The sequence below is a fragment of the Methanosarcina sp. DH1 genome (assembly GCF_020804205.1).
Classification (GTDB): Archaea; Halobacteriota; Methanosarcinia; order Methanosarcinales; family Methanosarcinaceae; genus Methanosarcina; species Methanosarcina vacuolata.
The window spans coordinates 57,672-115,342 of the sequence record NZ_WJBJ01000019.1 but is presented as its reverse complement, the minus strand read 5'-3'; the positions used below and the strand labels follow the sequence as shown (position 1 = coordinate 115,342).

The 57,671-nt window shown below is 39.6% G+C and carries 48 protein-coding genes and 1 tRNA gene (2 of these 49 cut by a window edge); 31 read left to right on the top strand and 18 right to left on the bottom strand.

What is annotated here, in order from left to right; all coding sequences use genetic code 11:
• Both FXW07_RS09465 and FXW07_RS09460 read left to right on the top strand, forming a co-directional pair.
• A protein-coding gene (locus FXW07_RS09465; protein WP_229395214.1) for a winged helix-turn-helix domain-containing protein crosses the window boundary here: on the top strand, positions 1-9 show its 3' end. The gene continues 777 nt to the left of window position 1, outside the view; only the last 9 of its 786 coding nucleotides appear in the window; the start codon falls outside the window, past its left edge; it ends in the stop codon at positions 7-9.
• Positions 10-695: 686 nt separating this feature from the next.
• Positions 696-1,484: a winged helix-turn-helix domain-containing protein gene (locus tag FXW07_RS09460; RefSeq protein WP_048116946.1), complete on the top strand. Its 789-nt coding sequence runs from the start codon at positions 696-698 to the stop codon at positions 1,482-1,484.
• Positions 1,485-1,669: 185 nt separating this feature from the next.
• On the opposite strand, the gene FXW07_RS09455 is transcribed toward FXW07_RS09460, so the two are convergent.
• The gene (locus FXW07_RS09455) at positions 1,670-2,083 is read right to left on the bottom strand and encodes a cell surface lipoprotein (RefSeq protein WP_229395213.1); all 414 of its coding nucleotides are present in this window, start codon (positions 2,081-2,083) and stop codon (positions 1,670-1,672) included.
• Between the two features lie 489 nt (positions 2,084-2,572).
• Positions 2,573-2,644, bottom strand: a tRNA-Arg gene (locus FXW07_RS09450).
• A 314-nt stretch (positions 2,645-2,958) separates the two neighbouring features.
• Between FXW07_RS09450 and FXW07_RS09445 the strand changes: the two genes are divergently transcribed.
• From FXW07_RS09445 to FXW07_RS09400, 10 genes are all read left to right on the top strand, one after another.
• A complete protein-coding gene (locus tag FXW07_RS09445; RefSeq protein ID WP_229395212.1) occupies positions 2,959-4,143 on the top strand; it encodes a redox-regulated ATPase YchF in 1,185 nt (394 codons plus the stop codon).
• Positions 4,144-4,338: 195 nt separating this feature from the next.
• The gene (locus FXW07_RS09440; RefSeq protein ID WP_048116937.1) at positions 4,339-5,013 is read left to right on the top strand and encodes an undecaprenyl diphosphate synthase family protein; all 675 of its coding nucleotides are present in this window, start codon (positions 4,339-4,341) and stop codon (positions 5,011-5,013) included.
• A 44-nt stretch (positions 5,014-5,057) separates the two neighbouring features.
• Entirely contained in the window at positions 5,058-5,552 is a 495-nt protein-coding gene (locus FXW07_RS09435) for a hypothetical protein (protein WP_229395211.1), read from the top strand.
• A gap of 542 nt (positions 5,553-6,094) precedes the next feature.
• Positions 6,095-7,066, top strand: a complete 972-nt coding sequence (locus FXW07_RS09430) for a DUF128 domain-containing protein (protein ID WP_048116928.1) — start codon at positions 6,095-6,097, stop codon at positions 7,064-7,066.
• Positions 7,067-7,075: 9 nt separating this feature from the next.
• Positions 7,076-7,738 (top strand): MBL fold metallo-hydrolase, encoded by a 663-nt coding sequence (locus FXW07_RS09425; RefSeq protein ID WP_229395210.1) that lies wholly within the window; start codon positions 7,076-7,078, stop codon positions 7,736-7,738.
• Between the two features lie 488 nt (positions 7,739-8,226).
• Complete coding sequence (locus tag FXW07_RS09420; RefSeq protein WP_229395209.1) at positions 8,227-8,970, top strand: ABC transporter ATP-binding protein; 744 nt, start codon at positions 8,227-8,229, stop codon at positions 8,968-8,970.
• The gene (locus tag FXW07_RS09415) at positions 8,952-10,175 is read left to right on the top strand and encodes a SufD family Fe-S cluster assembly protein (RefSeq protein ID WP_229395208.1); all 1,224 of its coding nucleotides are present in this window, start codon (positions 8,952-8,954) and stop codon (positions 10,173-10,175) included. Before FXW07_RS09420 ends, FXW07_RS09415 begins: the two co-directional genes overlap by 19 nt.
• Before the next feature lie 693 nt (positions 10,176-10,868).
• On the top strand, positions 10,869-11,228 hold the full coding sequence (locus tag FXW07_RS09410; protein ID WP_048116916.1) for a TrmB family transcriptional regulator: 360 nt from the start codon (positions 10,869-10,871) through the stop codon (positions 11,226-11,228).
• 6 nt (positions 11,229-11,234) lie between these two features.
• Positions 11,235-11,852 (top strand): 4Fe-4S binding protein, encoded by a 618-nt coding sequence (locus tag FXW07_RS09405; protein WP_229395207.1) that lies wholly within the window; start codon positions 11,235-11,237, stop codon positions 11,850-11,852.
• 201 nt (positions 11,853-12,053) lie between these two features.
• Positions 12,054-15,101 carry an FAD-binding and (Fe-S)-binding domain-containing protein gene (locus FXW07_RS09400; RefSeq protein WP_229395206.1) on the top strand — a complete coding sequence of 1,016 codons (3,048 nt, stop codon included), beginning with the start codon at positions 12,054-12,056 and terminating at the stop codon, positions 15,099-15,101.
• A gap of 365 nt (positions 15,102-15,466) precedes the next feature.
• Here the strand turns inward: FXW07_RS09400 and FXW07_RS09395 are convergent, their stop codons facing one another.
• The 4 genes from FXW07_RS09395 to FXW07_RS09380 form a co-directional block, all read right to left on the bottom strand.
• On the bottom strand, positions 15,467-15,622 hold the full coding sequence (locus tag FXW07_RS09395; RefSeq protein WP_229395205.1) for a hypothetical protein: 156 nt from the start codon (positions 15,620-15,622) through the stop codon (positions 15,467-15,469).
• 21 nt (positions 15,623-15,643) lie between these two features.
• Positions 15,644-17,125, bottom strand: coding sequence for a hypothetical protein (locus FXW07_RS09390; protein WP_229395204.1), 1,482 nt, complete (start codon positions 17,123-17,125; stop codon positions 15,644-15,646).
• A gap of 850 nt (positions 17,126-17,975) precedes the next feature.
• Complete coding sequence (locus tag FXW07_RS09385) at positions 17,976-18,377, bottom strand: DUF2795 domain-containing protein (RefSeq protein ID WP_048123492.1); 402 nt, start codon at positions 18,375-18,377, stop codon at positions 17,976-17,978.
• Between the two features lie 757 nt (positions 18,378-19,134).
• A complete protein-coding gene (locus FXW07_RS09380) occupies positions 19,135-19,473 on the bottom strand; it encodes a hypothetical protein (RefSeq protein ID WP_229395203.1) in 339 nt (112 codons plus the stop codon).
• A 661-nt stretch (positions 19,474-20,134) separates the two neighbouring features.
• Between FXW07_RS09380 and thsA the strand changes: the two genes are divergently transcribed.
• Positions 20,135-21,769, top strand: coding sequence for a thermosome subunit alpha (gene thsA, locus FXW07_RS09375; RefSeq protein WP_229395202.1), 1,635 nt, complete (start codon positions 20,135-20,137; stop codon positions 21,767-21,769).
• A gap of 340 nt (positions 21,770-22,109) precedes the next feature.
• Here thsA and FXW07_RS09370 read toward each other — a convergent pair whose 3' ends face one another.
• Together FXW07_RS09370 and FXW07_RS09365 are read right to left on the bottom strand one after the other, a co-directional pair.
• The gene (locus tag FXW07_RS09370) at positions 22,110-22,499 is read right to left on the bottom strand and encodes a DUF473 domain-containing protein (protein ID WP_229395201.1); all 390 of its coding nucleotides are present in this window, start codon (positions 22,497-22,499) and stop codon (positions 22,110-22,112) included.
• Positions 22,500-22,503: 4 nt separating this feature from the next.
• The gene (locus FXW07_RS09365) at positions 22,504-23,250 is read right to left on the bottom strand and encodes a proteasome assembly chaperone family protein (protein WP_229395200.1); all 747 of its coding nucleotides are present in this window, start codon (positions 23,248-23,250) and stop codon (positions 22,504-22,506) included.
• 543 nt (positions 23,251-23,793) lie between these two features.
• On the opposite strand from FXW07_RS09365, the gene FXW07_RS09360 reads away from it, so the two are divergent.
• The 7 genes from FXW07_RS09360 (at position 23,794) to FXW07_RS09330 (ending at position 31,941) form a co-directional block, all read left to right on the top strand.
• A complete protein-coding gene (locus FXW07_RS09360) occupies positions 23,794-24,381 on the top strand; it encodes a pyruvate kinase alpha/beta domain-containing protein (RefSeq protein WP_229395199.1) in 588 nt (195 codons plus the stop codon).
• Between the two features lie 243 nt (positions 24,382-24,624).
• Positions 24,625-26,097: a tRNA guanosine(15) transglycosylase TgtA gene (gene tgtA / locus FXW07_RS09355; protein ID WP_229395198.1), complete on the top strand. Its 1,473-nt coding sequence runs from the start codon at positions 24,625-24,627 to the stop codon at positions 26,095-26,097.
• 287 nt (positions 26,098-26,384) lie between these two features.
• Positions 26,385-27,326: a UbiA prenyltransferase family protein gene (locus tag FXW07_RS09350; RefSeq protein ID WP_048116895.1), complete on the top strand. Its 942-nt coding sequence runs from the start codon at positions 26,385-26,387 to the stop codon at positions 27,324-27,326.
• A 16-nt stretch (positions 27,327-27,342) separates the two neighbouring features.
• Positions 27,343-28,500 carry an NAD(P)/FAD-dependent oxidoreductase gene (locus tag FXW07_RS09345; protein WP_229395364.1) on the top strand — a complete coding sequence of 386 codons (1,158 nt, stop codon included), beginning with the start codon at positions 27,343-27,345 and terminating at the stop codon, positions 28,498-28,500.
• 70 nt (positions 28,501-28,570) lie between these two features.
• Positions 28,571-29,710 carry a radical SAM protein gene (locus tag FXW07_RS09340; protein WP_229395197.1) on the top strand — a complete coding sequence of 380 codons (1,140 nt, stop codon included), beginning with the start codon at positions 28,571-28,573 and terminating at the stop codon, positions 29,708-29,710.
• 1,759 nt (positions 29,711-31,469) lie between these two features.
• Complete coding sequence (locus tag FXW07_RS09335) at positions 31,470-31,685, top strand: hypothetical protein (RefSeq protein ID WP_229395196.1); 216 nt, start codon at positions 31,470-31,472, stop codon at positions 31,683-31,685.
• Positions 31,675-31,941 carry a type II toxin-antitoxin system RelE/ParE family toxin gene (locus tag FXW07_RS09330; RefSeq protein ID WP_229395195.1) on the top strand — a complete coding sequence of 89 codons (267 nt, stop codon included), beginning with the start codon at positions 31,675-31,677 and terminating at the stop codon, positions 31,939-31,941. Before FXW07_RS09335 ends, FXW07_RS09330 begins: the two co-directional genes overlap by 11 nt.
• Positions 31,942-32,489: 548 nt before the next feature.
• Here FXW07_RS09330 and FXW07_RS09325 read toward each other — a convergent pair.
• Together FXW07_RS09325 and serB are read right to left on the bottom strand one after the other, a co-directional pair.
• A complete protein-coding gene (locus FXW07_RS09325; protein ID WP_229395194.1) occupies positions 32,490-33,347 on the bottom strand; it encodes a coiled-coil protein in 858 nt (285 codons plus the stop codon).
• A 49-nt stretch (positions 33,348-33,396) separates the two neighbouring features.
• Positions 33,397-34,089: a phosphoserine phosphatase SerB gene (gene serB / locus FXW07_RS09320; protein ID WP_198146774.1), complete on the bottom strand. Its 693-nt coding sequence runs from the start codon at positions 34,087-34,089 to the stop codon at positions 33,397-33,399.
• A 414-nt stretch (positions 34,090-34,503) separates the two neighbouring features.
• On the opposite strand from serB, the gene FXW07_RS09315 reads away from it, so the two are divergent.
• On the top strand, positions 34,504-35,334 hold the full coding sequence (locus FXW07_RS09315; protein WP_048116874.1) for a F420-dependent methylenetetrahydromethanopterin dehydrogenase: 831 nt from the start codon (positions 34,504-34,506) through the stop codon (positions 35,332-35,334).
• Positions 35,335-35,563: 229 nt separating this feature from the next.
• Here FXW07_RS09315 and FXW07_RS09310 read toward each other — a convergent pair whose 3' ends face one another.
• Both FXW07_RS09310 and FXW07_RS09305 read right to left on the bottom strand, forming a co-directional pair.
• Complete coding sequence (locus FXW07_RS09310) at positions 35,564-35,989, bottom strand: DUF2111 domain-containing protein (RefSeq protein ID WP_082091000.1); 426 nt, start codon at positions 35,987-35,989, stop codon at positions 35,564-35,566.
• Positions 35,990-36,069: 80 nt separating this feature from the next.
• Positions 36,070-36,732: a DUF166 domain-containing protein gene (locus FXW07_RS09305; protein ID WP_229395193.1), complete on the bottom strand. Its 663-nt coding sequence runs from the start codon at positions 36,730-36,732 to the stop codon at positions 36,070-36,072.
• Positions 36,733-36,909: 177 nt separating this feature from the next.
• Between FXW07_RS09305 and tmk the strand changes: the two genes are divergently transcribed.
• Entirely contained in the window at positions 36,910-37,527 is a 618-nt protein-coding gene (gene tmk, locus FXW07_RS09300) for a dTMP kinase (protein WP_229395192.1), read from the top strand.
• 40 nt (positions 37,528-37,567) lie between these two features.
• Here the strand turns inward: tmk and FXW07_RS09295 are convergent, their stop codons facing one another.
• Both FXW07_RS09295 and FXW07_RS09290 read right to left on the bottom strand, forming a co-directional pair.
• Positions 37,568-37,828, bottom strand: coding sequence for a hypothetical protein (locus tag FXW07_RS09295; RefSeq protein WP_229395191.1), 261 nt, complete (start codon positions 37,826-37,828; stop codon positions 37,568-37,570).
• Between the two features lie 323 nt (positions 37,829-38,151).
• Positions 38,152-38,886, bottom strand: a complete 735-nt coding sequence (locus FXW07_RS09290; RefSeq protein ID WP_229395190.1) for a HisA/HisF-related TIM barrel protein — start codon at positions 38,884-38,886, stop codon at positions 38,152-38,154.
• 112 nt (positions 38,887-38,998) lie between these two features.
• On the opposite strand from FXW07_RS09290, the gene FXW07_RS09285 reads away from it, so the two are divergent.
• Positions 38,999-39,703, top strand: a complete 705-nt coding sequence (locus FXW07_RS09285) for a (5-formylfuran-3-yl)methyl phosphate synthase (protein WP_048116862.1) — start codon at positions 38,999-39,001, stop codon at positions 39,701-39,703.
• Positions 39,704-39,799: 96 nt separating this feature from the next.
• Positions 39,800-40,342, top strand: coding sequence for a metal-dependent hydrolase (locus tag FXW07_RS09280; protein ID WP_229395189.1), 543 nt, complete (start codon positions 39,800-39,802; stop codon positions 40,340-40,342).
• 174 nt (positions 40,343-40,516) lie between these two features.
• On the opposite strand, the gene FXW07_RS09275 is transcribed toward FXW07_RS09280, so the two are convergent.
• Entirely contained in the window at positions 40,517-42,130 is a 1,614-nt protein-coding gene (locus FXW07_RS09275) for a right-handed parallel beta-helix repeat-containing protein (protein WP_229395188.1), read from the bottom strand.
• Between the two features lie 478 nt (positions 42,131-42,608).
• Between FXW07_RS09275 and FXW07_RS09270 the strand changes: the two genes are divergently transcribed.
• Both FXW07_RS09270 and FXW07_RS09265 read left to right on the top strand, forming a co-directional pair.
• Positions 42,609-43,505, top strand: coding sequence for a polysaccharide deacetylase family protein (locus FXW07_RS09270; RefSeq protein ID WP_229395187.1), 897 nt, complete (start codon positions 42,609-42,611; stop codon positions 43,503-43,505).
• A gap of 870 nt (positions 43,506-44,375) precedes the next feature.
• Positions 44,376-46,172, top strand: coding sequence for a hypothetical protein (locus FXW07_RS09265; protein ID WP_229395186.1), 1,797 nt, complete (start codon positions 44,376-44,378; stop codon positions 46,170-46,172).
• 270 nt (positions 46,173-46,442) lie between these two features.
• Here the strand turns inward: FXW07_RS09265 and FXW07_RS09260 are convergent, their stop codons facing one another.
• Positions 46,443-46,829 carry a serine O-acetyltransferase gene (locus FXW07_RS09260; protein ID WP_229395185.1) on the bottom strand — a complete coding sequence of 129 codons (387 nt, stop codon included), beginning with the start codon at positions 46,827-46,829 and terminating at the stop codon, positions 46,443-46,445.
• A gap of 841 nt (positions 46,830-47,670) precedes the next feature.
• Between FXW07_RS09260 and FXW07_RS09255 the strand changes: the two genes are divergently transcribed.
• Together FXW07_RS09255 and FXW07_RS19300 are read left to right on the top strand one after the other, a co-directional pair.
• Positions 47,671-49,758 carry a disaggregatase related repeat-containing protein gene (locus tag FXW07_RS09255; RefSeq protein WP_229395184.1) on the top strand — a complete coding sequence of 696 codons (2,088 nt, stop codon included), beginning with the start codon at positions 47,671-47,673 and terminating at the stop codon, positions 49,756-49,758.
• A gap of 127 nt (positions 49,759-49,885) precedes the next feature.
• Positions 49,886-50,008: a hypothetical protein gene (locus tag FXW07_RS19300; protein ID WP_255679011.1), complete on the top strand. Its 123-nt coding sequence runs from the start codon at positions 49,886-49,888 to the stop codon at positions 50,006-50,008.
• A gap of 179 nt (positions 50,009-50,187) precedes the next feature.
• On the opposite strand, the gene FXW07_RS09250 is transcribed toward FXW07_RS19300, so the two are convergent.
• On the bottom strand, positions 50,188-51,789 hold the full coding sequence (locus tag FXW07_RS09250) for a glycosyltransferase family 2 protein (RefSeq protein WP_229395183.1): 1,602 nt from the start codon (positions 51,787-51,789) through the stop codon (positions 50,188-50,190).
• A gap of 1,073 nt (positions 51,790-52,862) precedes the next feature.
• Here FXW07_RS09250 and FXW07_RS09245 point away from each other — a divergent pair.
• The 3 genes from FXW07_RS09245 to FXW07_RS09235 all read left to right on the top strand — a co-directional run bounded on the left by FXW07_RS09245 (position 52,863) and on the right by FXW07_RS09235 (position 57,340).
• Positions 52,863-53,660 (top strand): hypothetical protein, encoded by a 798-nt coding sequence (locus FXW07_RS09245; RefSeq protein WP_229395182.1) that lies wholly within the window; start codon positions 52,863-52,865, stop codon positions 53,658-53,660.
• 185 nt (positions 53,661-53,845) lie between these two features.
• A complete protein-coding gene (locus tag FXW07_RS09240) occupies positions 53,846-55,783 on the top strand; it encodes a hypothetical protein (protein WP_229395181.1) in 1,938 nt (645 codons plus the stop codon).
• A 105-nt stretch (positions 55,784-55,888) separates the two neighbouring features.
• Positions 55,889-57,340 (top strand): lipopolysaccharide biosynthesis protein, encoded by a 1,452-nt coding sequence (locus FXW07_RS09235; RefSeq protein WP_229395180.1) that lies wholly within the window; start codon positions 55,889-55,891, stop codon positions 57,338-57,340.
• A 282-nt stretch (positions 57,341-57,622) separates the two neighbouring features.
• On the opposite strand, the gene FXW07_RS09230 is transcribed toward FXW07_RS09235, so the two are convergent.
• A protein-coding gene (locus tag FXW07_RS09230) for a GNAT family N-acetyltransferase (RefSeq protein ID WP_048153269.1) crosses the window boundary here: on the bottom strand, positions 57,623-57,671 show its 3' end. 959 nt of this gene lie beyond the right edge of the window; only the last 49 of its 1,008 coding nucleotides appear in the window; its start codon lies beyond the right edge, outside the window; the stop codon is at positions 57,623-57,625.

Sequence of the window (57,671 nt, the reverse complement as noted above, 5' to 3'; positions counted from 1 at the left end):
AAGATATGAAAGGATACAGACTTATAACCTATATAATCTCTATCTACTTCCAAATGGACTACTGTATAAAGAAATAATAACAGATGCCGTCTAAAAGGATTGCCGTATAGAAGTTTTTAGAGAACTTATCAAAAATTAATAAAAAGTAATTATATTTACAAGTAATATTATGATATTATGATACATAAAATTATGATATTATGATACATGAAATTATGATGTTATGATACACGAAATTATGATGTTGTGATACATGAAATTATGATGTTRTGATACAYGAAATTATGATGTTGTGATACATGAAATTATGATGTTGTGATACATGAAATTATGATGTTGTGATACATGAAATTATGATGTTGTGATACATGAAATTATGATGTTGTGATACACGAAATTATGATGTTATAATACACGAAATTATGATGTTGTGATACACGAAATTATAATGTTATGATACATGAAATTATGATATCATGGCACAAAAAATGGTAATTTTCTTTATATACAAGGTATAAATCTCAAAAACCTTCAAGTATAAACCCCAAAGGAAACCAAAAACCCCACACCTGAAGATTCTTTATCCTATGAAAAACTACAATGGCAAGGATAAAGACAGAAAGTTCAGAATATTTTAGTATAGAGATATATATGATGTCACATATAATAGGATGAGACCTAAGAGAGGGAATCAGATGGATTCATCACTACTGGATGTTCTCTTTCTTTCAGAAAAAAGGAAAAACCTACTTTTACTGCTTCTGGACGGACCAAAGAACATCGAAGAAATCAAAAATACACTTGATGTCCGTTCGAGCCCAATAATGACCCAGATAAAGATACTGATGAAGCAGGACCTTATTGTTGAGAGTAACAGGCTCTATAAACTTTCCAGTATCGGAGAGATTCTGGTTCCGAAGATGAAAACAATTCTTGAAACATTCAACGTCTTTGATAAAAACCACGATTACTGGATAAATCAGGATATGACATCAATTCCTCCTGAGTTTCTCGATGAGATCGGAAAGCTTGGAAACTATATTGAAGTAAACCCTGACCGAAACCATGTGTTTGAATATCCAAAAGAAGTTGTAAAACACCTGTCCGAATCCGATAAAGTGAGGATTTCATCTTCCTTTTTCCTGCCCATCTATCCGTCCCTGTGCATAGAACTTGCCGCAAAGGGCACGGACATAACCCTGGTGTTTACAGAATACGTTTATGATAGAATGCTCAATGACTACAAGAAGGAACTTGAACATTTCCTGAACCTGAAACATACCAAACTCTATGTCTGCAATAATAATAATATGAAAATTGCTTCAAGCATAGTCACGGAAAAGTTCATGGCACTCTCCCTCTTCTGTAACAGTGGAATTTACTATAATCATAACCTGGTAAGTTTTGATGAAAGTGCGCTTAAATGGGGAAAAGATCTTTTCAATCACTACAAAAGGATAGCAAGACCTATAACCAAAGTGTGAAAATTTTTATAAGTTTTCCAAATTTCTATAAGTTTTCCAAATTTCTATAAATTTTTCAATCCTGAGCCTTCAACCAGTTTGGAGTAAAAAGAAAAAAGCAAGAAAAAAGCCAGGTTTAGGAGAAGTACCTTCCCCCTTCTGGAAAAAAGATTCAATAAAGAATACAGGGCAAGGAAGCAGAAATTTCAGTTCACCCTTATCGTAGCGTTCATTCCAGGAAGATCCTTGACAATAAAGTGGTAGATTCCGATTTCATTAAAGGTATACGTGAAAGGTACCCTGTATAAAAGTTTTTCATCAGGAAACAGCTTTTCCTCACTAACAAGCACGTAATTACCCTGTCTCTTGTCGCTCCACCAAGAAACAGTATCTCCTTTTGAGAGTTCCAGTTCAGAAGGCCGTATCACACCATACTTTTCAAGACGGACAATGTGGTCTTCTCCGAGTTTTGAAGTCGTGTTATTTTCCGACTGTAAGGCAGACTCGGCTTCAGGTACCGAAGAATTAGAATCGTCAGGCACCGATTCATTGCTCTCAGTACAACCTGAGGCAAATAAGAATATTAACCCCATAAGTAAAATCAGACTATTTCTCTTCATAAATATCCCTCTTTTTCATTTAATAGTATAAGTTCAGATCATATTCATTATCTTTTTGATCTGACAGAAAAAAGCAAAAACAAAAATGTAATTCCTGAAACAAAGAAGCAGAAGACAGGAAATGAATCAAAGCAGGGAGTAAATCAGAGACAAGAAGCGAAGCGTAGAAAGGAAAGAAATCAGAGACAAGAAGCGAAGCGTAGAAAGGAAAGAAATCAGAGACAAGAAGCGAAGCGTAGAAAGGAAAGAAATCAGAGACAAGAAAGAGAAGGGCACAAAGTAGGGAGAAAAACAGAAGAAAGTGATAAATCGAAAAAAATACGAACGGAACCGAAGCAAAGAAGGAATCAAGAAGAGTAAAAATAAAATCCGGTAAAAAAACCGAACGGAACCGAAGCAAAGAAAAAAAATCAAGAAGAGTAAAATGAAATCCGATAAAAAACTGAAGGAAAAAGATCAAATAAAAAAAATCGAAAATAAAAAAATTTACGTCCCGACTGAGACTTGAACTCAGGTCTAAGGCTCCGCAGGCCTCAAGGATATCCACTACCCTATCGGGACACAAGCGAGCAACACTGATAAGCACATTCAAGGATATAAACTTTATTCCTCAAAGAGACGACAGTATCTCAAATTTGTTGTAAATTTGAAGTCAGGTTTTGAGTACTATGAACAAAATTGATCTTCCGAGTTGGAATTTTCTACCCAGTAACTTATTTAGACTTATGATTTTACCGAAAAATTGGCACACTACCCAAGAGGCTTAACATCTAATTTGTAGCTCTAACCCTGGCCTGAAAGTTGGGGAAAAAATCCCGTTTCTCCGACATCACTACCAATAAAGATTAAATGCAACAAGTTCGTTTTTATAATTTATGTCAATGACTATAGGACTTGCAGGAAAACCCAATGCGGGAAAATCCACTTTTTTCAAAGCTGCTACACTTGCAGACGTTGAAATTGCAAATTATCCTTTTACAACTATTAATGCTAATCATGGAGTTACTTATGTGCGGGTTGAATGCCCCTGCAAAGAAAAGGAAAAGAGATGCGGAAAGTGTGTGGATGGGGTAAGGCTCGTCCCGATTGATATAATTGACGTTGCCGGACTTGTCCCTGATGCGTACAAAGGGAGGGGACTTGGAAATACTTTTCTGGATGAACTCAGGCAGGCTCAGGCAATTGTTCATGTAGTAGACGCCTCAGGCGGGACTGACGCCGAGGGCAACCCTGTAGATATCGGAGATCATGACCCTCTTGAAGACGTAGCTTTCCTGAATAGGGAAATCACAATGTGGCTTTATGGCATTCTGGAAAGAAACTGGGTCAAGCTTGCCAGAAAAATCCAGGCCGAAGGGCTCAAGCTAGAAGCAGTAATTGCAGAACAGCTTGCCGGAGCAGGAATAAGAGAATCCCATGTGAATGCAGCTTTGATAGAAACAGGGCTTGCAAGACTGGACCACATTAAATGGAGCGAAGAAGATATGATCCGGCTCTGTGATGCAATGAGAGAGATCAGCAAGCCTCTGCTTATCGCCGCAAATAAAGCCGACGTCGCCTCAAGAGAAAACCTGGACAGGCTTAAAGACCTTGATAGAATAGTAATCCCTGTAAGCGCAGCAGCCGAACTGGCACTTAAATCTGCAGCAAAAAATGAGCTTATTAAATACAGTCCCGGAGACAGGAAATTCGAGGTGCTTGGTGAAAACCTTACAAAAGCTCAGAAAAAAGGGCTCGAAGCTATTCATAAAGTGATTGAGAGACTTGGCGGTACCGGCGTCCAGGAGTGCATAAACAGGACTGTCTTCGAGCTTCTGGACCTTATTGTTGTATACCCCGTAGAAGATGAAGGAAAATGGTCCGATAAGAGTGGGAATATCCTTCCTGATGCTTACCTTATGAAAAGAGGCTCTACCTGTCATGATCTTGCTTACCAGATCCATACTGAAATAGGGGATCGATTTTTATATGCAGTAGATGCAAGGACAAGGCTCAGGCTTGGGGAAAAGCACGAACTGAAAAACGGCGATGTAATCAAGATCGTATCCACTGCAAAGTAAACAAACCCAATGATAGACATAATAAATCTGAAAAAGCTGTCATCCGGAAAAGATCATTAGGAAAAGGTCATTCAGAAAAGGTTATCTGGAAAAGGTCATTCGGAACATGCCTGGGAAGAATTATGAAGTTGGGATTAACAATAGAAAAGATGAAATAGTGGATTGCTTTAGCTTGTCAGGGAGGATATTAATCAGATGGATTTACTTTCTTTTGCATATCCGGTCTATGAGAGGTACCTGACCTGGCAAATAGCCAGGGAATTTTCAAATATTCCCAGGCATGTAGCAATCATACTCAAGGAAACTGACCTTTTTGACCCCGAAGGAATCGATAGGCTCATATCCACACTTAATATTTTTAGAAAATTCAAGGTCAAAATTGTGAGTGTCTATGTAGACATCCTGAATACTGACCCGGCTTTAAAAGCCGAAGTCTCATCAACTCTCAAAGCAAAGCTGGAAAAGGTCTTTTCTAACCTTCCTGCCTGTACAGGTTATAGAATCTATGGCGTTGACGGAGAGGTAAATAACACTGCTCCTGGAAATGATTTTCTTGTTTATGTCTCACTGGGATTTGGGGGAAGAGATGAAATTACGAAGGCTGTACTGACTATCCTTGCCGAAGTTAAAGAAGGAACTGTTAGGCCTGAAGAGGTGGACGAAAAAATGATCGAATCTCATCTCCTCGTCCACCACGAGCCTGATATCATGATCCGTTCGGGAGGGCAGAACCTTTCGGACTTCCTGGTGTGGCAGTCAGTCTATTCAGAACTTTATTTTACAGATGTTAACTGGAGAGATGTACGAAAGGTCGATCTGTTGAGAGCTATGAGGGACTTTCAGAAAAGAAAGAGAAGATACGGAAGGTGAGCTGACTGGAATTTGGACAAAAGCACAAAAATTTGCGCTATTCAGTGATTGTGTGCCCCAAATGCCGACAGCATGCCCAGATCACAGAAACAGGAAAAAAAACCCTGAAATGCCAGCATTGCGGCGCTCTCCTGCAAACCCGAAAACTCAGGGTATTCCACTTTTCCGAAGATCTCGAAGACGCAGTGCTTTTTCGAACTCACCTTCAAGCTGAAATCTCCGGAAAAGCCAACGAAAACTTTTCACTAACCTTATCACCCAAAGAATCTGACCCTTCAATCTCCAAAACTGAAACCCCTGTAAAAAAACTTAAATTTCCAGAAAAAAGCCTTTCCAATTCGCCCCCTATAAAAAAAGATCCAAAATCAATTCTTATCGATATTCTGGACACCGCCGGCGGAAAAATAGAAAAAGAGGACCTTCGACAGAAAGCCCTCGAAAAAGGAATAACTCAGGAAAAATTCGAGACAATCCTCAAAAACCTCCTGGAAACAGGAGAACTTTATTCCCCCCAACCAGGAATTATAAAAATTGTATGAGGATATAACTAAAAACAACCACCTTCATATAACCCAGCGTAACTTAACCCCCCTAATTCTATAGTTGCGCCGGTTGATCAAACCGTAACAACGTTTTCGATCAAACCTTTTCAAAAAAGGTTTGCGATCAAGCCTTTTCAAAAAAGGTTTGCAGTCAAGCCTTTTCAAAAAGGCTGCAGGTAAATCAGCCCTTTTCAGCAAATTGAAAAACAATTTATCTTACCCATAATTCAGCCCTCTTGAGCGAAGCGAAAAGGACTCCGTCCTCCCGAGCCGGGACTCGGGAGACGGAACTAGGGAGATAAAATATATTACTACGAAAAGATTTACTATAATTGAATATAAATAAGAACTAAATCGGTTTTGGGGAAGCCAGGAGAGAACAGGCTTTACTCAGAGCTGAGATAAAAATTATAGAATCTTGCCAAACGCGCATGAAATTCTTCTAATCACAGGCACAAAGAAATGAAAGTACTTGGAAGAACTTTCATGCCAAAATCAAAGGCAATTCATTTTTCTCGTAAAGTATAACGGTGTTAAACATGATGGATCCGCAAATTGAGCGAAAACTCATTGAAATTATGAGGGTAATTCACGAAAGTGACAAACCTATAGGTGCCCGGGCAATAGCTGATGAACTTAATAACCGGGGCTATGATATAGGAGAGCGAGCGGTCCGTTACCATCTTAGGATCCTGGATGAAAGAGGATTTACAAGCAAACACGGATATGCAGGGCGTACACTTACCGAGCTTGGAGAGAGGGAGATGAGCGACGCCCTCATCGCAGACCGGTTTGGTTTTGTAATATCCCGGATAGAAGAAATGGCGTTTAGAACCACGTATAATCCTGAAACCAATGATGGAGTAGTTCCTGTAAATATATCATACTTTGATAAGGACGATTTAGAGACTGTTATTGAGGTGGTTTCATATACTGCACACGAAGGGTATATGATAAGCCCTAGAGTAAAGATTATTGAAGAAGATGAAGAACTGATTTCCCTACCCCCTGGAAAAATAGGAATAGCTACGGTTTGCAGCGTCGCTTTTGATGGTCTCCTTCTAAAAGCTGGGATCCCTGTGGAACCTGCTTACGGTGGAATTCTTCAGATAGAAAATCAAAAACCTGCACGGTTTTCAGATTTGATTTCCTACAGTGGAACCTCAATTGATCCTATACAAATTTTCATGAGCAGAAAGACCACTTCTGTCCTTGACGTGCTTGAAAAAGGGGAAGGTAAAATCCTTGCCAATATGCGGCAGATTAATTGTTCAGCTTATGACAGAGCTAGAGAAGTTCTCAAAACAGTAGAAAAAGTCGGCCTTGCGGGTTATTTCCCTCCGGGAGAAATTGATGAAACTTTATTTGGGGCTCCCGTTGAAACCGGAAAGTACGGGATTGCAATAGTAGGAGGCATTAATGGTATCTGCGCCCTTGAAGAGACCGGAATTAAAATGAAGACAAATCCTGTTTCTACTGTTATGGAATATAAAACCATGACAGAAATCTGAGGAATCACAATGTTCAGGCTTACTGTCATTTATGACAACAAAGCCGGTCAGGGTTTTACAGAAAGCTGGGGTTTTGCAGCTCTTATTGAAACAAATCGCGAAATCCTTCTTTTTGACACCGGATGGGATGGCCCTCTCCTCCTGGAACATATGAAGAGGCTCAACATTGACCCAGCTGGCATCGGAAAAATAATTATCTCCCACCAGCACTGGGACCATATAGGAGGCCTTCCGGAGGTCCTTCAGGCAAATCCCGGGCCTGAGGTCTATGTTCCTGCTTCTTTTTCGGAGAATCTTAAAAGAGAAATTAAGAACAGAGCGACTCTTATTGAAATAAAAGAGCCTGTAGAAATCTCTCATGGTATCAGGAGTACAGGGGAACTTGGAGATAAGGTAAAGGAGCAGGCTCTTATTCTGGATACGGGAAACGGATCTTATGTACTTACAGGCTGTGCTCACCCTGGGCTTGCCGCAATTCTGGATACTGCCAAACGTTACGGAAAAGTAAAGGGAATTATCGGGGGGCTTCACGATAACGAGGAGTTTGAAAGACTTAGAGGGATGGAACTCATAGCAGCAGGGCATTGTACCGCTCATAGAGAAAAAATAAAAGAGATTTTTCCGGCAGAATTTGTCGAAATCGAAGTCGGTCTGCGCATGGACCTGGAATAAATAAAAATATTCGGTTATGTAGAAATCCTAGTAAAGAAAGAATATTCAATTGTTTAAACTGAATTATCTGAGATACTTTTATACATTCATTTTCAGATCCAGTTAGAGCTATTTAGATCGATTTCTGCAAAGCCAGATATCCTAAACAAATTAAAAACTTCTATTCTAAAAATTTTACTTTATAGCCCTGTATTTGAAATAGATTTTATAAAAATTCTGGATTTTAACATCTTAATTTTAAAGAATATAAATTACAGAAAATTAATAAAGAATCTATAGTTAGAAATAGAATGTCCTCTAAAGAGAATACAGGATTTGGTGGGAAATAACGGAAGGTGGGAAAAGATGCTGAAATTATTCGGCTCTTGACGTTTTTCCGGCCATTTACAGTGAAGTTTGAATGAATTTACTTTCAAGCATTATTTCATTTAAATGAACAAAAGTAGAGGGGAACCATATTAAAAATGAAATAAAGGGAGAAAATGTTGATGCTAAAAATAGAGGATCTGACTGTAGAGGTAAACGGAAAAATTTTGCTTCATGACGTGAACCTCGAAGTCAAAAAAGGATATACCAATGTGCTTTTTGGGCCAAATGGAGCCGGAAAGTCAGCTCTGATGAGAACGATCATGGGCTTCAGCGAATACAGAGTTATAAAAGGCAGAATTCTGTTTAACGGAAAAGATATTACCGGGATGCCGGTAGATGAACGAGCCCGCCTTGGCCTGGGAATTATGATGCAGCGCCCTCCAGATATGTCCGGAATTAAATTGAGGGATCTTGTAAAGGTATTATCGAAAGGAACTAAAAATCCGGAGGTCCTTGTTGAAGATCTGGATATGAAGCGCTTTATGGACAGAGATGTGAATGTGGGCTTTTCGGGAGGAGAAATCAAACGTTCAGAACTTCTTCAGCTTGCAACCCAGAACCCAAGCCTTTACCTGCTTGACGAGCCGGAATCCGGAGTGGACCTCGTAAGCATAGAACAGGTAGGGATAACAATAAAGGAACTACTTGAAGAAGGACTGAACTGTCCTGGGGAAGGCTGCAAGAAAGGTAAATCTGCCCTTATAATTACCCATACCGGCCAGATTCTGGATTATGTAAATGCAGATAGAGGGTATATCCTTTGCAATGGAACGGTTATGTGTTCAGGAAATCCCCTGAAAATGCTGGAAGAAATAAAGAGCAGAGGGTATGAGGAGTGTATAAAATGCAGACTGATGAAGTGAACCTGAAAAAGCGCGCTGAAAGCGCAGTCGAGAAAAAGGCAGCTTTTGGAGAAGATATAGAGCTGGAAAAATTTGAGGAAGGTTCCCGGATTAGCAAGCCTATAGACGACCTCCAGACCCTTGACGAAGAAAGCAAAAGAACCCTGCTCCAGGTAGGAGTCGTGCCTAGCGAAGAAGGCCGATCTGGCAGTCTGCTGGTGCTTGATAATGCAGTATCGCATTCTTCCCTGAAAGATGAAAATGTAGAACTTATGTCCACCCAGAAAGCCCTGGAAAAATACGACTGGCTTAAAGATTACTCATGGAAACTTGTGTCTGTTGACACCGACAAATACACCGCAAAAACTTACCTTGAAAATGCGGACGGATACTTTATCCGGGTACCTGCTGGCAAGAAATCCTCAATGCCTGTCCAGACCTGCCTTATGCTGAACAGCAAAAAGGCGTATCAGACCGTACATAATATCATAATTGTTGAGGAAGGCGCCAGCCTTGACATAATTACAGGCTGCACAGCTAAAAAGGGAGTGGAAGAAGGGCTGCACCTGGGAATTTCCGAGATGTACGTAAAAAAAGGCGCTACTCTGAATTTCACAATGATCCACAACTGGGCCGAGCAGATAGGAGTCAGGCCAAGGACGGTAGTTAATGTGGAAGAAGGTGGAACTTACGTAAGCAATTATATCTGCCTGAAACCTGTCCGTACCGTCCAGACCTATCCAACTGTCAAACTTGAGGGAGAAGGAGCAGTTACCAGGTTGAATACTATAGCTATTGCCCACTCCGGTTCTGAACTGGATCTAGGAAGCAAGGCGATATTCAATGCGCCTGGCACGAAGGCTGAGCTTATATCGAGGACTATTACAATCGGCGGAAGAATAATTGCAAGAGGAGAAATGATAGGCAATGCAAAGGGAGCAAAAGGGCACCTTGAATGCAAAGGGCTTGTCCTTACCGATAAAGGAAGCCAGCTTGCAATCCCCATCCTTGAAGCAAACGTCGATGATATAGAACTTACTCACGAAGCCGCAGTTGGAAAAATTGCTAAAGACCAGGTAGAGTATCTTATGGCCAGAGGCCTTACCGAAGATGAAGCTGTAGGTATGATCGTACGCGGGTTCCTGGACGTAGGAATACGTGGAATTCCGGAGGAACTGAAAAAAGAAATAGAAAACACGATTACACAGACAGCCTTTGGAATGTAATTCAAAATGAATATAATCTGAACAGAATCCAAAACAGATAGGATTTAAGATAATAAAGCTTGAAAAGTAATCTCGGATAAGTGGAAATAAGGAGTATGAAACTGGCTCTTCGTTGTTTTGTGTGGATATCCCCATAATATTTTCAAAAAACCAATTCGGTCTTGGATTGGAAAGCATCTTATCCATAGGGAATGACGAAGAACCGAAAAATTAAATCTGAATACAACTGCTCCGAACCAGAGTATTATTCTGGAACCGGGTGTGTGAAACCGGCAGGGGAAAAGGAGAAACCTGCCGGTCTTTTGTTGAGTGTTTGTGGGATTTAGTGAGCTGAACACTATGAGAATAGGGCTTTCCTGTGAAAAAGAAAACCTTAAAGTTTAATCTGCTCATTAAACCGCAGTTCGCAAATTAAAAACGGAAGTATAAAAATGTTTCTGTAAATGTCGTGAATGAATAAGATATCGAAGTCACTAGACAAAGATCTCATTTTATAAAGACACGCCGAAGAGGCTTTACTTGCACACTCCTTTTTATGTGCGGACTATTTTTATTTTTCGTCAAGGCGGCAAGGTTAAAAACACGTTAAAAACCACAGTACTTCTCATTTTTGGCTGTACAATACAGTACTTGGTATCGTATATATACGGCTGTGGTAATATTACAGTACTGTAGTGCTTCAGAGGGATTGAAATGATAGACTTTGCCTGTAAAGAGTTCAAAATCGAAGACGTGATCAAGTGCGCCCTTAACCTTACAAAGGCTGACCTTAAGGTTATGAAGTACTTTTTAAATGAGAAAGAGCAGTGGGTTGACACTGAGTTTCTCTCAAAAGTCTTGAAGCTGGATATTTCCACAATCCAGCGCTCCGTCAAAAAACTACACGAAAAAGAAATTCTGCAAAGGTCGCAGCAGAACCTGGACGGAGGAGGCTACATTTTCAAGTATAAGGTCAACGCAAGGGCTAAAATAAAAAATATCATCATGACCGTGGTGAATTCCTGGGCTGAAAGGCTCGGACAGGAACTTGATAAATGGGAAAACGGAGGTTGATTCACTTTGCTTAAAATAACGCCCTACCTGGGAATTATAGTTCTTATCGTTTCCATAGGAGGGCTCTGGTATCCTGTACTCGGGTACTTCTTGCTACTGGTTTTTGCAGCACTCTTTCTGATTAGTCCTTTCAGAGGCCGGTGGTTCTGCGGAAATCTCTGTCCCAGAGGAAGTTTTGTTGATTTCTGGGTCAGCAAGATTTCAAGGAAAAAGAAGATACCCCCCACTCTGCGGTCCCTGTGGATCCGCCTGCCAATATTTTTCCTGCTAATGGGCTTTATGGGATACAGGATATCAAACGCTATTGATAGCCTCAATACTTTTGAGAAAATCGGCATGGTGTTTGTGATGATGTGCCTGGTAACAACTGCAATCGCAACCCTTCTGGGCAGTTACCTGAGCCCAAGAACCTGGTGTTCCTTCTGTCCTATGGGGACAGCTCAACGTCTGCTTGGTGGTAAAAAGTATCCTCTTAAACTCGAAAAGGAAAAATGTATTAACTGCAAGAAATGTGAAAAAGTCTGTCCCATGCAGATCAAAATCACTCAGGACGCTGCAAACCCAGACTGTATCAAATGTGGGCGCTGTGTGGACGTCTGCCCTAAAGACGCCCTGCAATTTTGAAGTTCTATGGTGATTAATTTTATTGGTACTATATAAATAGAAAAAACGGAATGACCCTGGACAAATATAATAAGTATTATTATCACCACTTATATAGTAAAAAATAGGGGAGCCGGAAAAGACTTCCGGAGTTTGACTTTAACATGACAAAATGTGCATACTGGAAAGTGTCTACAAATTAGCTAGATTAGGAGAAAAAACATGACCAGTCGCGTAGCGGAACTTTCAGAAGCTCAGAAAAAAGAAATCTCCGAACTCTTTGGGGAATATGTCAATCTTGACAAACGGGAACGCCATTATTACAACCACGATATGGGAGCTTTACCTCCACTTGTTAAGAAGGTAATTGGGGATACTAACCCTGCAGCTGTCGTAAAAATCCGGACCGAAGAAGACGCAGTAAAGCTCCTTAAATTCGCAAACAGGCATAAGATTCCGGTTGTACCCCGCGCAGGAGCCTCTTCAGGATACGGGGGGGTAATTCCGACAAAAGGAGGAATAGTTGCCGATGTTACACCACTCAATAATATCATAAGCATCGATACCGAAGGGCAGAAAGCGGTTGTGCAGAGCGGTATAATCTGGGAAAAGCTGGAAAGGAAACTAAAAGAAAAAGAGCTTTCATTACAAGCAATTCCTTCTAGCGCTCCTTCTTCGACAGTTGGAGGATGGTTGTCCCAAAGCGGGGCCGGTTACGGAAGTTATGAGTTTGGCTGGGGCCACGAAAGTATGGAAAAAGCCAGAGTTGTGCTTCCCACAGGAGAGATCCGGGAGTTTTCAGGCCCTGAACTGAAAAAGTTAATCGGGACCATGGGAACCATAGGGATTATTACTGAGATAACCCTGAAAGTCCAGAAGTTCGAAGAGAGAAAAGCTGTTTCTGTCAGTTTCCCAAGCGCTTCAGCCCTGAAAAAGGCAGTAGAAGAGATAAAAAGAAAAAATATCCCTCTCTGGTCAATTTCCTTCCTGAACCCCGAATGGGCGGATATGAAGAATAAAGCGCCCAGGAAACTCCACTATGAAGAAATAGTGGATAAAGACAGACCAGTGTTGCCGGTATCTTACGTTTCAACTTTCATGTACCCTGCCTCGAGAGACGTCTCCGGTCTGAGGGAAGCAATCGAAGGTGCAGGGGGGACAATCCTTCCGGAAGAAATTGCAAAATACGAGACCGATGAATGGTTCAAGTCCATGAAAGTAAAGAGGCTGGGTCCTTCGTTTATCCCGGCAGAAGTCCTGGTGCCTCTTGAGAAAATGGACAGTGCTTTTGAAGAAATCGGGAAGAAAATAAAATTGCCTGTGCTTACCGAAGGCATGGTTATAAGCGATGGGTATGTGGTTTTACTCTGTTTCATGCGCCATTCGGAGCGTTCCGTGCTCTTTAATACAGCTTTTGCTCTTTCCCTGAGCATTTTGAAAATTGCAGAAGAAAATGGCGGAAGAGCTTATTCTTCAGGGCTTTTCTTCGCTTCAAAGAGAAAAAGTGTCTTTGGGGAAAGACTTGCTGAAATAGAGGCCCTGAGAAAAGAAATTGATCCTAACGGTATCATGAACCCTGAAACCCTGGAGGGAAAAGGGCTCCTGAACACTGCAGTATCAATGGGCTCTGCCTTTGAACCTTTTGGCAGAATAGCCGGAAACATGTCAGGAATTGGCAAGGTTTCTTTCAAAGACGAGAAAGAGATCCCCGCAGAAGTCGCAGAACTTGCCTATTCCTGTTCTCAGTGCGGGTACTGCGTGAGCGAGTGCGACCAGTATTACGGCAGAGGCTGGGAGTCACAGTCACCTCGTGGAAAATGGTTTTTCATCAAGGAATACCTGGCAGGCCGGGAAAAACTTGACCAGAGACAGACAAATACTTTCCTTGCTTGTACTACCTGCCAGATGTGCGATTCCCGCTGTGAGCTTGACATGCCAATAGAACATGCCTGGATGACCATGCGAGGAAAACTTGTCCAGGAAAAGAAGAAGATGACCTTCCCGCCTTTTGAGATTATGGCTGCAAGCCTCTTAAAAGAAAGAAATATCTGGGCAAACTATAGAAAAGACCGTGATAAATGGGTTCCAGAGGACATCAGGGCAAAGATTAAGGATAAAGCCGAATACGCCTATTTTGCGGGATGTACAGCCTCCTTTGTTGAAAATGACGTTGCTATAGGGGCTGTCCGTATGCTTGATGATGCAGGAGTAGAGTTTACAAGTCTTTTAGACAAGGAAGCCTGCTGCGGAATTCCTATGCTTGTTGCCGGAAGATGGGACGTTTTTGAAAAAATAATGAGAATGAATGTCTCAAACATGAAAAAGAAGGGAGTAAAAACCGTAATCACTTCCTGCCCTGCCTGCTGGCTCATGTGGCATACGGTCTATCCTCAGTGGGCGAAAAAGCTGGGGATCGAGTATGGGCTTGAGGCAAAACATTACTCTGAAGTGCTCGTGGATCATCTCGATGTCCTCAAGCCAAAGTTTAAACAGCCTCTAGATAAAGTGGTAGCGTGGCATGATTCCTGCCACCTTGGGAGAGCAGGAGGCGAAATATACGAACCGCCCAGAGAACTGCTCAAAGCTATACCTGGAATAAAGTTCAGGGAACTGGAGTACAACCGGGAAAAAGCTCACTGCTGTGGCTCGGTTGTAAGCCTTATAGCCGAACCGCCGGTTGCATACAAACTGGGAGATATGAGACTCCAGGAAGCCCTTGATGTTAAAGCCGATATTATTGCAGCGCTTTGCCCTTGCTGTATTTTCCAGTTCCGTGTGGCAGCAAAGGAAGGCAACCTCAATATCCAGGCTCAGGATCTGGGAGCTCTTGTGGGCAGAAGCCTTGGATATAATATCCCTGACTCAACCTCCTATACCCTAGAATCGTGGGTCCCCTTTGAAAAGATGATCGACCTCATGCAGCCTGAGAATATGACCAACCTGATGGTTGAACTCATGCCTCAGATGATGGCCGCGATGCCAGCACCGCTTCAGGCAATGATGAAGATGGTCAAATATGTGCCTGGCATGGATGCCATGATGAAACCAATGATGCCGATTATGATGCCCAGGCTCATGCCGATGGTTATGCCGAAAGTCATGCCTGATATGCTCAAAGCTGTAGAAAAGAAAGTTCCTATGCCCGACTACATGAGGGAGCAGCTTCCTGACCTTATGCCAAAGGCTATGGATAACTTGATGCCGAATATGCTTCCGGAGCTTATTCCCTTGCTGACTCCACGCATGATTGAGTATATAAAGACGCATTAAGCATTGGTAAATGAAAACTCACTAACAATTAGTATGTGAGATCTCACTAACAATTAGTATGTGAGATCTCACTAACGATTACTATACGATAACGGTTCGTACAGGAGAGCTCACCAAAACTCTTTTCATATATCTTAAAATAGTTTATCGATTTCAAAATGAGTACTTTATTGAATGAAAAATAGTAATGGGTATGAATTATTGAAAAACGTAAGCAAAAGATATATTTCTATTTTTTCAAACGTGGAGAATGTACTCTCTTTTTCGGAATTAATCAATAACTCACGGATACGACCTGAAAAATCACTAACCAATGAATTTATTTAAAATTTCAGGTTTGTGAGCGTATTTTGGAATACGAAGTATTAGTCAGTTGAATATCCCAATTTACTTGCATGCAAAAGCTCTGGAAACAGCTTCATCCATAGAACTGCAATGATTATTGAACCAATTCCACCAATTAACACAGCAGGTACAACTCCAAACAGGGAAGCAGTTAGCTCGGACTCGAATTCTACCACGTTGATTTGATGTACCTATAGTCACGAGGCTAAAATCCGCTTGAGTGTGATATCAATTGAGTGCTTGACAAGTGCATTATCAACAAAGTCATTGAGGAATACTAATAAAGTGTTAGGCGAAAACTTATCTGGCACATTATTCATAATCCAGGGATAGGTTGAGTAATCAAAAGCAGCTTTAGTTGACATCAAAGGAGACATTGCATCACTGCTAAATGGGCCAATTGCGTCAAGTACTGATGTTGAGCATGCAATTACATCTGCAGTTGCAGTACCTTGAAGTTGCAGTACCGTGTAATCTTGACCTTCTGGTGGATAAAAACGCATTTGGTTCAATACAGTAAGAATTTTCTTCACGTTTGTAGTCGCATAATTGTCATTATAGGAATCGTACTTACATGCCTCATACTTATGCGTATTAGAATTTGCTTCTATCTGGTTCAGGAAAATCAAACGCTTGTTTTCATTTAGCAATTGTTTAATCATCGCACTTAAGTCGGTCTTATTCCCAATAGCTATATTAAGAGTGTTAGTAGCAGACTGAGCATCTGATACTAACCTCATAAGGTAGTCAGCATTTGGTTTCATCGAAGATTCTTCAAAGCCCTGGAAGTTGAGATTAACGACAACAATTTCACTGGGATGCTCTGAGAGCCATTTTAATATGTCGCACAAGAAACCATAGTAAGAATAACCTGGAACAAACCCATGCTGGTGGAGAATTTTGCCCTTAAATTCTGGAATGCTCTTAAGAGATCCATAACAATATCCCGGACGAAAATCGAAATACCGGATTCCCAGATCAAGCATGGTGTTAATATCATCTTTTTGCGTACAAGCTATGTTAATTACGATTCGCTCAAGATAATCAGTAATATCAGAAAAATTCATAGATTTACTCATAAGAGAGTCTTTAAAATGTGAGTGGAGTCGATTTAAGAAATCTTTATTTTTAAGTATGGACCTGGGATTGAAGATTTCAAACATTCCTGCATCATGAGCTCCAGGCAAAGCTAATACGTTTACTGGTCTTTCCAAAAACTTAGGTTCTTCACTGGCGAGGTCTTTCATCCATTCTGAATAATTTTTGGTGAGGTAAACATAGGAACGATCATGGTTGGTCAAATGAACCTCAATCGACCTGCTCCCACAGTCATAAAACCCATATGATAATGCATAATTATTGGTGATTATTGATTGAGTAGACATCATGTTATTTAAGTCGGAATTCAATAAATTACCCAGTAAATGATTAATCTCGGCAAAATGCTTAATAAGTACTTGTTTTTTATAAGCGATTGTCCAGGAGAAACTTCCACCATCATTTAAGATATTAATATGGAAGCTGCCCTTACACATTGGATGAGAATTAGAGAAAGAAACTGATTTTGAGCCAGAAGCATAAAAAGCGATGGTAAAATATTCATTATCCAGAAATACATAGCGTTCTATTCCTTTAGTTGACATAAATTTTTCTACTGGAATAATCACTTTTGATGACATACTTTCTCCCTGATGTTGTTATTTCAATTCTATCCATTTGTGTTTGGTTAAGGAATATGCCAAAGTCAAAATAACTATTGCAATGATCTATGCATCTCGATTTACATTTTTATGCATCTCGATTTACATTTTTATGCATCTCGATTTACATTTATAGGTTTACAGAAGTGGCAATAAAAATAACATATTTCTTATAGATTGTATCTTAACCGAATATAGAGTCAGATAATAAAAATATTTCTGAATTTTTTTTGATTTAAAAACAAACTTGGTTTTGATATGGGCCAAGTAACTGTTTTTTGGATGGCTTGTAACTGGCGGCGTTCAAAAGTTCAGTAAGGCCCGTGGATATGGCACCTAAGAATATTGGTCGTGTCCGCGAGTTATTGAGAAAATCTGAAAAACAGGCACGTTGCCAACCATATGGAAAAAATATACATGCATTTCAGTACTTATCGTTTTCAGGAACTTGCAGATGTGATCGGATTTTTGTAAACCGAATTTTGTAAACCGAATTTTCCCTTAAATTCACGCTTCCCGAGCCTATTCCCCTGCTGACTTCACAACATGATTAAGTATAAAAAAGCATTGAGGGTTCTTTGCACAAAATCTGTGAAGAAAAACACGAAGGGAGAACCTCAGAATCCCTTCAATCAATTTTTTAAGATTTTACTTTGTGAAAGCTACCGGCAGATTGTTCTTTTATGTAAGCCAGACTATTTTCACAAGCATTTCTTATTCCCAGACCAGCCAGGATTTGGAAATAAAATTAGTTTTGGATGAACTCATAGACATCTCAATCTGGATTGAAACACCTTGATGAGCTCATCCATAAATTAAGGTATTGTATTTACCGCGGCTTTGCCAATTCACCTTTACCTTTACATTCCTTGATGACATCGGAAAAGTTTGTGTATTCCCGGTCTGAACAAGACTCGAGAATGTTTATCACTTCACTACGAGCATTAAGTTTTTTAGCTTCCTCTACGAGTTGATTCCTTGTTGCAGGGAACTTTACATCTCTAAAAGCTTGCATAACATTCTGAATACCTTTGAATTCCTGGAGAACATCCGAAGAGCTGTGGTATTCCTTGTCTGGAATGTTTTCAATAGCTTGTATTACTTCGTTACGGGCATTAAGACTTTTAGCTTTATCAATAAGCTGCCATTTCGTAACAGGATATTTCATATCTTGAAAAGCTTGTAAAGCTTTTTGAATCGCATTATGTACTTCAGTAGCACTTTCCTGCATTTGATTTTTCCCCCGTATATTGGTTTGTTTTCTGTGGACGTATTTTTCTGTAGACGTATTTTTCTGTAGACGTATATTGGTCTGTTTTCTGTGGAATTTGTGGAGTTTGTCCACTTTCAATATTTTGATAAATTTGATACAATTTTACATCTACATCTGTTTGATTTATAATCCTTTTACGTGCCAGTGAAGGTGATTTCAAATTGTATCAACAAGGAGATTGTATTTATCTAATATAATATCTAGAGAAATATAAATAAGAAACCGATATAAATTAAATGTTGAGGTTATTCAGTCAACGTTATCATATATTTACTCAACAAATAGTATATTTCCAAAAAATCTCCTACTTTTTAGATGTACATATAAAAACAGAACAGTCTTAATGAACAGAACAGTCTTGATGAACAGAACAGCCTTACTAAACAGAACAGTCTTACCAAATATAACAATAAGTTGAAATTTTACATACCCTTGTTTCTCTGCTTGATATCCAATATTCCATCAGAAAGAATTCATAATCAATAGGAAAATGATAGTACTAATTAGAAAGATCAAAAATCAAAAACTAATTAATAAAAAGTATCTAGTGTCGTGAAAATTAAGTTATGAATCACCCGAATAAACGCAGAACTTCTTTACTCAAGGAACTTGATAATATAGGTTTGCTATGAATACCTATGCCCTTTAATGTTTCACAATTAAATTTTCATGACACCAGTTTCTTCTCGCCCACACATTTAAATCAAGCTATTTCTCACAAAATTTTGCATTCATCTATGAATTTTGTTATTTCCCGATCTGCTGTTCTACAGCTAATAAAAATAGGTTTTTTCGTAATTATGAGAGTAAGCTCAGATTTTCCATCCCATTCAAAACTTCCAGTAATCCCTTTTCCCGAAAGTTCTCCTTTGTTTCCCGGTGGAACGTCAATGCCGTAGTCTTGAAGCTTTTTCTTCATGCACTCAAACGTATCAGGTGTAATACCAGATACCTTCACGGGCTCACAAATATACCCCCCTATCTGTGCTTGAGCAGATCCAAGAGAAAAAACTAAGCACATCAACAGTAGAGAAACTATCAATTTTAGATTCATTCCATACCCCCTGCACGAAATTGTTCATTTGATTCAACTGAACATACTGATTTAAGAATATAAAACTGAGTAACATAAAAACTGAGTATAGAAGAATATAACTGATATTCCGATCCCCTGTCAAATTGGGATAACAATCACTGGATATTAGCCATTTTGCTAATATATTATTATAATTGCCAATATATTATTATAATTATACTTTTGTGAGTTGAAATTATACAAAAGTATCAAAAATGGGAATGTGCAATATAATAAAGTAATATAATAGATTAATAATATATCCCCGCTTATAAATAATTGCTCTTTATTAAAAACATGGAGCTTAGATACTATTCGAAGAGCGCTTGACCTACAAAACCTTACCAATCGGCAATACGCATGATAGGAAAGAATACACGATATTATAAACCTATTATAACTATTACAAAAGCCATTATTGACTTTTTGGATAGACTCTTAATACACCTGGAAGAAGAACCGAAAAAGGTATTAAGAGATTCAGGAGACCCTTTTTTTAAATTGAGATATTACGCTCCGGAGAAATTCTTATATAGAAGTGCTTGCATTAAGAATAGGAAATACGCACAAAGGTAACGTGCTCAGGAATACAACTAATAAAAATTCATAGAAATTCATATCATTAAAAGGAGATTAAAGCTTGGCAGCACAACCGATCTTTATTTTAAGAGAAGGCAGCAAGAGAACTCATGGTTCCGATGCCCAGCACAACAATATTATGGCCGCAAAGGCCGTTGCTGAAGCAGTAAGAACCACTCTTGGACCCAAGGGTATGGACAAGATGCTTGTAGACTCCATGGGTGATGTTGTTATCACCAATGACGGAGCAACAATCCTCAAAGAAATGGACATCGAGCACCCAGGTGCAAAGATGATCGTAGAAGTAGCCAAGACCCAGGATGCAGAAGTAGGAGATGGGACCACCACTGCAGCCGTACTTGCAGGGGAATTCCTGACAAAGGCAGAAGACCTGCTTGAAAGCGGAGTCCACCCAACAGTCATTGCAAGCGGCTACAGGCTTGCAGCCGATCAGGCTACAAAGATAATCGATACCATTACTATCAGTGCATCTCCCGAGGATACTGCAACTCTCGAAAAGATTGCAGCCACAGCCATAACAGGAAAAGGTGCAGAGGCTCAAAAAGAACATCTTTCCAGGCTTGCAGTCGAGGCTGTTAAGTCGGTTGCGGAGAAAAGTGAAGATGGAAAGATCACTGTAGACATCGAGGACATCAAGGTGGAGAAGAGACCCGGCGGAAGTATCAAAGATTCCGAGATTGTCGATGGTGTAATTGTCGACAAAGAGCGTGTCCACCCAGCCATGCCAGAAGTAGTGGAGAACGCAAAAGTCCTGCTCTTAAGCGTACCAATTGAGCTCAAGAAAACCGAGACTAAAGCCGAAATAAAGATCACCACTCCTGACCAGATGCAGCTCTTCTTAGACCAGGAAGAAGCAATGCTCAAGGAAATTGTGGACAAGGTAATCAGGACAGGCGCAAACGTTGTCTTCTGCCAGAAAGGAATCGATGACCTTGCTCAGTATTACCTGACAAAAGCAGGGATCTTTGGCATGCGCAGGGTGAAGAAGAGCGACATGGATAAACTTTCCCGTGCAACTGACGCAAAAATTATCACCAGCCTCGACGAAATTGAGGAATCTGACCTTGGCTATGCAGGGCTTGTAGAGGAAAAAGACGTTACAGGCTCAAGGATGACATTCGTTACAGGTTGCAAGGACAGCAAAGCTACCTCAATTCTTCTGCGCGGCGGAACCGAGCATGTAGTGGAAGGAATTGAAAGAGCACTCGAAGACGCTCTCAGAGTAGTGGGCGTTGCTCTCGAAGACCAGAAGATCGTTGTGGGTGGCGGCTCTCCAGAAATAGAACTGTCCCTCAGGCTCAAGGAATACGCAGCAACCCTTAAAGGCAGGGAACAGCTTGCTGTAATGAAATTCGCTGAGTCTCTCGAGATTATTCCCAGCACCCTTGCAGAAAATGCAGGACTTGACCCGATTGATATGCTTGTGGAAATGCGCTCTCAGCATGAGAAAGGCAACAAGCGCGCCGGCCTCAATGTTTACACCGGCAAGATCGAGGACATGTTCGAAAATAACGTTGTCGAACCCCTAAGGATTAAGACCCAGGCAATCAATGCAGCTACCGAAGCCGCAATTATGGTCCTCAGGATCGATGATGTAATTGCCTCATCCAGTCCAGCCAAAATGGGCGGCCCTGGAGCAATGCCAGGCGGCGGAATGCCTGAAGATATGATGTAAATTTGAATTATAAATTCAGGATTGTCGAAAATTTTCAGCATTCCTGAAACTTTCTTTTTTAATTTCAGAACAGTTATTCAGAAGAGTTTTCAGAAATCTTTTTTAAATCCTTTAGGAAACAAATTATAACTTCAGAGATTCCAAAACCAAAAAATCTAAAAAATTCAAAAAAGACGTTTTTGAGTATTTATACTGAATGATACTGAATTGCTAAAGTGAAAGATGAATTGGGTTCTTCGCCATTCCCTATGGATAAGATGATTTTCAATTCAAGCCCACAGTGGTTTTTATGGGAACATTATGAGGATATCCATACAAAACAACGAAGAGCTGAAAATTGTTACCTGGCTTCATAGCAGGAAATTTCCCTGGCGTCTACCAGGACTGGTTTCCCAAGCTCGCTTGAAATAACATTTCTTACTCTTGCCATACACCTGCACTGAAGCTGGATACGGGCTGACATAGCTTCTCGTTCTTCAATGTAGAAATCGTTCGAACTGACAATGGAATGGACAGAAATCTGCTTCTGTACAACCTTTGCTATGAGACCCTGAGTCCCATTCGTGAGATCCTGAAGGCTGGTAGAAGTCAGGAGAACGTTATCTCCTGCATTGAGCCCAAGTACTCCTACGAAGTTTTGAGGACTCCGAATCTCAAGAGTCCTGAGATGGTGTTTCTTCAGGACCTCGATAAGAGAATCAGCAATTCCTGTTAACGCGATGTACTCCATGGGATCACCCGTACATTGGGAACTCCTTCTTTACTTCTCCTTTCTGCTCCGCAGTCTGAACATCTTCAGCAAGCCTCTGGAGTTCAACCTCTATACGTTCAGCCTGCTCTATAAGCCGAACTGTACTTATTGAAAGCCCATATAGCTCGTTCAAAACTTCAATAACAGCAGAAGCAGCTCTTGGGTCAGGGTTCTGGGTCCTGGTAGCACCAAGCAAGCTAAATGCAGGAATTCCACGCAGCAGACATTCAGCCATTACACTACCTGAAATCCCAGAGATGGTTCCCATCTGGAAAACTTCTACTTTTTCCTTAATTTTGTCCAGCATCTCCGGGGTGGTGGCTGCCCCAAAGACTTTATGCCCTCCGTCCATTATGGCAATTCCTGCAATGGAAGCAATTTCTCTTACGTCAATAGACTCAGCCCAGTCCACCAGAGCATTACTAACATCGTAGGAGACAGTGTGACTGATTGGGATATCGGAGATTACAACAATCAGGTTATGTTCCACGCTTTCATAAATCCTCACAGGCATATTTATAAGCCCCTCGTAAAGTACTGCAATCGAGGGGAAATACCTTGATTCAATAGAGCCAATATATTCCATTTTCAATTCTTCTATCATATGTTGACTTGCAATATTCCCCACAAGTCCGATTCCGGGAAAACCTTCAATCAAAACAGGATTTTTTGACTGCACAGGTTTGGTAATAATCTTCACGTCGTTGTTGTCATAATCTGTATTTGACAAGTAACCACCTCAGAGAAATACAACCCCTATGATTATATCTGAGCTAATCCTAGATAAACAAGATTCTCAGCAGTCCGATCTACGTTAACTCCTGAACGCACATAATAAGAAATATATAATGAACCCGAGGCTCTGACCACCGAACTCTCTTTTTGATAAAAAGAGAATCTTTTTAATATATATCTTTTCTCCTGATAGAGAAAAATAACTCTGATAAAGAAAGATAATAAATTCAAATCTTCTCTTTCAACTTGAAAACTTAACAGAAACCTGATTCGATAAAAAACGCAAACGAAAAAAACATAATACACAAGAGAAACAGTAGACGAGTTCATAGAAAGAAACATCCGAATATGGGAAAACAGTTCATAAAAAAACATCAGGACACAGGAAGAGAGCTAATCGAAATAAATATCCGGATACAGTAAAAGAGCTAATCGAAAGAAACATTCGAACACAGGAAGAGAGCTAATCGAAAGAAACATCCGGGCACAGTAAAAAAGTTAATCGAAAGAAACATTCGAACACAGGAAGAGAAAAATCATGGAAAAATCTATTCTCTATTTTGACAGTGTAGGAGAGTCAAATACAGACGCCGTTATTACAGCAGCAGCGACAAGAGCGGCAGAACTTCAAATATCCCATATTGTGGTGGCAAGCACCAGCGGAAAAACCGCGCTAAAAATGGCAGAGGCTGTAAAGGGCAGCGGCATAAAAGTTATTGGAATAAGCCATCAGTACGGGCAGAATAAGAAAGGCGAATGGGAAGTAGAAGAGAAATACAAAAAGAAACTTGAAGAACTTGGGGCGGTAATAACCACTCAATCACATATATTCTCAGGAGTCGAGCGTTCAATCACAAAAAAATTTGGGGGATTTTCCAGAGTAGAAGTCGTTTCGGACACTCTAAGATCTCTCTTCGGAAAAGGCTTCAAGGTAGCCATTGAGGTCGCAGTTATGGCAGCCGACTCAGGCCATATCCCGGTTTCCGACAACACAGAGATTATAGCGATAGGAGGCACAAGGCATGGTGCAGACGTAGCGCTTGTGCTCAGGCCAGCCCACAGCGGAGATTTCTTCTCTCTTCAGGTTCGTGAGATTATTGCCATGCCGCGAGCTAAAGAAGATTAAGGTGAGAAAAAGACAAGAAAAACAAGAAAAGACAAGAAAAACAAGAAAAGACAAGAAAAACAAGAAAAGACAAGAAAAACAAGAAAAGACAAGAAAAAATAGGGGAAACATAAATCCTTGATACAGGTGATTCAGCTCTTCATTTGAGATCGATGAGGAAGCTCAGGTGATTTATTAGAATTACCCTGGCTTCTCGCTATTCCCCAAAGATAAATATATCTGAGAGACATCTATAACGCCGGCATGTCAGCAATATTTGAAATACTCGACAAGGATGCAGGCGGAAGGATAGGAAGGCTCAGGACTCCCCATGGAACTATTGAGACGCCTACCGTTATGCCTGTGATTAATCCAAATATTCAGCTTATTCCCCCGAAAGAAATGCGAAACTTCGGGGCAGAGATTCTGATTACTAATTCTTACATTATTTACCGCAAGGAAGAACTGAAAAGTGTCGCCCTGGAAAAAGGGCTGCATGGGCTTCTGGGTTTTGATGGGCCTATTATGACGGATTCGGGTTCTTTCCAGCTTTCTGTATATGGGTCCGTCGAAGTTACGAATGAGGAAATTCTCGGGTTCCAGCAAAAGATAGGAAGCGACATTATTGTTCCGCTGGATATCCCTACACCCCCTGATGTCCACTACCGACGGGCTGAAGAAGAACTTGCAATCACAGCTGAACGCCTTGAAGCGGCACGCAAGTTTATCCAGGGCGAGCAGCTTCTTGCAGGGCCAGTTCAGGGTTCAACATATCCTGAATTGAGGGAAAAAGCTGCTTCCCACCTGAAAGACCTTAATTTTGAAGTTTACCCACTTGGAGCAGTTGTCCCGCTCATGGAAGCCTACCGTTATGCGGAACTCGTTGACGTGATTGCTGCGTCTAAAAAAGGGCTCTCTCCAGCTTCTCCGGTCCACCTTTTCGGGGCAGGCCACCCAATGATGTTTGCCCTTGCAGTAGCCATGGGCTGTGATCTTTTTGATTCGGCAGCCTATGCACTTTACGCCAAGGACGGGCGCTATATTACTGTAAATGGAACTTACCACGTTGAGAAACTGAACTATCTGCCCTGTTCCTGTCCGATCTGTTCAAAGTACACGGCAGAAGAATTGAAAAAAGCCAATAACCGGGAAGAACTTCTGGGAAAACACAACCTTTACGCGACCTTTGCTGAAATCCGGCTGATTAAGCAGTGCATAAAAGACGGAAAATTGCTCGAACTTGTGGAGCAGCGCTGTCGTGCGCATCCAAAACTTCTGGATGGGCTGAAGAAGCTTTACACCCATTCTTCCTGGCTTGAGCAGCTTGATCCGGCTACAAAAGGCACCTTCTTCTACTGCGGACCGGAGTCCTCCTCCCGTCCCGAAGTCCTGCGTTTTGGAAAACGACTGGATAGGTTCAGCCTGCAAGGCTCGGTAATTATTCGGACATGGCCAGTAAAAGGAGAGAAAGATTACGACCAGATTCTTACTTTCAAAGCACCTTTTGGAGCGTTTCCTGCCGAAATGGAAGAAGTGTATCCTTTCAATGCTGAAGTTCCAAAATTTCCGGATTACGAATCACTCAATACAGCTCTTTCAAACACTCTTAAACTGATGGACCTGAACCCTGAAGCCGAGTTTACTTTTATTTGCGAGGAGGAGTTCAAGCACCCTCTAATTGAAGAAATAACAAAAAGGGCAAAACTGGTATACAGGAAAGATTGGAAAAAAGAATAAATATACAGGAAAGATTGGAAAAAAGAATAAATATACAGGAAAAATTGGAAAAAAATAAATTTTGGGTAGCCGATTAAGAGTACCGGATACTTTTAGTTCCTGATCCCTTGAAATCCTTAAATCTACTGGCAATCAAAACGTGCCTCAAAAAAGATAAAAAGAAAACTTTTTGAGGTGCAAATCTTTATAGAATTACCTGCAAAGAATCCTCTAAACAGGAAAAGAGCTGAAATACAAAGCTCTATACAAAAACTTTCGTACAAACCAGAAAAGTATAGGTGAAACTATTGTCCCTTACAGCAAGAATCGGTGAGCTTAGTCCTTATCTGCGGCTGTTGAGACCCGAACTCTACTACATGGACCTTACCCTGCCTGCCTCAAGCGCAATCCTTGCTTCCTACCTGGCGACCGGAGGACTTCCTGAGCTTATTCCCTTCATTATCGCGGTAATAGGTGGCTTTGCAGCCATTACAAGCTCATACGTTTTCAATGACTGCTGTGATATAGACATTGACACGATTAACCTGCCTGGCCGTCCCTTACCTTCTTCGAGAGTGTCAAAAAGTTCTGCGCTTGCTTATACCATCTTTTTATTAGTAATTGCGGGAGCAGCAGCCACGTACCTGAACCCTGAGTCTCTCGTAACCCTTATTATTGCGGCTTCAGTTATCACAATATATTCAATTTTTGCAAAAAGGAATACTTTCCTCAGTTTTTTACCAGTAGGTATTTCTTACGGACTCGTACCTGTAGGTATCTGGCTTGCCTTTGACCCTGCAGGAATCCTGAAAGGCAGCGATGGGGTAATCCTTCCTTTACCAGCTATTTGTTTCGGGCTAATGATTTGCGTTACGGACTGGGCTTTTACCCTCGGAGGAGTTTCCAGAGATGTGGAAGGGGACAGAATGAAAGGTGCTCCAACGATGCCCGTAACCTTTGGAATCCCCTTTACTGCCAGATTCGTTACTTTCTGGTGGATTGTAGGAGTCATCGCTTCACTAATCATAGGCTGGTCGGCTCGTCTAGGACCTGTGTACTTTGCAGGAGCCCTTACTTCAGGACTCTGGATGCTTACTCAGTGTCTCGATTTTATCAAACATCCTACCCCGGAGAGAGGTGGCAGGCTCTTTCTTAATGGTTCAAATTACAGAGCGATTATGTTTGGATCAATGATTTTTGACGTAGTGCTGTGCATTTATGCAGGGGGCTACACCTCCATTCTCTGGTAAAACAGGTAGAAAAAAAATGGACGCGGATATTATCGTAATAGGGGCATCTCCTGCAGGGCTGATGGCTGCAAGGAACGCCTGTGAGAAAGGAGCAGCGGTCCTTTTGCTGGAAAAAAAAGAAGAAATAGGGCATCCTCCCCATCCTGCAAACTCTTTTTTTAAGGGGATGATCGATAAATGCGGAGAAAAGGTAGACCCTTCTTATGTCCTGCATTATCTCAAAGGCATGAAGATTATTTCCCCATCAGGAAGGGCAGTCGAAGTTGAAACTACTGGATACGCTATTGATAAAACGGCTTTCGACAGGTTTTATGCAAAGAAAATAATGAAAATCGGCGTAGATATTCGAACAGGAGTGAAAGTACAGGATATTCAGAAGGAAGGAGATAAATTTACTGTCAACACTTCTGCCGGAGTATTTACCTCAAAACTGGTTATTATCTCCGACGGCATAAATTCAAAAATGGCTTCCCTTGTGGGCCTGAAAACAATGAAACATCCCGAAGATATTGCCTGGGGGATTGAACTGGATATTAAAAGTCCCGGACTTGGTAAACCAGATATGTTTGAGTATTATGTAGGGAATCATGCTCCAGGCTGGAAAACTACATACTCTCCAAGAGGAGGAGATAATGCTGCAATCGGAGCCTATGTGCGCCGGTGCGGAACTGATGCAACGCCTTACCTTAATGCCTGGGTTGAAAATTTCAAAAAGCTTAAAGGGATCGACGAGCTTGAAGTTGTAAGAAAACTGTCCGGAGGAGACCCTATTGTGACCATTCCAGGTGAATACATAACCGACGGGATAATGGTCGTTGGCGGAGCAGCAGGTCAGTCAGGAATAGGCTATGCAATGAGGGCAGGCCAGATATGTGGAGATGTCGCTGCAGACGCCATAAGCAAAGGAGATGTCTCAAAATCTGTCCTGTCGGCTTACCGGAAGAACTGGGAAAAAGAGTTTCTGGCCGAACACTACCTGGGCCGAATAGGGCTTGAGACTCTTAGAAAAATGACGGACAGGGAAATCGATGAGATGACTACGGTCTTCGAAAAGGAGGACCTCTCGTTTATTCATGGAAGTTCAGTTGAGCAGGCTATGCAGGTTTTTGCGTTCATGCTAAAGAAAAAACCCTCTGCGATTTTAAAGTTCAGGGCACTCCTCAGGAATAAATAAACTGAAATTTAAAAGAGCAAAAGAGAACGAACCGATATGGACATTATCAAATGTCAGGTGCAGGAACAATATGCAATACGATTTCTATAAAAGCCCTCTTTTCAGAGTTTATGCCGAGATCGAAGACGGACACATGAGGATGAAAACCAGCGGGGCTGCGTCCATCCTTATGAGAAAAACTCTTGAGAAAAACCTCTCAATTTTTGAAGGCGAAAAGCCTGCAAAGGTCGAAGCCGACAGGCTCATCTGTTCAACCTGGATGCCCCCGGTGCCAAGTAAGGGCTTTGATCGCCTGGTAAAAAGCCAGCTTTCTTTTATTCTGGGAAAAATGATTCCGGACCAGGTAACTATTTCTATCACCGAAGAATGCCCTAACAACTGTATTCACTGTGCCTTGCCTGACACAAAAAATAGGAAAAAGCTTGCCCCTGATATTGTAAAATCTACGATAGACCAGGTGCTTGAAATGGGCACAACTTTTGTTATTTTTGACGGAGGGGAACCTCTAACCTATCCTGGACTTGAAGACCTGATAAGATATGTAGACCCTGAAAAAGCCATTACAGGCATGTTTACCTCAGGGGTGGGGCTGACCGAAGAGCGAGCCAGAAAACTGAAAGAGGCAGGCCTTTATTCTCTTACCGTCAGTTTTGACAGCCCGTATGAAGATAAACACGATTATGTAAGAGGCAGGAAAGGAGTTTTTAATAGTGCGGTAGAAGCCGTCAAAAACGGGCTTAAGGCAGGACTGCTTGTGAATATATATGTAGTACTTTCCAGGGACAATGTGAATGATCTTGAAGAACTGTATGTTCTTGCATCCGAGCTTGGAGCCCATGAACTCTCCTTCTACGAAATAGTTCCTACGGGCAGGTGGATGGACCACGCCTCTGAAATCATGACTCCAAAGGACCTGAGAAAATTTGAGAATTTCGTATCTGGAGCTAGGGAGAAAGAAGGTCCCAGAATCTTCCCTATCCCGCAGGTTATGAAGACCACAGGCTGTATGGCAGGCCGGAAATGGCTCCATATTACCCCGGAAGGGAATATTCTTCCCTGTGCCTGTATCCCAATCCCCTATGGGAATGTCCATAGAGACAGGATAAAGGATGTCTGGAAAAAGATCAGGAAAGACCCTGCATATAATGCAAAGTGCTGCCTTATGAGAAACCCTGAGTTCAGGGAGAAGTACCTGAAGCTTTCAGAGTAAATTGAGGATAATTGAAGGTTTTAGGTAAATTGGGGCAGTGTTCCAATTTTTCTGCAAAATTAGAAACTTTAATAAGTTTATGGTTTGAAAATCGAATAGCAAGAGAACTATATTTTGTTCAGTATACAAAAATCTGGCTTTGAATTTTCAGTAAATTCTGGATACTGCCTCCACGTACCAAAGACCTGTAATTGTATTAACTTGAAAAATAGGCCTGAACTTCATTGGAATGAAATTAACAAATCGATCATATTCTGCTACTGCGAGAACCTTGGTCCCATCAAAGGTTACAAGTCCATTATTTATGAAAAGCTTATACGAACTAAATATAATAAAGTTCGTATTTTATGGGGGGTTTCATAAAAATTGACCGAAAAATAAGTGATTTTCGTTAAAAATCCGAACTTTGTAGGCAGTGTGCCAATTTTTCTGTAAAATCATGAATCTCAAGAAGGTATTGAGTAGAAAATTCCATATTGGCAGATCAATTATCGGCATAGTACGCAAAAATTTGACTTCAAATTTACAGCAAATTTGAGACACTGCCTATATGAGCATTTTAAAATAGATTTAGCAAGCAGATGCACCAAAAAATTAAGTTCTTTTTTACATTGAATGAAGCGTTTATCGAAGGAAAGAAGTGTATTCTTAGATGGTATGTAACATTCGGGTTCGCATTCGTTTAGGCAAAACACGAACGTTTTATCCTAAAACGTTCGTATATTGAAGTATCCTGCAAAATTATATTTTTAGAAAATGAATATAATTTGCAATAAAACCTGTGTGTTTTTTACTTCAGTTGTATATGCACATTCTTGAATACGAAATGATTTTAGGATAAAACAAAATAAGAACTACTGCGCTTTTTCGCTATCAAGAGATATTAAGAAATCTGCCTATGTGTTTTTCATAGTTTTTTGCATTTAATTCCGATGTAATCGAAGAAAACTTTTGTATTCCTATAGTCTCCGGAATAATCGAGTAAACAAACACAAAGATGAAAGCAGTATGTCAAACTTGAGAAAGTAAGAATCATATTTGTGTACAATTTAATTGAGACTGTCGGCGCAATTTCCAATGATTAATAAAACCCAATCGTTTAAAAAGTAAACCCAATTGTTTATAATGTGACCCCAATAGTTTATAAAATGAACCCAAAAAGGAGGAATATTAATCCTTAAAAAGAGTAAATACGTATTTTTAATGTGACTTTTGCCAAACCAAGAATTAAATACTAGTATCATGAAAATTTAATTGTGAAACATTAAAAGGTATAGGTACTCATAGCAAACCTATATTAGCAAGTTCCCTGAGTAAAGAAGTTCTGCGTTTATTTAGGTGATTCATAACTTAATTTTCACGACACTAGTATACACATTCTTACTTTGTGAACATGTTCAATATAACCAAAAGTAAAATATGAGAAGAGATATCCGTGTTCTTGCAAGTGTTCTCAAAGTAGTATTCCCGTACCCTGCGAGAACGCTTACAAGAAAACAAGGTGTTATAATGAAACTAACATTGAAGCATAAAAACTTTACCATCATATTCGAAGAGCCTTCAGAAAGACTGATGATTATCTTCATCGGGCTGATATTTGGATTACACAACATTTTTTCTTATGTTTAATAGGGTTAAAAACTCCCTTTCCTCATTTTTTTCGTCTGAGTTCTTTTGATGTCAATTGTGATTTCTCACAGAAGACAATGCAGGAGCAAGAGAGCTAATTATAAATATTATAATCATTATAATGATTGTCATGCAAGACGGAACCACAATTCAAATTTCAAAGAAAAACCGCGATGAGTTGAAAGCCATTGGGAAAATGGGCGATGATTACAACACAGTAATTGAAAAACTCATTAGAGAATACAAAGATCATGAACACAAAACGAGAATTGACCGAATAGCGGGAGAGGCGAAAAAACATTTTAAAGAACACCGCGAAGAATATGTGAGCGTGGATGACCTTTAAAGTTCTCATTAAAGCAAAAGTTCTTGATGACCTGCCACAAAGTAGAAAAAAACAAATTGCTGAAGCTTTAAAAGATCTAAAAAATGGGTTTCAAGGCGGGAATAAATGCAAAATTGAAGGCTATAAAGAAGATGTTTACCGCCTTCGAATTGGGAATTACAGAGCTTTCTATACAGTTGATTTCGAAGAGAATGCAATTGTTGTTTTTGATATCCTGACACAAGAGCAAGCCCATAAGAAGTACGGCCGCCTGTAATTCTCACTTTCTACTTTTCCGAAAAAATGTGGATCTGCACTTATATGATGATGAAGCAATTTTAGGGTTCCGTTGCAAAAATTTGACTATTATACAAAATAAGTGAAAAACTTCACAATTAGAAAAAGTTACTTATTCTTGTTCCGTTGCAACAATCCAATTTTTCAGGATACTTCAATATACGAACGTTTTGAGATAAAAAGTTTGTATTTTATCCCTCATAGAATATGCATAGATCTACAAAGCGAAATTATTTTGGGATAAAACAGGATAAAACAAAATCTGAAACTTTTAGAATATCCATAGGTTTCACTATGAAACCTATGAAAACTAGAAAGCAAATTTACAGAAGAATCAGTACATTATCGCGATAGCTAACAAAGCTTAAGTTAACAGTAATACAGAGCAATAGAATATAGAACAGCCAATCAGATAAAAACAGAATCAGTACAAAATTTAGAATAAACTAGAAAAAAAGGAGATGCAGGTAAATATACCTGCAACGGAAATTAGAGCCTTTCAGCTAAATTTTTGTTTTGTTAGACAAATCAGACTAAACCAGACCTCTGAAGAGTCATAAGGTCTTCGGTGGTGAGTTTTGCTCCGCCCTTGAACTTTTCGAAGATAGATTTAGCATCCTTCTGAAGTTCGGACTTAACAACGCGGGATTTCCCTTCTTTGTCTTTCTTCTTAAGCTTGAAGATTTCTTTGTCAAGGTCCCGGATTTCTTTCTGGGCATTGATGAAAGCCTTGTGCTGTTCGTCAGCTGCTTCCTGGGCTTTTACAAATTCCCTGTGGGCAACGTCAGACTCTGCCCTGGTTCTGTCAGCCTCTTTGAAAGCTGCAATCATCTTCTCATGATATTCCTGGGCCTGCCTGGCATATTCGGCCAACTGGGTGTGGAATTCTGAGGCTTCATCTCGGATTTTCTGGGCTTCGTCCAGAAGAGTCTTCAGTTCGGAGTTGCTCTCTAGCTGAACTTTTTTGACCTGATACTGCTTTTGAAGCTGAGTGATCTTCCCAACGAGTTCCCTTTCCTTGGTTGTACTCAGAACTTCAGTCTGCTGAGCGAATTCAAGACGATCGATGTCTTTTCTCAGAGCTTTGATCGAAGGGCCACCCAGGTTGCTCTGCTTCCTGATAGAATCAGCCTTTGCAAAGAGCTCGTTTGCCTTAGCATTGGTGTCATCGCGCTTATTCTTGTATTCGCTGACCTTCTCATTAATTTCGTCCCTGAGAACTTTTAGTTCCTGGGCTTCGTTAATAAGGTCTTTTGTCTTCTTGTTAAGTTCATTACGCTTTGCAGCGAGTGCACTTGCCTCTGCGTTTAAAGTATTCCTTTTTTCTTTGGCTTCTTCAGAAATGTCTTTCAAATCTGATCTTTTTTTCTGCAATTCCTTTAGCATCTCTTATTGTGCCTCCCGATCCAGCAAAAAAGCTGGCATTTTAGTAGCTCTATTGTTCGATGTCGACATGCTGTGCCTGATTACAACATTGATAGGAAAGAGATTCAAGAACAGGGATAACGGCTCTAAGGTCTTTTTTTGTTATGACCACGTCCGCATATTCCCTCAGGATGGGCTTGGGATTGAAAGCTATGGCAAAACCTGCTCTCTCAAAGACACAGGCGTCGTTTGCGCCGTCCCCGACAACTACACATTGCTCTGGCCGAACCCCATTTAGTCGGGTGAGTTCTTCGAACACCTTTGCTTTGGAGTCGCTCTGTGTTATTGGGCCGACAACTTTGCCTGTAAGGCAGCCGTCTTCCACAAGCAGTTCGTTGGAAACAATGAAATCAATACCAAGCGCTTTGCCTATCGTATCGGCAGAGATGGTAAACCCACCGGAAATCATTGCAGTTTTATAGCCTCTACTTTTGACATAGAGGATAAGTTCTGCCGCTCCAGGCATTAGATCGATCTTGTTTACGGCATCAAAGGCAGCTTCGAGAGGAAGTCCCTTTAGAAGCCTAACCCTTTCAATAAGCGCTTGCTCAAAATCGAAGTCTCCATACATCGCTTTCTTCGTAATCTCCTCTACTTTGCTTACAACACCTGCAGCCCTGGCGAGCTCATCGATAGTCTCAGCGTCTATAAGGGTGCTATCCATATCAAAAACAATCAATTTGTTTCCAGTAAAATTATGCATAGGACAGTTCACTCAATCAAAACCTGGACCTGAATAACTATTAGATATAGCGGGATAATTTCCCGAAAAAGGGCATGCTGCCTGGTGTACCTTCTCAGGGGTACCCCCGCAATTTAATATAATAAACTTGCCCTGACATTAAAAGCCCACCAACGGATAAAGTTTTCAAATTATAATACGGGTTCTGTGAAACAAGACCACAAAACAACACATTGATGTCAACGTTTTTGAGTGAAATAAATCACATCCTTTTTAAGCTTTTCGGAGGGGCAGAGAAAGATATTGAATAATAATTATATATTGCATATGTTTTTATAAAAGAAAGTTGATAAGGACATAACTCGCCAAAAGGATTATAAACCCATTAGGAATTCCATTATTGAAGAAATTGGTTAACACAGGATTTTGAGAAAAATGGTCAACATAGGTTTTATAAAAATGGGCAACCTGGGAATGAGCCAGGTTATCAATCTGCTCCAGGATGAAATTGCAGCAAGAGAGGGAATTACGGTACGTGTATTTGGCACAGGTGCCAAAATGAGCCCTGCCGAAGCTGCAGCTTCTGAAAGTTTCAAGCAGTGGGATGCAGATTTTGTAATAATTATCAGCCCGAATGCAGCAGCTCCGGGCCCCAAAGCAGCTCGTGAAATATGGAAAGACGTTCCCTGCATTGTGGTCTCAGATGGCCCAACAAAGAAAGAAGCCAGAGAGGCTCTTGAAAAGGAAGGTTTCGGATATATGATCCTCCCAGTAGACCCTCTTATCGGAGCCAAAAGAGAGTTTCTTGACCCTGTAGAGATGGCATCCTTCAATTCCGATGCAATGAAAGTGTTATCCGTTTGTGGTGTCGTTAGACTCGTCCAGGAAGAACTAGATAAAGTAACTGACCAGGTTGCTTCCGGAAAATCAGGAAAGGAACTGGAGCTTCCACACATTTTTGCAAAACCCGAAAAATGTGTTGAGTATGCAGGCTTCGAAAATCCTTATGCAAAAGCAAAAGCTCTTGCCGCCCTTCACATGGCTGAAAAAGTGGCACAGGTTAACTTCCCTGCATGTTTCATGTTAAAAGAAATCGATCAGGTGTGCCTGACAGCAGCAGCCGGACACGAAATTATGGGAGCCGCCGCTCAGCTTGCAATACAGGCAAGAGAGATTGAAAAATCCAATGATACCGTACTCAGGCAACCCCATGCAAAGAACGGTACTCTGCTGAAGAAAGTAAAATTATACCAGAAGCCAGAGTAAGCCCGGAAAACCTTAAGGCTTAAATCGGAAGCTTAAAGGGAGGAGCGAATAATTCCCTTGATAAATAAGAGGAAGACGGTCCTCCAATAACTACTTTTTTAGATTGTTGTGCAAGTACTTAGTAGTATTTCAATTTATTACTTAAATGTCAGTAATTTTTCAATTTATTATCTAAATGTCGGTAATTTTTCAATTTATTATACAAACTTCAGGCTATATTTTACGAGTTCTATTTCTTAGCATCTTCAACTTCTTCCAGTACCGATGTATATTCCTGAAAAACAGAGTGAAGATCTATAGTAGCCAGTATGTCCACAACTCCAAGAGCTGCAATAACTTCTCCGTCTTTCGAGTGAATGGGAGCAACAACTACATGTTTTCCCCTGTACACGCCTTCTGTAGGGACTTCGTGGACAACTTTGTTTGTTTTCAATACTTCTTCGAGCACAGGCCCTGTATAGTCTCTGTCAAGGATTTGACCCTTTTCCAGGCGAAGTCCTTTTCGCTTGAGACTGCGAATGGTTGTAGGAAGTCCAATGACCGAGTGTATCGCAACTGCTAGTGACTCGAGGTCTTCAGGCCCTGAATCTTCTGAGATAGTTAGGGTAGTAATCTTTTCACCCCTGTAAATTACTTGAGACCGGGAAAGACACAAATTAAAGGCTTCTCAGAAATGAAAAGCTAGATCCGACTTTCCGGTCATATTTAGAATATATTTTTTCAAAGAATATATAATCACTCCTCATTTACAAGGGCTTTTATAAACGCCTGTTTATGCAGTTCCCCTGACTCATGGATTCCCCCAACCTCGCCACGTGTCGCCCGACAGGGGTAATGCTGGATCAACAGCCCGGCTTTGGGAGGTGCATCTTTTACCTCCGTTCCGACTATTTCCTTTGCCATATACCAGGTACTCCCACATGGAGCACCTTTTATTACCTCGACATCGGCAATTTTTCCATCTTTTGTTTTTACCTTCAAGACAGGAGACCCGAAGAGTTCCGCAAACGGTCTATTGAAATCGTTGGGCTCAAGACTACAGCAGATCTCATCTACCTCGACATCCATACCTGAAACTTCGGAGATCTTTTTGAGTTCGGGAACTGAAGCCCTGGATGGTCCACCCGGAACTATAAGAGAGCGCACACCGGCTTCTGCCGCAAGTTTTGCAATTGCAGATGTCAGATCCGGATGCAGAGAGTAAGTAATTATAATTTCGGCAGAGAAAACACGCCTATCGAAGTTAAGAGCTTCTAGATATTCATCAGGCTCTTCAATAAATACAGGCACAAATTCAGGCAGGTCCGCAGTTACGATTGAAAAATCACTATGCTCCCTGACAGTCTCAATCAAGCGGTGCCCGTACTTGCCCCGCGTAATTACTCCTATTACAGTCATATTATTCTAAGCTATTTTTAATATTACATAAATAGATGCTTATTTTGTCTGGAATTTAGACCTGACTTGCCAGCTATACATGAAATTGGGATCTTATCATGAGTTCAGAAAACCTGTAGATTATAAATACAGATAACGCGTTTCACTAAAAATCTCTAAAGAAAAAAGACGGTATTTATGAGAGGAAAACTGATCACACTTGAGGGCATTGACGGCTCAGGCAAAAGCACCGTTGCGGAAAAACTTAAGAAGAACCCTGAAATTAAAGCCTTTAACCCTGTTTTTACCAGGGAACCAACAAGAGGGACTCTAACTGGAAACGCCGTGGAAAAAGCTATTCAATCAGATACCGACCAGCTTGCCGAGCTTTTCCTTTTTACAGCTGACCATGCAGAACATCTGGCAAAACTTATAAAGCCTGCACTTGAAAACGGAAAAATAGTAATTTCTGACCGCTATTCTGACAGCCGATATGCTTATCAGGGTATCACCCTGAAAACTCACCTGGAAAATCCTCTTGAATGGGTAAAGGATCTGCACCGGGGCTGGACTATCGTTCCAGATTTAACCTTTCTCTTTGATATCAGGCCCGAAATTTCAATTGAACGTTGTGGGAAACGAGGAGAACAAAGCAAATTCGAGAAATTAGAGTTTTTACGGGGAGTCAGGGAAATTTTCCTCAAGCTTGCGGCAGACGATCCAGAACGTTTTATTGTAATCGATGCTTCCCATTCTCCTGAATACGTAGAAAAAGAAGTTGTGAAAAAAATTCAAGAGTTTCTGAGCAGGAACTGACCAGAAACAAGAGTGAACCGAAATTAAACTCAAATAACTGTTAGAGACCATTATCATCCGCAAATTTTATCAGGGTTTCTCCTAACATCCTGACATGAGTGGGGTTAAGGTTGAACCTGGACCTCTTTACGCCTCCCCGCTCCTTTGCAAGTTCGACATACTCTTTCTCAAAGCGGTCACTGTGTGCCAGGGAGATCGTCATATACCAGCCTCCTCCCATCTTAATCTCCACATATCCATCTCCGCTTTTCTCCTCAGTGCTTTCTTCGATATTCTCTTCAGATGTATCCTTCTTTACCATATGTAAACCTCATAGTTTCCTATTTTTAAATGAAATCTGTGATCTTTTCTTAATACTAAAATACGCGATTATATACAAGACATATTAGGCTGAAATAAAAGGATTTCCAGGTAACAGTTAGTTTTTATTATCAAATATTATTTCAGTTATTAGATTTTATATTAGTTGTCAGATTTTATTTTAGCCATCAGATTTTAGTTTAGTTATTAGATTTTATAGTAAGTTATCAGATTTTATTTTGTTATTCGATTTTATTTTGTTATTCGATTTTATTTTGTTATTCGATTTTATTTTGTTATTTGATTTTATTTTGTTATTCGATTTTATTTTAAGTCATCTGATTTAAGCCCTGAACTCAACACGGACGGAGGGACCATTCCCGAATGCACGGCAGTTGCGACCAGGGCTCCTTTTATTCCTAGATTATCAAGAGTAAAAAGATCCTTCATATCCTTGACCCCTCCGGCAAGCAGCACGCTATGCCTGGAACATTTAACCAGTTTTCGAAGGAATTCAGGATCAAAGCCTGAGGCTGTTCCAACCCTGTCAAGGTCAAGGAAAATGAGGTCTTTTAAGGGTAAATTATTTAACAGTTTTACTATTTCAAAAGGAGACTCAGGAAGCTCAGGATCATTTTTCAGGACTTTGCCATGCTTTATATCAATGCTGACACTAATCCTTCCGGAGTTTCCATAAGCTGCATCTTTTATTGCCGAAAGAGTGCCTGTCTCTGTGCCTATCACGGCAGTTCCTGCAATGGAAAGGGCTTTGTCCGCGTCCTCTGGAGCTGATATCCCGAAATCAAGCATCGTGTCTGCCCTTAAGCTTACTTCCCTAATTACTCCGGCATTGATTTCAAGAGGCCCTTTGCCCTGAAGAACATTGAGGTCGGCAATATAGACTTCACTGGGATGCAGGAGTTCCACTATCTCTACAGGGTCCGAGCTGCTACATACAGTACTTGAATCTGAAACCGGAAGGTATTTTTCCCTGACCCCTCCCTTTGCAAGAACTACGTTACGGTTAAATATATCCATCACAAAAACTACTCGGAACATACTTATTCAATAGCTGTATCATCCTATAAAAAAGTATAAAATAAAGAATATTGTATAAAAAGAGTAATATTCACTGTAAGATTCCAATTAGATGTTTATTTAGAGGCTTTTTATGAAACTGCTTATAAGTCCAATTAATAAAGAGGAAGCAATAATTGCTTCCAGAGGCGGCGCAGACATTGTAGATGTCAAGAATCCGAAAGAAGGTTCCCTTGGTGCGAATTTCCCATGGGTAATAAGGGATGTAAAAGAAGCTGTAGACGGTAGACAGCCAATAAGCGCAACCATAGGAGATTTTAACTATAAACCAGGAACTGCTTCCCTTGCAGCATTTGGAGCAGCCGTTGCAGGAGCAGACTATATTAAAGTTGGCCTTTACGACATCCATACTGAAGATCAGGCCTTCGAGCTTATCACAAAAATAACACAGGCCGTAAAGGACTACGACTCGACAAAAAAAGTTGTTGCCTCAGGGTATTCGGACTACAAGCGCATCAATTCAATTTCTCCATTACTGCTTCCTTCAATCGCCGCAAAAGCTGGAGCAGATGTGGTGATGGTTGATACAGGAATTAAGGATGGAAAATCTACCTTCGAATTTATGGACGAGGAAGAACTTAAAAGGTTCACGGACCTTGCCCATGGATGCGGACTTGAAAACGCGATTGCAGGCTCCCTGAAATTTGAGGACCTTCCAGTGCTTGAGAGAATCGGACCGGATATTATCGGGGTTCGGGGTATGGTCTGCGGAGGAGATAGGACAAATGCAATCCGACAGGAACTGGTAGAAAAGCTCGTAGCTGAATGCCAGGCTTGAAAACTCTTTTTGATTTGAAACTGAAATTTTGTGCCGGCAGGTCACCAGACAGGCCTGCCGAAAAAGAATTATAAGTAAATAACTATTTTTAGTCTGATGTTTGTTTTCGGACACGTTGGGATTACTCTGGGGATCTTTTATCTCCTGAGCCGATTACTTTCAAAAAATAACTTCTGGGTAAAGGTTCCGTGGATTGCATTCGGAGCACTCCTTCCAGACTTTATCGATAAACCTCTTGGCAGGATAATTCTTGCTGAAACCATAGGAAGCGGGCGAATTTATGCCCATACTCTACTTTTTGGCCTTCTGCTGGGCCTGACAGGTTACTATCTCTATAGAAAGGGGAAACCTGAACTCATAATTATTGCAGGAGCATCCTTTTGCCACATTTTAGAAGATCAGATATGGAATGCCCCTGAAGTATTTTTCTGGCCGCTCCTGGGCTGGGGGTTTCCGAAAGACACGATTTCAGCAAGCTTTATTGAGTATCTTATGATAATTTTTAGTAGATCCTACCACCCCGCATTCACAGAAGTTTTTATCTCAGAAATCGTCGGACTGACTATAATTGTCCTTCTTACTGTTAAGTATATAAGCGAGAAGAAAAAAGAATTCTGCTATAACAAAAACCGCACATGATATTCTTCGAATAACAGGCACAAAGAAATGAAAGTACTCTACTTTACCTTTTTTTCCAATTGATCTCGTCATTACCTTGAGTGGTAAGGTTGTCCTAACTATGGTTTTTCAAACCATCGCTAAACTAATCAGTGAATTGCCATAAAAGAATTTGATAAATAAGCTAATGAAGCTTTAATATAACACATTAAAGCAGAATAAGAAAAACATCTTCAGAAACAGCCTGAAAGTTTTCCATTCTGGTGAAAATAGCTGGTTCCACCATACAACATACCCGGGCCTATTTCCTGAGATAGAAGCCCATTCAGTATTTCCATACCTGCCTATGTTGGTCCTGTTTCCACTATTTTCTGGCTCCTTTGAATAGTCAGATTCTGGATAACCGGCATCGATACATGGAGAACTCACAGTATCTTTTACCCACGTTTTTCCATTCCATCTTCCACCTTTTGATTTCAGGTGATAATCGTGATTTATCTCGTTTGCAAAGTGAGGGTCTACATGGATGTCGCTTGTCGAACTGGCGTTCATGTAGTCTCCTGCGAAGTTATTGTAAAAGCAATTATTTTCCAACACAAAGGAATGCGTTTTGGGAAGATAATTAATAACTCCATATCCTGTCCCGCTCGGGTCTTTCGTACGTTGCAGCGTGTTTACAATAATATTATTGCGGACAATTGTGGTATATCCTGTACCTTTGGGTGAAAGATCGGTAGAACCACCTGTAGGATACATATGGATAATTGCAGCTTGATACGTACCATCAAATACGTTATTTTCAACAAGGGTATTGTAAAATCCACTTGTTACTATACCACCTACCCAATCTATGTTTGGGTCCGTACCAGTGCCGTAGAAAACATTATGGTGAATATATACATTCTCTGCCTCTTCCATGGGATAAGAACAACCATATCCTAACAGCCATATCCCGGGCCCATAGGTGTTATGAATAGTATTATTATACACCTCTATGTCACTCATCACTCCTGTTGTTTTCTCAATCAGAATTCCAGAACCACCCGCACTCCAATGGGAAAAGGAATCTATTATGTTATCATAGAATTTTACATGGTTTGAATTCAAGATTCTAAGACCGCTGTTAGTCCTGCAGGTTATTGTATTATTCCAGGCCTCTACATTCTGACACTGGATTGCAAAAAGACCGTCATGCCCCAGTTTATACATCCGGTTATCGTAAAACTGGATATCAGAGCTTCTCTCTATCTTCAGCCCATCTCCGTGCCCGTCATGCATGTACATAGAGTGAACCTGAATGTTACTGGAGTTTAAGAAATAAATATGATTGTAATATCCATCTCCTCTATTTTTTTCCTTGTTCTTGTCATGGTTTCCATTGATTTCGAATCCTTTTATAGTAATATTCTGGCTTCCAGAATTGTCCATCTGCGTAATCAGAGGCTTATTTTTTGGCCAATCTGCTTTATCCTCAAGTTTAATTACGGCTGTCGGATCTCCTTCCAGAATAGTGTCATTTCCGATTAAAATACTGTCCGAGATGATGTATGTATTGGGGCCCTTTAGATGAACGGTTGTGAATTGAGGGTTTTCTGCAACATATGCGAGAGCTTTGTTTATTTCTACCTGGTCGTTACTTCCATCACAGTTAAAATTCCCTCTCCCATCGGCAGAAACATAAACAGTAATACCTGGTGATGTAGTGGAGAGAGCGGTTGTTCCTAATGCAATCAAAAAAACTAAAATTGTAAAGTAGACTACGATTTTTTCCCTTTTTTGCAATCTATGTCTCAGAATTTTCCCGTTCATTTTTATTCCTAGATTTTTAGTATTAACTCTCCAGGCATGAAAAAATCATCTTCAGAGAATATTATCAGTTAAATTTTAGCATAGATTAATATTTCTTTTTAATTCCGTTAACTCAGTACCAAAACGCACATGAAATTCTCCGAATAACAGGCACAAAGAAATGAAAGTACTCGAAAGAACTTTCATGCTAATCTAGTGATGAATATAAAGATTAAAATCACTGGATTTTGGAACAGAATCCCTGTGAACTCACAATTAAATTTTCAAAATTAAATACAAAAACCCTTTTCAAGATAATTGTTACTGTGTATTTCAAGGAGAACATCAAAAAATTTTTTATACTCTTGCGCCCCTTTTTTAAAGTATCAAGTTTTTTGAGAAATTGTGTTCTCGTTTATACCCAGTCTTATGTAATTTCACTATAAGTCAAAAATTCGTTATGTGATTATAAGCACAGTTGGTCGCTCGGTGGGGTCTTATGAGGGGGAGTTTTTCAGTCACAGTGGATATTGAAGATTGGTATCATATTCCTTCAGTCTGCAGTTCTCCTTACGCTGTTTACAGGACTGTGAATGAGTTTTTTGAAAAATGGGACGACAGGTACGATTACCTGACTGAACCTACAAAAAAGTCACTGGATATTCTCGATGAGTTTAATGTGACTGCTACTTTCTTTGTAGTCGCAGACATTGTCGAACACTATCCTGGACTTGTCGAGACAATTGCGGAAAGAGGGCATGAAATTGCATGTCATGGTCTGCATCACGCCTGCAAAATCGATCCTGAGACAAAGGAGCGATTAATGAGTAACGACGAATTCGAGCAGAAAACATTGTTTGCGAAAAAAATTCTTGAAAAAGTTAGTGGAGAGAGAGTTGTAGGCTACAGGGCACCAAATGCCTTTGTAGGTGGCTGGATGCTAGATTCACTTGAAAACATCGGGTTCAAATATGATTCCTCAGTTTCCGTAAATTCTCTTTATAATAAAACGGATTCGTCCCTCAAGACAGTCTCATCTTTTCCTTACTACCCTTTAGAGAACGGGCTTGAGGCAGGAGACGACAGAAACTTTATTGAATTCCCCTGGGCATACTATCAGAACGTACTTAAAATTCCAGCATCTGGTGGCCCAATACTCCGCTTTCTTGGAGCTCCTCTGGTATTGAATGGGCTTATCCAGAGTTTGAAAAGAGGACATACTATCTTTTATTTCCACCCGATTGATATTTCCTGCACTAAATTTCCTTCAGTAGGGAACAACAGGCCATTTTACTGGTGTATGAAAGGAAAGCTTATAGAACGTAGAATTCGTCACATTCTGAAAGCCCTGACTGATGTTAAAAAAGAGTGCCTGAGGGACTACCCAGGAATATAACCTTTAGAAAGGTTTTCCAGATATAATTGAAAATTTGAAAAGGACCCTGGCAAGTCTAAATAGGACTCACGCGGTTGAACTGAAGAGTCAACAGCATCAGAACGTTAGCTGTACAAAACGCGACTTTAATCCCCGGCCCTTACCATAATTGATTTTGTTCCTCAAGTGCGTAAGTCCTATATAATAACAATTATAATAAAGAATAATTAACACTGAATATTAATTATATAGGACAAATATTTATACCCTAAACTTTAATTGCTTATTTAAATAGATTTTAGTTATATCTGATTTGCGAGATTTTACATTATATTCCTCCATGTATTTCCTCACTCCATCTATTTTTCAGGGAACCGCCTAATTATCCCGATCTTAAACGAATGATTTCTTCTGATGGACTAATTAGGGACATGCAGACGCTGGCAGGAATAACAAATAAATCTGATAAATGATGTTCACTTCGTAGGTTAAAAGCTGCATATAGTCTTCGGAGGATCTGTACTCAAAAAGGATATACTTAATATACTGTGAGTTGTTGTGACAGAAACAATAAAGTCTCTGGATAAGGGTATATATCTGAAAGCCTTTAATTGTCGAAACATTTCACCATCAAAACATTAATTAGGTTAAGGCAGGTATATCAAACTGCACTTAGGGCACAACCATTAATTATTTGTTGGGCCGGTTGAATATAGAAGGAATAAGGAAGAGAAGAAACAAATAAACAAAAGTTTAGGATCGAAAGTTTTTGGGCCTGTGTGCTGCCTGTAAAAGAAAAACTCTTTTAGAGTGAAACCAAGTTTTCAGGAATAGATCATAGTTAGGTGCGGAAACTGGACTCTGCAATTTTCAAAAAGGATGGGGGACACATTGTCTAAAACTACTAATAACATATTAAACCTTATAACCTCAATTTCTCTATTACTATTGGTTTATAGCCTTTTTATTCTCAGGGGAATTCAGCCCAAAGGATACACAGTTGATATCTATGAACAGCTTCCTTTTCATTTTTACCTTACCCTGCTCTTTTGTTACGTTTCAGCCTGCGTTCTGCTTCTTGCATACCGAAAAATGAGCGCAGTTCTTATACTGTTTCTTGTCCATACTACAGTACTGATAACCCCTCACATGCTTGGTTATGTTTCAATAGGCAGGGGAGATGAATTTTCGTACCTCGGACTTGCAGGACATGGTTCATTTTGTAACCTTTCGGGCTTTTCCAACCTTTCTCCCACGGGGCCTCTGCTCGTTTCAGCTCTGGCTCAGATTTCAGGCCTGGAAACGTCGGTACTTTCTTACTTCTTGCCAGTATTTTTCTCAATAATATTTATTACTGGAATGTTCCTGTTCTATCGGATTTTTATGAGCAGGGAAAAATTGGTCTTAACAGCTTTTCTCTCCTCGCTTATTCCGTATTTTGGTCATTTCCAGACCTCAGCAGTTCCTTATTATCTTTGCTTTTGCCTGATACCTCTATACCTTCTTGTGCTGAGAAGCGTAATTTCAGATAAAAACAGGGCAATGGCTGTTTGCCTTCTTTTCATGATACCATTGATTCCTTTAGCTCATCCCTTTATTTTTGCATATCTTGTCTGTTTCTCCCTATCCCTTGCCCTATCGAGTAAAATACTGAAGCCTGAATTTGTCCGTAAAATACTGAGTATCAACTTTTTCTTCTCTGACGGTTCCCACCCTGCAGGAAAAAAAATGAATATATTTGTCTTCCTGTCACTTATCTCGGTAGGCTTCCTGCTTTGTGCAAAATATACTCTTCAGTTCTTTGATATATCTATTTCAAACCTTATCCTGCGCACAAAAATGATAGTGTCCGCAGGCTTTTCCACGTTTCCATCAACTGAAAACGGAGTTTTAGAGTTTGTACATCTCTTGAATCTCTACTACGGCAAATACTATATTCCTTTAATTTTTATCCTGATCAATTCCGTAATCGTATGGCAGAACCGTAAAAGGTTTTGCCATCATTTTGTTCGCAGGTACCCCCGTTTTCTGGTCCTGTACATAGTAACCTTTTTCCTAGAGATTGCTTTCCTTTTAAACCCCTTCATTCCTTACCCTCCAGATAAGTTTGCAAATTTGAGCTTCATTATTTTTGCCCAGATTCCTTTGTTGGGGTATTCCCTTTACATTATTTTCCTTAGAAAAGGGTATACTCTTGGCCTTGGCTCTGCAGTGCTGGTTCTCTGTCTGCTCTGGACACTGGGATTCTTCACCTGTTTCAGTTCGCCCTATACAGGCGGAGTTTCTGAAGCTATTTCAGAAAATGAGGCCGATGGGGTTCAGTGGTTATCCTGCGTGAAAGAAACCTATCCATATGTTATGTCTTGTACAGATAAGTACGAAATAATCGCCCAGCCTGAGATACTTGGCAGCAATATGAGCCGGGCCAGGCTTGATGAGGTTTCCCAAAAGTCTCTTTATGCCTCTAAAAATGATTCTAAAGACAGTACCTCTGTAGAAAAAGCAGCCGAAAACGAAACTTTCTATATTGCAGAAACAACTTTTTCTGAGGCTTTGAATGCAAGGGAACAGGGATCCAATAAAACATCAGTTTCTACAAGCGGAAGTACCCTAAAACCCCAGGCTGCTTATCCTGTATATAAGATCTATGATTCCCTTAATATAGAAATTTATGAATATGTTCCGTGAACTCCCCTCTGTTTCGTCTGGAAGTCGGATCTCTGGAGAAGCTAATTTCCAATTTTTGAAGGTTTGACTTTTTCGTTTTTGGAATGAAAGCACTTTTATTAGCAGAATATTTAGCTATGAGAAAAACAGGATTAAACAATTTAAAATTCAGTTACTGACCGTGACATTCATTTACGGAGTGCTCACTTATAAGAACCAGGGATTGTTTTAAGAATTAGGAATTATTTTAAGAATCGGGGATTATTTTAAGAATCGGGGATTATTTAAGAATCAGGGATTATTTTTTACAATTTGCGTAGCTGCAACTATAATGCCATCTGATCCTTTAGTGCTTATTTTTTTGGCCGGAATGCCTGCAATTGAAATGCCTTTTTCATAAAATGAGTTATTTACAACGGAGTTTGCCCCAATTGCTATATTGTCCGCAATTAGGATATTTCCAAAAATTTTGGCACCAGGCCCGATATATACATTATTTCCAATTTGTGGGGCTGAAGCCTCATTCCGATTAGATCCTATGTTGGTACAGGCATGTATTCTGCAGTTATCTCCAATCCTGACATTTTTGTTTATGATGATAGTTCCTCTATGGGCAATACACAATCCTGGACCAAAGACATTTATTGGAATACTGAACCCTAGACGAACACTCATCATGTAGAACCTGAATAACAAGTATTTGAGATATAATTTGGAAATTAGAGATTTCTTACAGTTGTTATAATACTCAGTTTTTCGTAGTAATCTCTGAAATTTCCATATATCATCACCAATTAGTCTAGGGCGTCTATAGTGTTTCCCTAAAGCAAACTTGTCTGCTTTTACGTAAAAATCGTAATCTGCTTTCGACTTAATAATAACTATACCCCTTTACTTACTTTTCAGAATTTAGAAGTTTCGATATTTCCTAGAATCTGATAAAGTTTAACTTCCCAAACTCCCTGAAGTAGAATATAGGTAAACCGATAAACCCTACGGATTAAAGAGATTTACGCGCTCAGAAACCTAAAATATATAACCGTAACAATCCAATCAATTATGGTAAGGATTTATATAAAAATTAGAGTACGCGTGCTTCTTATAAGAATTACTTATTAATGGTTAGTTTTACTTCAACATTGAAGTGAAAATTAATAGGCAAATTTTAAAATATTAGTTGACCCCAAAACTCAAAATTAAGTCTCTTAACCCTTATTCTGAATAATCAAGGGAGTTTTTATCGTGGGAAATAGTTCTGACTTTCCTATCAATTTAGGAACAAAATTGATTTTAGGAAGAGATCATTCAATAAATTAAAATCAAATAAATTTTAAAAGTTCGGATTTTTCATGAGTTTACTTTTATTTTTAAAGTTAAGATGAACTTTTTAGAATTCTAGTCATGGGATTTAAACAACGGGAAGAATGCAAATAATTTCAATGGGAGTTTATTTACAGTCCTGAAAAGATAAATTTTTTTAACATTGAAGAATTATAGTTCAATGTATTGGGGATTTGAAATGAATGGAAAGAAGCAAACGTACAAATGGGGAGACAGAAAAAAGTTATTGTTTCTTGGTATAATTTTTGTTTGTATAATTGTAAGTATAACCCTCACTCTATCAAAAACATCCTGTACAACAGTTTATGTTGCTACCAATGGAAGTGGAGACTTTAACTGTGATGGAAGTGACGACCAGGTAGAGATAAACAAAGCTCTTGCATATGCTGCAAAAAACCCAAAATGCACAACCGTTCATCTGAAAGGCCCCAGTACATACATCATCTCGGGCAGCATTTTAATTGGAAACAACACTATTCTGGAAGGAGATCCGACAGCCGTAATCAAACTTGAAGATAAAGCAGATTGGCCTCTAGAAAAACCTATGATTACGCAAATAAACAGTATTGAAAATCATGATATTACCATAAGGGGATTTGAGATTGACGGAAATCACGACAAAAATAATGAAAAAAATAGGGGAAAGGGGTATTACAACCTGATATATTTCCTTAATTGCAAGAATATACAGGTTCACGATATGTATATGCATGACAGTCACGGCGATGGACTTAAAGTCGTAAAATGTTCAGGTGTTAAGTTTTACAATAACCGGGTATATAAGTTAGGTCATGACGTCCTCTACGCTATCTATTCTTCGAATATAGAGGCCTGGAATAATAAAATAACGTGCAGAACGAATAGCGGTTTGAGAATTTACAATACAAACCATGTAAAATTCTATAACAATATAATTGACTCAGAAGGAGGAGGAGGGGCAGGAATTGAAATCCAGAAAATTGGTCCGTCAACTGTGATGAATGATATTGAAATCTACAATAATCTGCTATACGAGACGAATGCAGCAGGTATATGGATCACAGGCTATGGGCCCGAGTATTCGAAAGATTCTGCAAAAGACATATTCATACATCACAATAAATTTTATAAAACCGGGATTAACGAGGGTGCGGACTGGGCAGGGGGCATAGTGCTTAGTGGTTTCCAAAATACTGTGATAGAGAATAATAAATTCGATGGATGCTATGGCGCTGCTATTGCCCATAAACAGGTCAGCGATGAATTTTCGGCCCCAGGTTCAGGCTATATGACCATCGTGAGAAATAATATAATAATTAATACACAGTCCAGTCCTGCAGCTGGGAAAGGGTATGCTGTATACAACCAGCTAAAAAATACCCATTCCTTTATCCTGGAAAGCAATTGTCTTTCAGGCAACGCCGGCGGGAACTATATGGGTGCAAACTCTACCTCAGACGTTAAAGCTGACTCAGAACTTGCAGCAAAGTTGAACGCCAATGAGTCTTTGGGCAAGGACTTTCCCTGGAGTGAAGCTATGTCTGCCGGACCGCAGACGCCTTATGAGATAAATGAAAGCAAAGCCCAGACCGGCCAGGAAGAAAGCTTTGAATCGAGCCTTAAAAGAGCTTTTTCAGAGTTTATAAAGTTCCTGAAAAAATTATTATTAAATATTTCGATGCAGTTTGATAAGGCGGAAAACCTTAAAATTGCTTTACCTTTAATTATTTCTGACAACAGGCTGAGAGAAGAAGCCCCAAATACCACTTTTAGTGATAGTGAATATATCGATATCGGAAAAAAATCCGATGGGGGCATTTATAGAGGCGTTATAATCTTTGAGCTGAGTTCACTTAATCAGACTGACCAGGTTGAAGAGGCAACTCTATCTTTATTCTGGCACTACCCGGAGAACCAGATCAGATCAAAGGATACTATACTGGAAGTATACAGACCTATGAAATGGTGCAGAGAACATGTTACCTGGCAGCAAAGGGAATCTAATGACCCCTGGAAAAACTCTGGAGGGGACTGGTATGACAGGAATGGGGTCTTCCAGGGAAGCACCCCATATGCCACGATAACTATCAGTGGAGATGAGACCCCTGACAACCGCTACTACGACCTGGATGTAACAGAACTTGTGCAGGAATATATAAGTGGAAAGTACGAGGATACAGGTTTCCTTATAAAGGCTCGCGAAGAAAATGAAAACTATATAGCTTTTTACAGTTCTAACTGGCAAAATCAAAATCAGAGACCAAAACTCACTATAGAGTATACCTGAATGTCGATAAAGTTGGTCTGGAAATATTTTGATTCATGAAGACGGGGACATATAGAGATAAATGAAGAAGTATTTAACTTTTGATGCTACTCTTTGAACATCTGAGATTACTTTGGGGTTACCTTTAGTGTTTGGGATTTCTATACCCCAACTGAAGGTTCTGGTAGATCCGAAATATCTTGTTATTGGAACTCTCCTGCCTAACGACAAAACAATAGGAAAATCGAGCAGTATCTCGGATCTGCTGTAAATTTGAAGACAAGTTTTTGAGTACTATGGAGAAATTGACCTTCCGAGAGGGAATTTTTTATTCAATAACTTATTGAGATTTGTGATTTTACAGAAAAATCAGTACACTGTCATTCAAAAAGTAATGAATAAAAAAAACAGAAAAATTAAAAAAAATATGGAAGAATAATCTTCCAGGCCTTAACGAGCGAATCCTACTCTTTCATTCCTTTTCTTCTCGACCTGCATATCGAAAAGCATCCCAAAAAGAAGCATCTGAAGCCCCATGCCCAAGACAAGGAAACCAAGCATAGGGTAGTAAGAAGGAAGAGGATTTTGCAACAAGACCTGCAAAAGACCCCACAGTCCTAAAATAACACCCACAGGCAAGGCAACCATTCCAAGGAAATAAAATAGTACAAGTGGATGGAAGTCCAGCACCGTATATTTGACCCTCAGCCTCCATAGAAAACCTCTAAAGATCATGGGAGCTACTTTGCGAATAAACTTGCCGTAGTGAATCTTTGATCTCTCTCTACCGTACCGGGCGGGCATTACCACATCCATTACTCTCATTCCAAAGGCATTAAGCTTGATCAACAGGTCGTTACAATAGCCATAATAAGGGTAGACTGAGTCTAAATCGATAACATCCAGAGCCTGCCTGGAAATAGCTGTATATCCATTCTGAGGGTCCATAACATGCCAGTAACCGCTGCCTATTTTTGTAATAAAGCTGAGGAGAAGATTTCCAAGAGATCTCCATTTGCTCATTCCGGTTCTAAAATTGTCAGTGAGTAATCTGTTGCCTTTTGTATAATCAGCTCTTCCCTCAATGATTGGAAAAATCAACCTGGGAAGTTGAACAGGATCCATTTGATTATCTCCGGCCATAACCGCAACGATATCCATCTCATCTTTCAGGGCAAGTTTATACCCGTCAATTATTCCCGCACCTACCCCTTTGTTTACTTCATGGCGCAAATAGACGATTCTGGAGTCGCCGAACTTTTTTACAATATCCCCTGTCCGATCTATACTACCGTCATCGATTACGTAAATTCGGTCCACATATTCGGGGATACCGCTTAGAGTCTCGCTTATAAGTAATTCCTCATTATAAGCAGGCACGACAACTCCAATACGCGTGCTCTCAAGTTTCCTGAATATAGGGTCCACATCAAAACTCAGATAGTTAACCTTGAGTCCTTCGGTTTTCGCTGCAGAAAGCAAGGACTTTAAAGTTAAATGCTGTTTGTGTGAACTGATTTTCTGCATTGAGTCCGCAGTTATTGCAAGAAAGCCTATTTTTTCCTTAAAGGTGTTTTTTCCATTGAAGAGCATTACTGTTTCCTGCTCACAGGTAATGCGACAGGGCCACGAACCCACAGATAGGTCAAACCCATTTCTTAAAGGCTCAAGGACATGAGAAAGCAAATCTATATCCTGCATGCATTCCGGATAGATAAGAACCACAAGTTCAGAATCAAGAGATACCTTGTAGAAGACATCAAGTAATGCCTCCTCCCCGCCGGAGACAGGAATAACTCGTGCCCCTCCCAAAGCAGCTACTTCCATAGTTCGATCAGTAGAACCTTCGTCAAGAACGAGTACACGGTCCGCGTAACTTGCCGCAATTAAGACTTTGCTTCCAATTGAAGTTTCCTCATTCTGAGCTGGAATTAAGACAGTAAATTCATGCCTGAGCAACCTATCGGGAAGTTGAGATGGCGAAGATACTATGCTAATAGGATCAGAGATTAGAGAATTAAGACCAAGTGTAAGGGCTGAAAACAAACCCAATCCACCCCCTTATACATATGCATATGCTATAACCCCCTTTATCTGTATAAGTGGAAAAATATTAAAGGCTATCATACTAAAAATTATGAGAGTTAGATATATATAAGGTTAACATCTGACAAGGATAGTTTCGTAAAAATATTAATAAGGAAAAGTTATCCTTACAAATGATCTTTATGAATAAAAATAAAAACGAAGAATAATTCAAATAGAGAAGAATAGTTCAAATAGAGAAGAATAGTTCAAATAGAGAAGAATAATTCAAATAGAGAAGAATAGTTCAAATAGAGAAGAATAGTTCAAATAGAGAAGAATAATTCAAATAGAGAAGAACAAAGCTTGCCACTAAAGTAAATATTGAAATAAGCATTAGTGTATTGTGAAGATAATTTCATAAGTTTAGCAAGAGTTTGATTAGTATATTGAAAGGATTAATGTCATACAGTATAACAGGGGTTTGAAGCTGGCACCTGCAAACTATAGATTCCCAATATAGGGTAAGCCGAAACTTAGCTAGCGACTTTCCAGAGGGTAACTACCAGAAATACTAAGGCAGGAAGATACTGAACAGCTTAAAAATCAACAGGCAAAATGAGCAAAATAGTATAATAGTAAAAGAGCACTGGAAAAAGAATTTCAATTCAACGTCAAAACATACACTATAATAATTTTTATTTGTTTGGTGGGGCTACATTATAAAATAAGGATGACCTTTTGGCCCCGACTTAATTACAAAGCTACAAAATATTTTGGATCATTTTGTTATTTTTATGTTAAATATATCGATTAATAGAATAATTGTTTTTTTCTTGATCAGCCAAAACAATATATTTCTAAATAAGAAAATGGCAGAATATAGAAAAACCCATACTGAAGAGATAAAAGTTAAGATTTCTCAATCGTTATTTGAAAGATATAAGAGAGATGTGAGAAATCGATTCGGTTTTTCAATGGGGGTGAGATTGGTATGACAGGATCATCGAGATAGGTTCCTAAATGAGAAAAACAAAAGAAGACTTGACCAAATATTTAATAAAGTTAAAGATCCAAGAAGTATGGTTAAGGGGGATACTTTGATCAAAAAAGTAAAACAAGATAAAGAGCTGTGGGAACTATTTACAAAAAAAGAAGAGTATGGCCCTATTATTCTAGATAAATACGGAAGGCTTTCCTATTATTTAGGCAGTCAAAGAAATGCTTTTGAGCCACAGTTCTCAAGCTTTCTGATAAAAAACGGCTTGAATCCCGAATATCCTGAAGGAAAAAAATTTGCTGTATGCCTTACTCATGACATTACTCATGACATCGATTTTGTATGCCCCGAAATGTCGAAGACCGCAGCCAGAACCATAAAAACTCTTAAAAAGGGGCAGTTTGTACAGGCCTCTATCCTTCCATTTTCTAGAATAAACAAAACCTGGAGTCCTTTATGGAATTTTAGGCAAATTATGGAACTTGAAGAAAACTATGGAACGAAATCCACTTTTTATTTCCGGACCCTTGAATATGCGGGTTTCAGCTATGATTCCACTTTCGAACACCATGATTGTGCAGGCTTCAGGAAAGGAATGGACCATCCTTTCAGTCCATATAATCTTAACACAGGAAAAGAAATTGATATCCTTGAAATCCCGTTAAGTGTAATAGATGCCATTCTTTTCAACCAGATGCATCTTGACTTCAATCAGGCATGGAAGCTTACAGAAAAGCTCATTGATACAGTTGAATTCCGAGGCGTACTTATGGTTCTTTGGTATAATATATATCAGGGGAACTATCCGGAGGGGAACTATCTGGAGGGGGATTACCTAGAGTTTTACAAAAAAAGATTTCAGTGCTGCGCTGAAAAGGACGGCTGGACGGCATCGTGAGCTGAAGTATACAGATGATGGAAGACTAATATTGAAATTAGGACAGGCTGAAATGCAAAAGAGAAAGGATATGAAAGGGAGAAGAAGTACGTAAAAATTCATCTGGGCTTACAACAAAAAATATTATAAGTTGAAAAAATAAGTTGAAAAAATAAGTTATAAAAATTATTATGTTGTGGGGTTATATGGAAACTGCAAAAGGATACGCGGAGAGATTTACAACAAATCTTGATGTGATTCTCAGCGTCATGGGATTTGGTTTAGGATTATTAATTATTTCTTTATACTACATCATCAATCTGAACCAGAAAGATATTGGAATTGCCATTCTTTCCTCCTGTTTGATTTACTTTATATTTAGAAATAAATTTAAGAGTGAGACCGCAATATCTTCCCGAGAAGACAGGCTTAAAAGTATACTGGAAATCTCGTTTTATCTCATTTTTCTGGCATGCATTTTTATATATAGCACGAATCTGTACTACAGGCCCATCTCTTCCTTTATATTGATATGTATCCTTGCAGCCATTATCGCTTCCCAGATTCTTTATGTTAGAGAGGGAGATGGAGTGTCCTCTCTATTATTGCAGATATTCCTGTTATCAATTCTCATCAGAGTTGGAATTTTTTATAATTTTCCAAGTCTAATGGGCTATGATGCTTATTTCCATGCCAGCATGGCGCGGGCAGTTACTGATACCGGGTTTGTTGCTCCAATTGAAACAAGCAGTAAGTACTTCTACTACCCACTTTTTCATATTTTTGTCTCAATTATCCAGGTAATGGGCGAAACCGATATCAAAGACGCAATATTTTATTCCATAGGGTTTGCCAGCGTTTTCAGTACAGTAGGCGTTTACCTTGTAGGAAAGAAACTTGAAGGAGTTCAGATGGGTTTGCTGGCGACTTTATTAATAAACATAAATAATCATAATATCGTTGCAGGCATTACAAATATAACTCCTGGTTCTCTTGTTCTTTGCTACTTTATATTCATTATATACGCGATATTTAGCGAGAACCAGAACTTGAGATATACAGGATTCATTCTGCTAATTACCATTCTAATGGTTCTGACCCACCAGTTGACAACTTTTGTAGTATTTCTTTCTTTAGTCTCAATTTGCGCAGGCAAATATCTGCATAATCGTGTATATAAGAGTCTTTTCGTGAAAACAAACAGTTTTAACTACATTCTTTTTTTTATAATTAGTTTACAAACATACTGGATGTTCACGTATGTCAATTCAAATACCTCGTTTCTTGAAATGGTGCTCAGTCCTCTTATGGATGTCCTTAAAATCGGATCAAGCTACTCAAGTGATGAACTTATTGTAGGTTCCATAAATAATCAGGAAACACTGGAAACGCTCTTACTCCATATAAGCTATCTCGCTCTACCTTTTTTTGCAATAGGAGGGGTATTAGCATGGCTTTCTCACAGAGACATCAAAAAAGTCAATAAATTTTCTATTGCCTTAGTTGTTATAATACTTTACAGTCTTGCTTATGGAATTCCTTTGCTTGGAATGAGGAATTTCCTTACAAGCCGATGGTTCCCACTGATAGCAGTGTTCCTGGTACTTGTATCCGCCTCATATATATTGAAATTGATAAGTCTCTTTAACTCAAAAAAAGCAAAGATCCCTGTGATGTTCTTAATCATTTTTCTATTTTCATTTGTAATGGTTACAACACCAGGCATAAATAAAGACAACCCACTTGTGGCAAAGGACACAACTGTAAGAAACCAGTTTAAAAGTATTGAAATCGAGGCCATTAAAACAGTAACCATGAAGTACTCTGGAAATATTTTGATGGACTCGCCCTATGACAGTTGTCTTTTTTACAGGGACAGAGCATATGATTCCAGTAACGCAACATATTTTAACATTCAGCATATACAGACTGGAGAGATTGATGGCAGTCCTACGGTTTTGCTGAGAAAGTCAACTGTTAAAGAACCTATCTCTATCAATGATCCTGAACGCTATGGAGTAAATATTATCCAGACATTGCCAGAGGGATTTTTCAATAGATTCAACACACATGATTATGCCCGAGTATATGATAACGACGAGGTGCTTGCTTACACAAAGGAAAGAAAAACGGCCAGAAACTAAGAGCTCAGGATAGTCTCCGTTACTTATTGCGGAATGAAAAAAAGCCCATATGTTGGGGTTTATGTTTTAAAGTTGGAAATAATTATGTCAAACTTTATAGGTAATGTGTTAAAACTTGTATCAGGAAGTGTTGCTGCTCAGATTCTGGGTATACTTCTGGTACCAATAGTCACTAGAATTTACAGCCCTGACGATATGGGAGTCTTTCAGCTTTTTGTGGCAGTATCAGGTATACTGGTAATTTTCTCTACTTTTTCATACCAGTTTGCTATTATGTTACCAAAATCCGAAGAGGATTCCGCAAATGTGTTTTTCCTTTCCTCGATTTTAGTCACTTTTATATCCTTACTCACAGCTGTAGCAGTGATAATCTTTCCAGAGGATATTGAGCATATTATTGAGTATATATTTCATACTAAGGGATCCTCAAAATATTTAATCTATCTTCCTGTAATAGTATTTTTTAATGGCCTTTTTTTCGTGCAGAATTACTGGCTTTCAAGAAAACTACGTTTTGGAGTTGTTGCAGGGTCCAGAGTGTTAAACGCTTTATCGACCAAAGTACTTCAGTTAATTCCTCTCTGGACTGCATCACCTTTGGGTCTAATAGCAGGTTATACCCTTGGATATGGACTCGCAGACCTGGCCATGCTTAAGGGAGTAAAAGAAGACTTAACGGTCTTCAAAAAAGTTTCAGTTAAAAAAATGAAAGAAATGGCTATTGAATATAAAAATTTTCCTTTATTTAGTTCATGGTCAACACTTGCAAATACGATTTCGCCACAGGTGCCTACTTTTTTGCTTGCATATTTTTACAGCACAACCGTTGTTGGATATTTTTCACTTGCAAATCAGGTAGTAAATATGCCCATGGGACTTGTCGGGACAGCTATACAACAGGTCTTCTTCCAGAAAATCAGTGAGGTGAAAAATGGGAATTCGAGCGGCGATATGAAAGCTATTGTAAGCGAAGTTTACAAAAAGCTAATTTTAATAGGAATATTCCCTATGATACTCCTGTTAATTCTGGGAGAAGAGATATTTACATTTGCTTTTGGGAAAAACTGGTACATAGCAGGCACTTATGTAAAAATCCTTGTGCCATTCATATTCCTTGTTTTCCTTGCCTTACCCATTTCAACTCTCTATAGTATATTTGACAAGCAAAAAGTCTGGTTTACTTACAGTACGGCTCTTTTAATCTCAAGGTTCGTGGCACTTGCCATAGGAGGAATTTATGCAAAAAGTGCCGAGTTTTCCCTTTGCTTGTTTAGCTTCACAGGAGTTATATTCGCTCTATGGAATAACGCATACTTGCTTAATCTTGTAGGGATCAGTAAAAGGGAAAGCCTGGAAATCCTCATTAAATATACAACAATTGGGATAGTTATCTCAATCCCATTGATTCTACTGGAAACGCTCTCTGCGAATTTTTATATTATTATGCTTGCAGCTATCATCATAACCCCTATATATTATGGAATAGCTCTTCGTGACGATCCTGCTTTCAAGAAGTTACTTTCAGCCTTTCTCGTGAACATAAAAAATAGAACCTGAAAAGGTGTAATTCCTTTTTAGAAAAAAACTTACTGAAAGTTGATCTCTTAAGAAATCACTTTTATGAAGGAAAAGTAGAGTTTCAGTCAGGAATGAAAAAGGAAAGAACATTAGAAAAACATAATGAAAAAATAATTTTGGGATTTCCCCGACTTTTATTTTTTGGCTCTTCGCTATTCCCTATGGACAAAATGATTTTCAATTCAAGACCGCATTGGTTTTTATGAGGACGTTATAAGGATATCCACACAAAACAACGAAGAGCCATATTTTTGATTTTTATCAGTAAGTTTCTTTGTGAGTAGTTTTATACAGGGCTTTTGCAATTGAA

Bases quoted from the DNA above. Each gene is read 5' to 3' on its own strand.
- FXW07_RS09425 (WP_229395210.1), top strand. From the start codon at position 7,076: ATGTTCAGGCTTACTGTCATTTATGACAACAAAGCCGGTCAGGGTTTT.
- FXW07_RS09315 (WP_048116874.1), top strand. From the start codon at position 34,504: ATGGTCAACATAGGTTTTATAAAAATGGGCAACCTGGGAATGAGCCAG.
- tgtA (WP_229395198.1), top strand. From the start codon at position 24,625: ATGTCAGCAATATTTGAAATACTCGACAAGGATGCAGGCGGAAGGATA.
- FXW07_RS09260 (WP_229395185.1), bottom strand. From the start codon at position 46,829: ATGATGAGTGTTCGTCTAGGGTTCAGTATTCCAATAAATGTCTTTGGT.
- FXW07_RS09455 (WP_229395213.1), bottom strand. From the start codon at position 2,083: ATGAAGAGAAATAGTCTGATTTTACTTATGGGGTTAATATTCTTATTT.
- FXW07_RS09340 (WP_229395197.1), top strand. From the start codon at position 28,571: ATGCAATACGATTTCTATAAAAGCCCTCTTTTCAGAGTTTATGCCGAG.
- FXW07_RS09345 (WP_229395364.1), top strand. From the start codon at position 27,343: ATGGACGCGGATATTATCGTAATAGGGGCATCTCCTGCAGGGCTGATG.
- FXW07_RS09285 (WP_048116862.1), top strand. From the start codon at position 38,999: ATGAAACTGCTTATAAGTCCAATTAATAAAGAGGAAGCAATAATTGCT.
- FXW07_RS09460 (WP_048116946.1), top strand. From the start codon at position 696: ATGGATTCATCACTACTGGATGTTCTCTTTCTTTCAGAAAAAAGGAAA.
- FXW07_RS09240 (WP_229395181.1), top strand. From the start codon at position 53,846: ATGGAAACTGCAAAAGGATACGCGGAGAGATTTACAACAAATCTTGAT.
- FXW07_RS09330 (WP_229395195.1), top strand. From the start codon at position 31,675: ATGACCTTTAAAGTTCTCATTAAAGCAAAAGTTCTTGATGACCTGCCA.
- FXW07_RS09305 (WP_229395193.1), bottom strand. From the start codon at position 36,732: ATGACTGTAATAGGAGTAATTACGCGGGGCAAGTACGGGCACCGCTTG.
- FXW07_RS09380 (WP_229395203.1), bottom strand. From the start codon at position 19,473: ATGAATCTAAAATTGATAGTTTCTCTACTGTTGATGTGCTTAGTTTTT.
- FXW07_RS09360 (WP_229395199.1), top strand. From the start codon at position 23,794: ATGGAAAAATCTATTCTCTATTTTGACAGTGTAGGAGAGTCAAATACA.
- serB (WP_198146774.1), bottom strand. From the start codon at position 34,089: ATGCATAATTTTACTGGAAACAAATTGATTGTTTTTGATATGGATAGC.
- FXW07_RS09280 (WP_229395189.1), top strand. From the start codon at position 39,800: ATGTTTGTTTTCGGACACGTTGGGATTACTCTGGGGATCTTTTATCTC.
- FXW07_RS09335 (WP_229395196.1), top strand. From the start codon at position 31,470: ATGCAAGACGGAACCACAATTCAAATTTCAAAGAAAAACCGCGATGAG.
- FXW07_RS09420 (WP_229395209.1), top strand. From the start codon at position 8,227: ATGCTAAAAATAGAGGATCTGACTGTAGAGGTAAACGGAAAAATTTTG.
- FXW07_RS09445 (WP_229395212.1), top strand. From the start codon at position 2,959: ATGTCAATGACTATAGGACTTGCAGGAAAACCCAATGCGGGAAAATCC.
- FXW07_RS09385 (WP_048123492.1), bottom strand. From the start codon at position 18,377: ATGCAGGAAAGTGCTACTGAAGTACATAATGCGATTCAAAAAGCTTTA.
- FXW07_RS09325 (WP_229395194.1), bottom strand. From the start codon at position 33,347: ATGCTAAAGGAATTGCAGAAAAAAAGATCAGATTTGAAAGACATTTCT.
- FXW07_RS09400 (WP_229395206.1), top strand. From the start codon at position 12,054: ATGACCAGTCGCGTAGCGGAACTTTCAGAAGCTCAGAAAAAAGAAATC.
- FXW07_RS09270 (WP_229395187.1), top strand. From the start codon at position 42,609: ATGAGGGGGAGTTTTTCAGTCACAGTGGATATTGAAGATTGGTATCAT.
- FXW07_RS09275 (WP_229395188.1), bottom strand. From the start codon at position 42,130: ATGAACGGGAAAATTCTGAGACATAGATTGCAAAAAAGGGAAAAAATC.
- tmk (WP_229395192.1), top strand. From the start codon at position 36,910: ATGAGAGGAAAACTGATCACACTTGAGGGCATTGACGGCTCAGGCAAA.
- FXW07_RS09415 (WP_229395208.1), top strand. From the start codon at position 8,952: ATGCAGACTGATGAAGTGAACCTGAAAAAGCGCGCTGAAAGCGCAGTC.
- FXW07_RS09295 (WP_229395191.1), bottom strand. From the start codon at position 37,828: ATGGTAAAGAAGGATACATCTGAAGAGAATATCGAAGAAAGCACTGAG.
- FXW07_RS09370 (WP_229395201.1), bottom strand. From the start codon at position 22,499: ATGGAGTACATCGCGTTAACAGGAATTGCTGATTCTCTTATCGAGGTC.
- FXW07_RS09390 (WP_229395204.1), bottom strand. From the start codon at position 17,125: ATGTCATCAAAAGTGATTATTCCAGTAGAAAAATTTATGTCAACTAAA.
- FXW07_RS09430 (WP_048116928.1), top strand. From the start codon at position 6,095: ATGATGGATCCGCAAATTGAGCGAAAACTCATTGAAATTATGAGGGTA.
- FXW07_RS09410 (WP_048116916.1), top strand. From the start codon at position 10,869: ATGATAGACTTTGCCTGTAAAGAGTTCAAAATCGAAGACGTGATCAAG.
- FXW07_RS09290 (WP_229395190.1), bottom strand. From the start codon at position 38,886: ATGTTCCGAGTAGTTTTTGTGATGGATATATTTAACCGTAACGTAGTT.
- FXW07_RS09440 (WP_048116937.1), top strand. From the start codon at position 4,339: ATGGATTTACTTTCTTTTGCATATCCGGTCTATGAGAGGTACCTGACC.
- FXW07_RS09255 (WP_229395184.1), top strand. From the start codon at position 47,671: ATGAATGGAAAGAAGCAAACGTACAAATGGGGAGACAGAAAAAAGTTA.